This is a genomic window from Arthrobacter horti (genome assembly GCF_030731045.1).
GTDB classification, from domain to species: Bacteria; Actinomycetota; Actinomycetes; order Actinomycetales; family Micrococcaceae; genus Arthrobacter_E; species Arthrobacter_E nanjingensis.
Genome location: NZ_JAVALS010000008.1, coordinates 1 through 55,462 on the forward strand (window position 1 = coordinate 1; position 55,462 = coordinate 55,462).

The window sequence follows — 55,462 nt, forward strand, 5'->3', positions numbered from 1 at the left end:
ACAGATCACCACGAACTGGAAACAAGCCCTCGCCCAACTCGCCCTGGCCTACCCCGACCGAATCCAGCCCTACCTCTAGAAACCCGGCAACGCCCCGCTTACACAAACAACTTGACAGGCTCGTTCCGCTCGGCGGCCAGACATTTGCTGTCCCGGGAGCCCTCTTTGTCGATCTGACAGGGCAAGCCTAGGAGCCACTGGTACTTCGGCGCTTCGGGCGATGCGTGGACGCTTTCAAACTTTCCCTTCGACTGATTTAGCACGATTCCTTTGACTTCGTCTGTCTGGTCATCCATCCACGAGCTGCTGTCGGCCGGTACTTCTGCTGCGGCTCCGGGCGGTGCCCCCGCAAGTGAGAATTGGCCGATGACACTGAGCACAATCAATGAACGAGCTACAGTTGCACGCCAGATCATCGTGGCTGTCCAAGGTCGATGATGGTCCAGCCGGCTTTCCGGTACTCCAGGCGGTAGGCATACGAGATCGTCGAAATTTTGTTGATCGTTTTAACGGCAGTGCCGTTGGAGCTTCGAAGAATGTACGGCGATTGTGTTAGCTGGGCGACGACAGTCGCGCTGTTGTCGAGCAATCCACCGTAGTTCTCGATGGCCGAAGCCTTGACGAGGCCACCTTCCTGCCAGGCATAGGTCGGTGCCTTCTGGTCAATCGCGCCAGGAATGCTCTGGCAGGCGATGCAGTCCGACGTTCCTAGTTCCTTCACCAGTTTCGTGTCTTTGGTCTCGTACGCATACGACAGCATCGCCACCCAATACCCCACGAACGCCTTCGCACCCTCGGGCGTCTTCTCCTTCGCGGCGGCCGGCATGACCGGCACCGGAACGTTCTCGGCCTTGCTCGTCGCGGTGGCCGGCTTGTACACGGCGGAGGCGATCGGCGTCGGAGTGGGAGAAACCGGAACGCTGGACGACGTCGTCGAACTCGCCGAAGGGCCGGGCTTCCCAGCGTCAGACCCGCAGGCGGCGAGCCCCAGCGCGAGCAGTGCGATGGACGCGCACGCCGACAGAGCACGCTTCATGATGATCCCCGATCATGTGGTGAGTGATGTGCCCACCACCCTACACGGCATCACAATCGAGTGACGAAAGTTATCCACAGATTCGACCGACGGTCACCGGTTTGCCGGCGTCAAATTTCGGCATGGGAGAAGCCGTCCACCGCTGACGCCGTGAGTGCGGCGAGCGCCATTGCCCGCAGGACCGGACGTGCCGTCTTCGCGGGGACCCGGCGGCCGCGTTCCCGGAGGGAGTGGGGCGTGGAGTTGATGAGGCCGAAACATGCATGTACGCGCAGGCGCCGCTCCGTGAGGCCGAGCTCGGGAACCCGCGCGCCAAGCGCGTCCACCCAGATCTCCACATAATCGCGCTGAAGCTCCCGGACCCGGGCCCGGCTGTCGTCCGGCAACGCCTGGAAGTCCCGGTCCTGGATCCGGATCACCTCGGGGCTGCTCAACGCGAAGTCCGTGTGGAACGCGACCAGCGCGCCGAGCGCCTCCGCGGGGGCGAGCCGGGAGTCCGCAACCCGCCGTCCGCCGTCGAGCAGTCCCTGGCTCACCCCGAGCAGCAGCTCCGCCAGCACCGCCTGCTTGGACGGGAAGTGGCGGTAGACCGCCGGCCCGCTCATGCCCACGGCCGCGCCGAGTGCCTCCAGGGACACCTTGTCGAATCCGGACTCCGCGAAAAGCCGCGCCGCCTGGGATATGAGTGCCTTCCGCCGCTCCTCCTTGGCCACGGACCGCGCCGTGACGGGCCCTTCGCTCACGCCGTTCTCCTCAAGTGGTGGACATCACAGTCCCTAGAGACTAACCTGAAATTCAGTTATTCGTCACTAACTGAATTCTGTGACACCGGCCCGACGAAAGAGCAGGTCAATGGAGATTCTGTCCACCGCCGTGGATCCGGACTCCGCGCAGTTCGCCGTCAATCGGGACGCGCAGCGCGTACTCGTGGAGGATCTGCGCCGGGTTCTCGCCCGCACTGCGCTGGGCGGCCCGGAGAAGTCCCGGGAACGCCACGTCGCCCGAGGCAAGCTGCTCCCGCGGGACCGGGTGAACCGTCTGCTGGATGAAGGCAGTCCCTTCCTTGAGGTCGCGCCGCTCGCCGCACATGAGATGTACGACGGCGCGTCCCCGGCCGCCGGGGTCATCGCCGGCATCGGCGTCGTGGAGGGCCGGCTGGTGATGGTGGTGTGCAATGACGCCACTGTCAAGGGCGGCACTTACTACCCGCTGACCGTCCGCAAGCACCTGAGGGCCCAGGAGATCGCCCTGGAGAACGGCCTCCCGTGCATCTACCTGGTTGATTCCGGCGGCGCTTTCCTGCCCATGCAGGACGAGGTGTTCCCGTCGAAGGACCACTTCGGCCGCATCTTCTACAACCAGGCCCAGCTCTCGGCCCGGAAGATCCCGCAGATCGCCGCCGTCCTGGGCTCCTGCACAGCCGGTGGCGCCTATGTCCCGGCCATGAGTGATGAGACCGTGATCGTCAAGAACCAGGGCACCATCTTCCTGGGTGGCCCGCCCCTGGTGAAGGCCGCGATCGGTGAGGTGGTCACGGCGGAGGAGCTCGGCGGCGGTGAGGTCCACGCGAAGATCTCCGGCGTGGCCGATCACCTGGCCGAGAACGACGAACACGCCCTCCAGATCGTCCGCGACATCGTGGCCACACTCCCGGAGACCCCGGCGCGCGCGTGGGACGTGCTCCCCGCACGGGATCCGGTGGTGGACCCCGGGGAGCTCTACGGTGCCGTGCCCGTGGACGTCAATGCCTCCTACGATGTGCGGGAGGTCATCGCGCGCCTGGTGGACGGCAGCGAGTTCCACGAGTTCAAGAGGGACTACGGGGAGACACTGGTGACAGGGTTCGCCCATCTGATGGGGCACCCCGTGGGCATCGTCGCCAACAACGGCGTCCTGTTCTCCGAGTCCGCCCGCAAGGGCGCGCATTTCATCGAACTCTGCGATCAGCGTGGCGTGCCGCTGCTCTTCCTGCAGAACATCACCGGCTTCATGGTGGGCAAGGACGCCGAACACGGCGGGATCGCCCGCGACGGCGCCAAGATGGTCACCGCCGTCGCCACTGCTCGCGTGCCCAAGTTCACCGTGGTCATCGGCGGCTCGTTCGGCGCAGGCAACTACTCCATGTGCGGCCGGGCCTACAGTCCGCGCTTCCTGTGGATGTGGCCCGCGGCGCGCATCTCGGTCATGGGCGGTGCTCAGGCCTCCAGCGTCCTGGCCACCGTGAAGCGTGATCAGCTCGAAGCAGCCGGCCAGGAGTGGAGCGTGGAGGCCGAGGAGGCGTTCAAGGCCCCCATCCGGGAACAGTACGAATCGCAGGGCAGCCCGTACTACTCCACCGCCCGCCTCTGGGATGACGGCATCATCGACCCCGCGGACACCCGCCGTGTCCTCGGCCTGGCCTTGGACGCCGCCTCTCGGGTTCCCCTGCCAGGGACCTCCTTCGGCCTTTTCAGGATGTGAGCATGGACTTCTCCTTCAACCTCGGCTCCCACCCCGGTCCTTCCGGCGCCCCTGGCCGATCCGCCCCGCCCTTCGGCTCGGTGCTGATCGCCAACCGCGGCGAGATCGCCGTGCGCATCATCCGGACGCTTCAGCGTCTCGGCGTGCGTACCATCGCCGTCTATTCGGATGCCGACGCCGAGGCACTGCACGTGCAGCTGGCCGACGAGGCCGTGCACATCGGCCCCGCGGCCGCCGCGCAGAGCTATCTGGACATCGACGCCGTCGTGCGCGCCGCCGTCGACAGCGGCGCCGACGCAGTCCACCCGGGCTACGGCTTCTTGAGCGAGAACGCGCGCTTCGCCGACGCGCTGGCCGAGGCCGGCGTGACTTTCATCGGGCCGGGTGTGGAGGCGCTCGCCGTCATGGGGGACAAGATCACGGCCAAGAACCACGTGGCCGCCTCCGGGGTCCCCACCGTGCCCGGCTACGCGGGAACCCCCGGGAGCCCGCCCTCGGATGAGGATCTACGGGTACATGCCGCCGGCGTCGGCTATCCGCTGCTCATCAAGCCGTCCGCCGGCGGTGGCGGCAAGGGCATGGTGGTGGTGGAGTCCGCGGAGGAGCTCGACGGCGGCCTCGTCACCGCACGCCGTGTGGCCGCCAAGGCCTTCGGAGACGACACGCTGTTCATCGAGCGCCTGGTGCGGAATCCACGGCACATCGAGGTCCAGGTCCTGGCCGATACGCACGGGAACGTCATCCACCTGGGGGAACGCGAATGCTCCCTGCAGCGCCGCCACCAGAAAGTCATCGAAGAGGCGCCGTCTGCCCTGTTGGAGAGCCTGCCGAACGGTGCGGAGATCCGCGAGCGCATGGGACAGGCCGCGTGCGACGCCGCCCGGAGCGTGGACTACGTCGGCGCCGGGACCGTGGAGTTCCTGGTCTCGGACGACAATCCGGACGAGTTCTTCTTCATGGAGATGAACACCCGGCTCCAGGTGGAGCACCCGGTCACGGAGGAGGTGACCGGCGTGGACCTCGTGGAGCAGCAGCTCCGGGTCGCCGCGGGGGAGCCGCTCGCTCTGAGCCAGGACCAGGTGAGACTGAACGGCCATGCGATCGAGGCCCGTGTCTATGCCGAGGATCCTCGCAACGGATTCCTTCCGGCGACGGGGACGGTACTGCTGGTGGACGAGCAAGGTGGCAGGCAGATACCGATGCTCCATCGGGCCGTCCACCGGCCGTCACCGAGACCCACCGGCCTGCGCATCGACTCCTCCCTGTTCGAGGGACAGGTCATCGGCTCCGACTATGACCCCATGCTGGCTAAGGTGATCGTGCACGGGACGGACCGGGCGGACGCCCTGGCCCAGCTTGACCTGGCACTGTCGAACTACCGGCTCCTCGGTCTGAACACCAATGTGGAATACCTGCGGTTGCTGCTCGCCGACGAGGACGTGCAGGCCGGACGTCTGGACACCGGATTGATCGAGCGGAAGCTGGACGGATTCGCGTTCCATGACCCGGACGAGGTGGACCTCGCTTTCGTGGCGACGCTGGCGGACCGGAACCTGAGCGGGGCGACCCGACGGGTGTCGGGAGGCCTTAGAGGCTGGTCGGAGAACATGCCGGGATCCGGACTGTGGTCTGCGCGAGACGGCTGGCGGCTGGGTGAACCGCTTGCCCGACCGGTGGAAGCGATGGTCTCCGGCAGGGAACTGCACGCTGAAGTCACCGGGGGATCGCATCCAGGATCTCCATTGTCCGGGCTGCGGGGCTGGGAGGACTATGACATCGTCATGCCGGGCGTCCCACCGATCCAGATCACCACATCCTCGGCACTGGTCGCCGGCGTGGCGAGGGTCCGCGCCGACGGGCGAGAGCGCGTCTACGCTCTCACCTTGCCCGGCGTCATGGGATTCCCGCTGCTGCAGCAGCAGCGCACCATCACCGCCTGGATCGGCCGGGACGGCTGGAGCACCGAGATCGAGATCCTGGACCGTGCCGAGGCGCTCAGCCGCCGCCTCGCCGCCCTTGACCGGACGGAAGGCGAGGCCGACCCGCAGGTCCTCACGCCCATGCCGGGCACCGTCGTCGCCGTCGCAGTTCAGGACGGTGACGTGGTGCAGGAAGGCGACCACCTGCTCAGCGTCGAGGCCATGAAGATGGAGCACCAGCTCAGGGCACCCCTGGCGGGAACCGTGAAGCTGTCCGCTGCCGTCGGGCAGCTCGTCAAGGCCAGGCAGATCCTGGCCACCATTCACCCGGTGTCCGCAGATCCGGACACCACCGAGGCAGGAGCATGACATGACCGATTACGGACTCAGCGAGGAGTACCAGGACCTCAGCGACACGGTCCGCGACTTCGCGGATCAAGTGGTGGCCCCGGTCTCCCAGAAGCATGACGAGGAGCATAGTTTCCCCTATGAAGTGGTGCAGGGGATGGCTGAGCTCGGCCTCTTCGGCCTGCCGTTCCCGGAGGAGTACGGCGGCATGGGCGGCGACTACTTCGCCCTGGCCCTCGCCCTGGAACAGCTCGGCCGGGTGGACCAGTCCGTGGCCATCACCCTGGAGGCCGGCGTGTCCCTCGGCGCCATGCCCGTTCACCGCTTCGGCACGGACGCTCAGAAGGAGGAATGGCTTCCGTCCCTGGCCTCCGGGCAAGCGCTCGCCGGCTTCGGCCTCACCGAGTCGGAGGCCGGTTCCGACGCCGGCGGCACCAAGACCAAGGCCGTGCTCCAGGACGGCCAGTGGATCATCAACGGTTCCAAGGAGTTCATCACCAACTCCGGCACGGACATCACCCGCCTGGTCACGGTCACGGCGGTCACCGGCACCACGGAACGCCCGGACGGCACCGTGAAGAAGGAGATCTCCACCATCCTGGTGCCCACGGACACCCCCGGTTTCAGGGCGGAGAAGGCGTACAACAAGGTCGGCTGGAACGCCTCCGACACCCACCCCCTCAGCCTGAAGGACGTCCACGTCCCGGAGGAGAACCTGTTGGGTGTCCGCGGCCGCGGCTACGCGAACTTCCTCTCCATCCTGGACGAGGGGCGCATCGCCATCGCGGCTCTCGGCACGGGTGCGGCCCAAGGCTGTGTGGACTCCGCCGTCCGGTATGCCAAGGAGCGCCACGCCTTCGGCAACATGATCGGCAAGTACCAGGCCATCCAGTTCAAGATCGCCCGGATGCAGGCGCGCGCCCACACTGCCCGCCTCGCGTATTACGACGCCGCCGCCCGCATGCTGGCCGGCAAGCCGTTCAAGTCCCAGGCCGCCATCGCCAAGATGGTGGCCGGCGAGGCCGCCATGGACAACGCCCGCGACGCCACCCAGGTGTTCGGCGGCTACGGCTTCATCAACGAGTTCTCGGTGGCCCGCCACTACCGTGACTCCAAGATCCTGGAGATCGGCGAGGGCACCACCGAAGTCCAGCTCATGCTCATCGCGCGCGAACTGGGACTGTAGAGACTCTGGTATTCGTCCATGTCACGGGAGAGGATCGGATCATGATCGACAAGGTGGTCAGCAGCGCCGAGCGCGCGGTGGCGGACATTCACGACGGCGCGTCGCTCGCCGTCGGCGGCTTCGGGCTGTGCGGCATTCCGGTGGCTCTCATCGACGCCCTGCACCGGCAGGGCACCCGCGAGCTGGAGACCGTGAGCAACAACTGCGGCGTGGACGACTGGGGTCTGGGGATCCTCCTCTCCGACGGCCGGATCCGCCGCACCGTCAGCTCCTATGTGGGGGAGAACAAGGAGTTCGCCCGCCAGTTCCTGGCCGGTGAACTCGAAGTGGTCCTCACACCGCAGGGCACCCTGGCGGAGAAGCTGCGCGCCGGCGGCGCCGGCATCCCTGCCTTCTACACGGCGGCCGGAGTGGGGACCCAGGTGGCCGAGGGCGGCCTGCCGCAGAAGTACGACGGCACCGGCGGCGTCGCGCTCGCCTCGTCACCGAAGGAGGTGCGCAGCTTCGGCGGGGCAGACTATGTGCTGGAGGAGTCCCTCACTCCCGACTTCGCCCTGGTCCACGCGTTGAAGGGGGACCGGCACGGCAATCTGGTCTTCCACGCCACGGCTATGAACTTCAACCCGCTGTGCGCCATGGCAGGGAGGATCACCATCGCCGAGGTGGAAGAGCTCGTGGAGCCCGGCGAGCTGGACCCGGAGCACATCCACGTGCCCGGCATCTTCGTCCAGCGCGTGGTCCATGTGCCGGCCGGGACGCCGCAGGCTCGGAAGCGGATTGAGAAGCGCACCGTGCGAGTGGAGGACTGAACCATGGCTCTGGACAGGAACCAGCTGGCCGCCCGCGTGGCGAAGGAGCTGCGCAACGGACAGTACGTCAACCTGGGCATCGGCATGCCGACCCTCATCCCCAACTACATCCCGGACGGCGTGGAAGTGGTGCTCCACTCGGAGAACGGCATTCTCGGCACGGGGCCGTACCCCACAGAGGACGCCGTCGATCCGGACCTCATCAATGCCGGCAAGGAGACCGTGACCGTCAACGCCGGCGCGGCGTTCTTCGATTCGGCACTGTCCTTCGGGATGGTCCGCGGCGGTCACGTGGACGTGGCGGTCCTTGGCGCCATGGAGGTGGCCCAGAATGGGGACCTGGCCAACTGGATGATCCCCGGGAAGATGGTCAAGGGGATGGGCGGCGCCATGGACCTGGTGTTCGGCGCCAAGCGGCTGATCGTGATGATGGAACACGTGGACCGGAACGGGAACCCGAAGATCGTCACGGAGTGCAGCCTTCCGCTGACAGGCAAGGGCTGTGTGGACCGGATCATCACGGACCTGGCGGTCATCGACATCACCGAGGATGGCCTGGTCCTGCGGGAGACGGCCCCCGGAGTGAGCACCGAGGAGGTCGTCGCGGCCACCGGTGCGGAGCTCCGGGTCGAGATGCACGATCTGGACGCCGTATGAGTGAGGGTGACGACGCCGGCGCCGCCCCACGCCGCATCGTCCAGCGCGGCCTGTACTTCGATGAACTCGAGGAGGGCACGGTCTACGTGCACCGGCCCGGGCGCACCCTGACGGAAGCGGACAACGTCCTCTTCACCACCATGACCATGAACACCCAGGCGCTGCACCTGGACGCCGCCTGGAGTGAGACCCAGCCGTTCGGCCAGCGGCTGGTGAACTCGATGTTCACGCTGGCCACCCTCGTGGGGCAGTCCGTCCCGCAGCTCACGGCGGGCACCATCATCGCCCAGCTCGGCCTGGACGGGATCAGCTTCCCGGCACCACTGTTCCACGGCGACACCCTGTACACGGAGACCACGGTTCTGGAGCGGCGCCCGTCCAAGTCCCGGCCGGGCCAGGGCGTGGTGACGTTCCAGCACACCGGGTACAACCAGCACGGCACCGTGGTGGCGCTCGCCCGGCGGACCACCCTCATGTGGACCAAGGACGCACACGAAGCCGCCGAACAGGGAAAACACAGTGAAGGGGAGACACTGGAAACATGACACTCACCATGGGGCCCAGCCTGCTCTTCTGTCCTGCGGACCGGCCCGAACGCTTTGCCAAGGCCGCTGAGCGGGCCGACGCCGTCATCCTCGACCTCGAGGACGCTGTCGCGGGCGGGGACAAGGCCGCGGCCCGGGACGCGCTCGCGGACCCGGCCAACCTCCTGGACCCGGCCCGGACCATCGTGCGCGTCAACCCGGTGGCGACGCGCGAGCTGCGCCTGGACCTGGCCGCCGTCGCCAAGACCCCGTACCGGACGCTCATGCTCGCCAAGGCGGAGAGCGGGCAGCAACTGGACGTCCTGCGCGACTACCAGGTCCTGGCTCTCTGCGAAACGGCGCGCGGCGTGCTCAACGCCGCGGAGATCGCGGCCCGGCGGAATGTCGTAGGTCTCATGTGGGGCGCCGAAGACCTGATCGCGTCCCTGGGCGGAACGTCCAGCCGGGACGCCTCGGGCCGGTACCGGGATGTGGCGCGCCACGCGCGCTCCCAGGTGCTGCTGGCCGCCGGCGCCTATGGCAAAGCGGCCGTGGACGCCGTGTACGTGAACATCCCGGACCTCGAAGGCCTGGCCGCGGAGGCCGAGGACGCCGTCGCCTCCGGTTTCGCCGCCAAGGCCTGCATCCACCCCGGCCAAGTGGCCACCGTCCGCGCGGCCTACCGGCCCGGCGAGGACGCCGTGCGCAACGCCCAGGAGCTCCTGGAAGCCGCCGCGTCCGCCGGGAACGGCGTCTTCAGTCACGAGGGCCGCATGATCGACGGCCCCATCCTCCGCCACGCGGAGTCCGTGCTGCGGCGCGCCGGCCTCGCCTGAGGCGAGCGCCGGTTCGGCACCCCGGCGGCTTCTCCGGGATACTGGACCCATGCGTTCAGTGACCCTGCTCGGCTCCACCGGCTCCATCGGCACCCAGGCGATCGACGTCGTCGATGACGCTCCGCACCGCTTCCGGGTGAAGGCGCTGAGCGCCGGGGGAGGGAATCTCGAACTGCTCGCGCGGCAGGCCGTGCACGTACGTGCCGAGGCCGTGGGTGTGGCGTCTGACGATGATGGCCGCTTCCGCGGGCTGCTCGCCGATGAGGCCGCGCAGGCCGGCGCGCGGGACTATGCCCCGGAGCTGTACTTCGGGCCCGACGCCTCGACGCGTATCGCATCCATCCCGGTGGACGTGGTTCTCAATGGGATCACGGGATCCATCGGCCTGGCGCCCACACTGGCGGCGCTGGAGAGCGGCGCCACTCTGGCCCTGGCCAACAAGGAATCCCTCATCGTGGGTGGCGCGCTCGTCAAAGACAAGGCCCGTCCCGGGCAGATCGTCCCGGTCGATTCCGAACACTCCGCGATCGCCCAATGCCTGCTGTCCGGCACTGCCGCCGAGGTGGACCGGCTGATCCTGACGGCGTCCGGCGGGCCCTTCCGCGGGCGCAGCCGCGACGAGCTGAAGCACGTGACCCCGGAACAGGCTCTGGCCCACCCCACCTGGGACATGGGGCTCATGGTCACCACCAACTCCGCCACCCTGGTGAACAAGGGCCTGGAGCTCATCGAGGCCCACTTGCTCTTCGACGTGCCACTGGACCGGATCGACGTGGTGGTCCACCCGCAGTCCGTGGTCCACTCCATGGTCCAGTTCGTGGACGGGTCCACCATCGCCCAGGCGTCCCCGCCGGACATGCGCCTGCCGATCGCGCTCGGCATGGCGTGGCCGGAGCGCGTGGCACACGCCGCCGCGCCCTGCGACTGGACCCAGGCGACCCAGTGGACGTTCGAACCGCTCGACGCGGTCGCATTCCCCGCCGTCGACCTCGCCAAGGATGCCGCCAAGCAGGGCGGCACCCACCCGGCCGTGTTCAACGCCGCCAACGAAGAAGCCGTCCTGGCCTTCCACCGCGGCGCCATCGGTTTCACGGACATCGTGGACACCGTGGAGGCGGTGCTCGCGGAGCACTCGGACAACGCCCAGCTGAGCGTCGACTCGGTGCTCGCCGCGGAACAATGGGCACGGAAACGCGCTCACGATCGTTTGAGTTCTTGATGGATATGAAATTCTCTGCCGGAGGCTGGCGACCATGACCGTGCTGCTGTTCGTGGGAGGGGTGCTCTTCGTGGCGCTCGGCATCGCCGTGTCGATCGCCCTCCACGAGGTCGGGCATCTGCTGCCCGCCAAGTTGTTCAAGGTCCGGGTCACCCGGTACATGATCGGCTTCGGCCCGACGGTCATCTCCCGGAAGAAGGGCGAGACCGAATACGGCATCAAGGCCCTGCCCATCGGCGGCTACGTCCAGATGATCGGCATGTACCCGCCCAATCCGGAGGATGGCAGCCTGCGCTCCTCCAGTACGGGAATGTTCCAGAACCTTGCCCGTCAGGCCCGTCAGGCCTCCAGCGAGGAGGTGGGGCCGGGGGATGAGAACCGGGTGTTCTACCGCCTTCCCGTGTGGAAGAAGATGATCATCATGCTCGGCGGCCCGGCCATGAACACCGTGCTCGGCATCCTGTTCACCGCGATCCTGCTCATGGGCTTCGGGACGCCCCAGGCCTCCACCACGCTCTCCACCGTTTCCGCCTGCCAGACGACGCAGGGCCAGGAGAATTCCACCGACACCAGTAACTGCACCCCCGCGCCCGCCGCGGCGGCCGGTCTCAGGCCCGGTGACACCATCGTCAGCTACGACGGCCGGACGGTCACCGACTGGAGCACCCTGACCGAGTGGATCCGCCAGTCCGCCGGGCGCAGTGTGCCTCTCGTCTACGAGCGCGGCGGACAGCGGATCAGCACCACCATCACCCCCGTGCTGACCGCGCGCCCCGTCTACGGCGCAGACGGGCAGCCCCGGCGGGACGCGGCCGGTAACTCCGTGACCCAGAAGGTCGGGTTCGTCGGCGTCGGGCCGCAGCAGGCGTTCGTGCCGCAGGGCCCCGAGACCGTGCTGCCCGCCGTCGGGACCCAGATCTCCCAGGTGTCCCATGTGGTCCTGGACCTTCCCGCGAAGGTCGTCGGCGTGGCCAAGGCCGCCTTCAGCTCCGCTCCGCGCGATCCGAACGGCCCCATCAGCGTGGTGGGCGTCGGCCGGGTGGCCGGGGAGGTCTCCGCCATGGAGAGCGTGCCGCTCAAGGCCCGGCTCGCCACCCTCGTGGGGATCCTGGCCGGACTGAACTTCGCCCTCGCCATCTTCAACCTCATCCCGCTGCCCCCGCTCGACGGCGGCCACGTCGCCGGGGCGGTCTACGAGGCAGTGCGCCGGAGCATCGCCAAGCTCTTCCGTCGTAAGGACCCGGGCCCGTTCGACCTGACCAAGCTGCTGCCGGTGACGTACGGGGTGGCGGGGCTGCTGCTCCTCATGAGTGTGCTGCTGATGTACGCGGACATCGTGAAGCCGGTCAATCTGTTCGGTTGACGTTTGGCGCGGGGAGCTGCCCGATGCTCCGCATGCTCGCTCGTGAAGACTCAGCCTTCCAGGCTGAGTCTTCACTCGCTTGGACGCATGCTTCCGCATCAGACAGCTCCCCGCCATTGCCGTCCCGTCGAACGTGACTGATCCGGCACGAAGCACGGCACGTCAGGTGTGGTGGGGTTGACCGACCCGGGGTGCGCCGGGTTCCTGGTGGCGGGCGGAGCATCTGCCGTCTGCCGTCACACACGGCGGCTCCGCGTACGTCCAGGTGGGAGGGATAGAGTAGGCGCATGACTGTTTTCGCCGTGGAATACGTGTACGACGACGCGACGGCCGCCGTGCGCGATGAGGTCCGTCCTGCGCATCGCGCCTGGCTGGGCGGCCTTGCCGAGGAGGGCATGGTGCTCGCCTCCGGTCCGACCGACTCCGGCGCCGGTGCGCTGATCCTGGTGGTGGCCGAGGACCGGCCGGCCCTGGAGGAGCTGCTGCGTCAGGATCCGTTCCAGGTTCAGGGCCTGGTGGCCTCCACGAGCGCCCGGGACTGGAATCCCGTCATCGGCCGGCTCGTCGAGTTCGCCGCCTGAGTCTCAACAGTCCCGTCAGAACCAGAACTGAGGAATCTCCAGTGACATCGGTCAGCCTTGGAATGCCGTCCGCCCCGCCGCCCGTCCTCGCACCGCGGCGCAAGACCCGCCAGATCAAGGTGGGTCCCGTGGGTGTCGGCTCGGACTCGCCCATCAGCGTGCAGTCCATGACCACCACCCCCACCACGGACATCAATGCCACGCTGCAGCAGATCGCCGAGCTCACGGCCTCAGGCTGCGACATCGTGCGCGTGGCCTGTCCGTCCGCGGACGACGCAGCGGCCCTGCCGATCATCGCCAAGAAGTCGCAGATCCCGGTCATCGCGGACATCCACTTCCAGCCGAAGTACGTCTTCGCGGCCATTGAGGCCGGCTGTGCCGCGGTCCGCGTGAACCCTGGCAACATCCGCAAGTTCGATGACCAGGTCAAGGAGATCGCCCAGGCCGCCAAGGACCACGGCACCTCCATCCGCATCGGTGTGAACGCCGGATCCCTGGAGCCCGGCCTGCTCAAGAAGTACGGCAAGGCCACCCCGGAGGCCCTGGTGGAGTCCGCGGTCTGGGAGGCCAGCCTGTTCGAAGAGCACGGCTTCCACGACTTCAAGATCTCCGTCAAGCACAATGATCCCGTGGTCATGGTGGCCGCCTACGAGATGCTGGCCGAGAAGGGCGACTGGCCGCTGCACCTCGGTGTCACCGAGGCCGGCCCGGCCTTCCAGGGCACCATCAAGTCCGCCACCGCGTTCGGCGCGCTGCTGTCCAAGGGCATCGGCGACACCATCCGCGTCTCCCTGTCCGCCCCTCCGGTGGAGGAGGTCAAGGTGGGCAACCAGATCCTGCAATCCCTGAACCTGCGTCCTCGCAAGCTGGAGATCGTCTCCTGCCCCTCCTGTGGCCGTGCCCAGGTGGACGTGTACACCCTGGCCGAGCAGGTCACCTCCGGCCTGGAAGGCATGGAGGTCCCGTTGCGCGTGGCCGTCATGGGCTGCGTCGTGAACGGGCCCGGCGAAGCCCGTGAAGCCGATCTGGGCGTCGCCTCCGGAAACGGCAAGGGCCAGATCTTCGTCAAGGGCCAGGTCATCAAGACCGTGCCCGAGCACGAGATCGTCGAAACGCTGATCGAAGAAGCCATGCGCATCGCCGAGGAAATGGAGTCCGATGACCCGAGCGCTCCCTCCGGCAGTCCTGTGGTCTCCGTCTCCTGACGCCATGGCGGGAGGGTCCGTGATCCGTGAACTCGTGGACGCGGACCTTCCCGCGCTCAGGGCACTGGCCCTGCGCGATGAGGCCGTCAATGCCTTCATCCTGGCCCAGACGGGCCGTCCCTGGTGGTCGGCCGGTGCCACCGTGTTCGGAGTGTTTGAAGGCGGCGCACTCATCGCCGCCTGCTGGGCCGGCGCAAACGTGGTGCCGGTGTCCATGGACCCGTCGCTGGCCCCGCTGTTCGCCTATGCGATCCACGCCCGGTCGACGCGCTATGCCTCCGTGTTCGGGCCCAGCGACGCGGTCCTGGCGCTCCAGCCGGCCCTGGAGGTGTACGGGCACATGGCCCTCGAGGTCCGCCGCTCTCAGCCCTTCCTGGTCCATGACGGCCCCGTGCCGCAGGAGTCCGAACCCGGTGTGATCGTGGCGCTGGCGGACGACTTCGAGCGCATCCTCCCCGCCTCCGCCGCCATGTTCGAAGAGGAGGTCGGCTATTCGCCCTTCCTGGGCGGGCAGGACGTGTACCGGCGGCGCGTCATGAACCTTCTGCGGCAGGGGCACACCCTGGCCCGTTTCGGCACCGGCGGCCAGGTGGTCTTCAAAGCCGACCTCGGTGTGGTGACCATGGGGGTCTGCCAGATCCAAGGCGTGTGGATGAACCCGGCCCACCGCGGCCAGGGCCTGGCGGCATCCCACGTGGCCGCCGTCGTCGCTCATTCCCGTGCGGTCGCGGCGACCGCCAGCCTGTACGTGAACGACTACAACACCGCCGCCCGGAAGGTCTACGAGCGGGTCGGGTTCCGGCAGCACGCCGAGTTCGCCACCGTCCTGTACTGACGGCGGGTTCCGTCATGGGCAGGTCTGCCCATGTCATATTCGGCTGGCGAGTGGAATAATCCCTGAGGGGCCGTCGGCCCCGTGACGCGAACACCTGGGAAAAGGGGATCTCCATGAAAACACTGCGCCGACTCGCCGTTGCCGCCACCGCGGCCGCATTGCTGGGAACCACAGCCTGCTCGGCCACCGGGGGAGCCGCCGGCACTCCGGAGGGCGCCGGTGCGCCGTCGCCCACCGTCGCTTTCAAGAAATACGACGACGCCGAGCTGGCCACACTGCTTTCCGGCCTCAATGACAGCCAAGGGAAGCCGCTGAAGGTCCTTCCAGCGACGGACCTGAAGAAGGCCACGGAGCTGGCCAAGACCATGGCGGAGAAAATCAAGGTCACACCTGCCGAATGCTCTGCCCAGGGTGCCGGCTCCCAGCTGCAGCTCCTGGACAATGCAACCTTGGCCACGGCACTGTCCGATCCCAGCCAGGGGACTTCCGAAGCCGTCAACGTGATCTCCGGCCTGGACCAGACGGACCTTGCGGCGAATTTCGCCAAGAGCAAGGACCAGATCGACAAGTGCAAGAAAGTCACCCTCGACATGGGCGGGCTGAACGTCGAATCGAACTCTGAGCTGCTGGACACGCCGGCGAAGACCCCGGGCACCTTCGTGGTGGCCACCACGGCCACCGTGGCGGGCAAGCCCGGCCGGACCGTCGTAGCCATGGCGGCCAAGGGCGGCGTGGTCGTGACGGCCACCAGTAAGGGCGGCGCGGATGCGGCGGCGGACGGGGCGAACGCCGTCGCGCTCCTTGACTCCGTGGCCGCGCGCGTCAAGTAGTCCGCACGGGCCCGTCTCCGATAGCTGGCGGGCCCGTCCGGGCTGCTGCCCGCTCTTGAGCGCGGCCGACCGGGGGCTTAGCATGATCGCAGACGCGACTCCAGGGGGAGGTCTCATGCATCCGGTCCGGCCCCTGCACCGCTCAGAGGGACAAGAGGGACAGCATGAAGCACTCGAGGGGGATCTTCGCCCTGACCTCCGCACTCGCGCTGTGCCTCAGCGCCTGCACCGTCACCGTGGAAGCCCGGAGTTCCGGTTCCTCCCCATCGCCGGCCGGAGGCGGGTCAGTGGGTTCCTCCACGCCGTCCCCGGCTCCCACTCCGGCGCAGACTTCGCCGGCGGGTGCCGTTGCCACGTCTGACCTGGCGAACATCCTGGCCCGCGCGGACTATCCGTCCGGGATCGACCTCCAGGTGATCCCGTCGATCACGCTGAACAAGGCCCTCAGCCAGGCGAAGAACCTCTTGAAGGGCGTGAAGACGGATCCAGAAGTCTGCGCGGAGCTGACGCAGACCGCCATGAGCCGCAGCACCTCCGGATTCAATCTGGCCGTGGCCATCAGCGAACCCACGAAGTCGCCGCAGATCTCCGTTGGTCTGCTGTCCTCCGCGGACCCCTCGGCCCTGGACCGGCAGATCAGTGACGACAAAGCCCAGGTGACCTTGTGCAAGACGGCCACCATGACGGTTCAGGGAGTCACGATCTCCCTCAAGGCGGTTGAGGTGAGCTCCGCCACGAGGCTCCCTGGAGCGTACAGCTACGCCACCACGATGACCCTTCCCGGCCGTGCGCCTCAGGTCACGGTCCAGACGACCGCCGTGGTGTCCGGACTCATGGTCCGGGCCTCGGTCATCGGCGATGATGCCACCCAAGGCGCGTCCGAGGCGGGGCAACTGGTGGATGCGGTGGCCGCGGCGGTCACCGGCCCGAATTCGTGAACAAGCCCGGACGTCCGGTTGAGACGGGGCCGACGCTCGGGCCTGCCCTGGCACTTGAACCGGTACGGCGGTGGTTGAAGCCGCGGTCGGGGGAGTGCATCTCAGCGTGAGCGTGATGGCGGAGACGAACACCCTCGACGTGGTGGGCAAAGCGGACCGCCTGGCCGAGAAGACGGCCAACCTTCTGAAGACTGCCGCGACCCGCTGACGGCTCAGCCCGGGCTCTCCAGCGGGTCGCTCAGATACCGCCGTACGGCTGGGGCGATCAGCCGGACCACATCCTCCGACGACGCCGAGGCCAGGGGCTCCAGCCGTACCACGTAGCGTGCCAGCATGAGGCCGACGATCTGCGTCGCCACCAGATTCCCGCGCAGGGCCAGTTCCTCCTGGCTGCCCGGCATCCCCGTCATCACCCGGGCCAGGATGGTCCGGCTCACCACCTCGCGGAGCATGGCCGTCCGGGTCCGCGAACCGAGGGTGCCGCGGAGGAAGGCCACCATGCGATGCTGGGCCGGGCCCTCCCAGATCCGCAGGACCGCGCGAACGATCTCCTCGGACCGTACCGCCGGGTCTTGCGAGACCACTCCGGACAGCACCTCGACGGGATCGGCCGGGAGCTCGATGCTGCGGGCGAAGAGCTCCTCCTTCCCATCGAAGTAGTGATGCACCAGTGCAGGGTCCACCGAGGCCTCACACGCCACCTGACGCAGGCTCGTTCCGTCGAAGCCGTGCTCGGCGAAGAGCCGCTGGGCGGCGCTCAGGATCCGTTCCCGGCTGTCCTCGCCACCGCTCCGGCGCCCCCGACGGCGACGGGACGGTGGAGAGCCCGCCGTCGCGCCGTCGTCGTGCCCGGAGGTCCCTGCCGCGCTCACTTGGTCCGCCTCCGCAGCGTGGCGGAGGCCAGCACGAGCAGGCCGACCGCGATGATGCCCAGGGCGATGAGGTCCTGCCACATGGTCTGGGACGGGTCCGTGTTCCGCCCGATCTCCTGGAGCGCCTCCACGGAGTAACTGAGCGGAAGCACATTGGAGATGGCACCGAGCACGTCGTTCATGGCGCTGCGGGCCACGAAGAGCCCGCAGAGCAGAATCTGGGGGACCACCACCACGGGCATGAACTGCACGGCCTGGAACTCGGTGCGGGCGAACGCCGAGCACAGCAACCCCAGCGCGACGCCGAGGATCGAGTTCAGGACGCAGATCAGGGCCACGAGCAGGGGGCTTCCCTTCACGTCCAGGTTGAACACCCAGTACGCCACGGCGAGTGTCACAAGGGCCTGCACGGCGGCCAGGAGAGAGAACGCGAAGGCGTAGCCGAACAGCAGATCCGCCTTGTTCAGAGGCGTGGTCAGGAGCCGCTCCAGGGTTCCCGAGGTGCGTTCCCGGAGCATGGTCACCGAGGTGATGAGGAACATGATGAGGAACGGGAAGATCGCCAGCATCACCAGGCCCACCCGGTCGAAGGTCCGGGGGAATCCGGGTGGCAGCGTCTCATTCTCGAACAGGAAGTAGACGGCGGCGAGCAGGAAGGACGGGACCACCAGGATCATGGCGACACTGCGGTGGTCGTGCCGGATCTGGTTGAGCACACGGGCCGTGGTGGCGAACAGCAGGCGCGGATTCACGACTCCTCCCTTCCGTCCACGCCCTCGTCGGGCGCGGACTCCTGGATCATGGCCAGGAACGCCTGTTCCAGGTCCTGATTGTGCCCGCGCTCGGCGAGCTCGGCCGGCGAGAGCTGGGCGAGCAGGCGGCCCTCGCGGAGCAGGAGGAGTTCGTCGCAGTGCCGGGCCTCCTCCATGACGTGGCTGGAGACCAGGAGTGTGGTCCCGCCCTGGGCGAGTCTCCGGAAGTGGTCCCACAGCTCGGCGCGCAGGACGGGGTCCAGCCCCACCGTGGGCTCATCCATCACCAGCAGCTGCGGGTCGCCCACCAGGGCGCAGGCCAGGGACACGCGGTTGAACTGGCCGCCGGACAGGCTGGCAGTCAGCCGGGCTGCCTCCGGGACCAGTCCGACCGCCTCCACGGCTGCGTCGGCCTGGGCCCGTGACCGGCCGTGGAGGGTGGCGAAGTAGCGGACGTTGTCCCGGACGGTGAGATCGCGGTACACGCTGGGGGACTGAGTCATATAGCCCAGCTGGGCGCGCAGAACCCGGGCTCCCGGGCTTGCGCCGAGCACCGTCACGTCACCGCTCCGGAACACCTGGAGGCCCATGAGGACCCGCATGAGAGTGGTCTTCCCGCTTCCGGACGGGCCCAGCAGGCCGGTGATGCTCCCGGAGGGGATGGAGAACGTCAGATTGCGCAGGACGTGGGCGCGGCCCCGCCGGACATGGAGATTCCGGGCCAGGACGGCGGCTTCCGTGGGACGGGCGACCGGCCCGTCGGCGGTGGCAGGGAGCATTTGTCCACCCCTTCGTGACGGCCCCTCGCGGGGTGGGGATTAATTCATCACGTGATGAATTAACGGTACGTTCAGGGACGGACGTGGTCAAGGGTCTTGCCGGATCACACGGTCCCGGGCAGGCGCGACCGAGGCCTGGTGCCACCCGGCCCACGGTCCCGCCCCATCCACCGCCGGAACCCGATAAACTCAAGGGTGCACCGCGCCGGATGGCTCCGGCCGGCCTCACTTGTGCCGGGTACACCCGCGCAGCCTCAGCCCTGAATCGCCCAGAAACGGATAATCAGTGATCACACGCCTTTCCTCGCTCTTCCTGCGGACCCTGCGTGAAGACCCGGTGGACGCCGAAGTCGCCAGCCACAAGCTCCTGGTGCGGGCCGGCTACATCCGGCGTGCCGCCCCGGGCATCTACACCTGGCTCCCGCTGGGCCTGAGCGTGCTGCGCAAGGTGGAGCGGATCATCCGTGAGGAGATGAGTTCGTTCGGTGCCCAGGAGGTGCACTTCCCGGCCCTCCTGCCCAAGGAGCCCTACGAAATCACCAACCGCTGGACCGAGTATGGCGAAGGCATCTTCCGCCTGAAGGACCGCAAGGACGCGGACTACCTGCTGGCACCCACCCACGAGGAGGTCTTCACCCTCCTGGTCAAGGACCTCTACTCGTCCTACAAGGACCTGCCGCTGTCGATCTACCAGATCCAGAACAAGTACCGCGACGAGGCGCGGCCGCGCGCCGGCCTGCTGCGCGGCCGCGAGTTCATCATGAAGGACTCGTACTCCTTCGACGTCGACGACGCCGGCCTGGACGCCAGCTATGCGGCTCACCGCGCGGCCTACATCCGGATCTTCGAGCGGCTCGGCCTCGAGGTGGTGCCGGTCAAGGCCACCGCGGGCGCGATGGGCGGCTCCAAGAGCGAGGAGTTCCTGCACCCCACCGAGATCGGTGAGGACACGTTCGTGCGCTCGGCCGGCGGCTATGCTGCCAACGTCGAGGCCGTGACCACCGTGGCACCCGAGGCGATCGACTTCGCCGGGCTGCCCGCCGCCGTCGTGCTCGACACCCCGGACACCCCCACGATCGAAACCCTCGTGGTGGCCGCCAATCAGATCTCCCCGCGCGGGAGCGGCGCGTGGACCGCCGCGGACACGCTGAAGAACGTGGTCCTGGCCGTCACGCTGCCCACCGGCGAGCGCCAGCTCGTGGCGATCGGCGTCCCCGGCGACCGCTCCGTGGACCTCAAGCGTGTGGAAGCCAACATCGGCGCGTTCCTCTCCGTCCCTGGTGAAATCGGACTCGAGGCCGCCAATGAGGAGGACCTCAAGGCCAATCCGCAGCTGGTCAAGGGCTACATCGGCCCCGGCCTGTCCCTCGAGGAGCCGCTGCTCGGCGCCGAAGCGGCGTCCAAGGTGCTATTCCTGGTGGATCCCCGTGTGGTGCCCGGCTCCAGCTGGATCACCGGCGCCAATGAGCCTGGCAAGCACGTGTTCGGTCTGGTGGCCGGCCGGGACTTCGGCTGGGACGGCGTCATCGAGGCCACCGAGGTGCGCGCCGGCGACCTGGCACCGGACGGGAGCGGACCGCTGGAGCTCGCCCGCGGCATCGAGATGGGCCACATCTTCCAGCTCGGCCGCAAGTACGCCGAGGCCCTGGAGCTGAAGGTCCTGGACCAGAACGGCAAGCAGGTCACGGTGACCATGGGCTCCTACGGCATCGGCGTGACCCGGGCGGTGGCTGCTCTGGCCGAGTCCAACCACGATGACCGCGGCCTCATCTGGCCCCGCAACGTGGCCCCGGCCGATGTGCACGTGGTGGCCGTCGGCCGTGGTGAGGAGATCTTCGCCACCGCAGAGAAGCTCTCCGCCGAGCTCTCCGCCGCAGGCCTTGACGTCATCTACGACGACCGCCCCAAGGTCTCCCCGGGGGTGAAGTTCGGCGACGCCGAACTCCTGGGCGTGCCCACCATCCTCGCCGTCGGCAAGGGCTTGGCGGACGGAGTGGTGGAGCTCAAGGACCGCCGCAGCGGCGAAGCGGTGAACGTCCCCGTCGCAGAGGCCGTCGAGGCGGTCCGCGCCGCCGTCGCGCACTGAGCACTGAACGCATGAGACGGTCACCGCTGGGCGTGCCATGCTGAGCGGCCTGGAACTGCAGAGCGGTTTCGGGCTCCTCGGCGGCGGCACGCTCGCGGTGATCCTCGTGGCCGGTTTCTGCGCCGGCTGGGTGGACGCCGTGGTCGGCGGTGGCGGGCTGATCCAGCTGCCGGCTCTGCTTCTGGTGCCCGGCATCAGCCCGGTGCAGGCGCTGGCCACCAACAAACTCGGCTCCATCTTCGGCACCACCACCAGCTCGGTCACGTACTACCGACGGGTGCACCCGGACCTGAAGACCGCGCTGCCCATGGCGTTCATCGCCCTGGCGGGCAGCTTCGGCGGGGCGGTGATCGCCACGCAGCTGCCGGGCAAGGCCTTCAAGCCCATCATCGTGGCCGCCCTTCTGGCGGTCCTGATCTTCACCTCCCTCCGGCCGAAGGTGGGCGAGCACACCGCCCTGCGGCATGAGGGGCGGACCCACTATGTTGTGGCCTGCGTGATCGGCGCCCTGATCGGGTGTTACGACGGGCTCATCGGCCCGGGCACCGGCTCCTTCCTGGTCATCGCCCTGGTCTCGCTCATGGGTTATGCCTTCACGGAGGCCAGCGCCAAGGCCAAGATCGTGAACATGGCCACCAACGCCGGGGCCCTCCTGTTCTTCCTCCCGCACGGATCGCTTCTGTGGGGTGTGGGGCTCGCCCTGGGCGCCGCGAACATGGCCGGCGGCTACCTGGGCGCGCGCATGGCCGTCGCCCGCGGGAACTCCTTCATCCGCTGGGTGTTCCTGGGCGTGGTGGCGGTCCTGATCGTCAAGCTCGGCTTCGACGTCTGGCAGGAGAACTTCGCGTAGGACGTCCGGGCTAGTCGTCCAGGCCAGGGTCGTGCAGCCTGGTGGGGTCCACCGAGTCGTCCAGGACCCGACCTGAGAGTGCCGAGGCCAGCCACAGCGACCGCTGGGTCTCGCCTTCGTGTCCCGGCCGTGCGGCGAACCACAGGGCGTCTTCGACGAAACTCACCACGGACCACTGCCGTGCCAGCTCGGTGTCGAGGCCGGCCTCCGCGCAGAAGTCCTTCAGCCTGCCGTTCACCGCGGCCACCGGATCCGCCGCCCCATACTCGGCGATCCTGTTCCGCAGCACCGGCGGCAGGGAGAACTCCGCGGGACCGAGCACGGCCTGAGGATCGATGGCCACCCAATCGGCGCCGCCGTCCGGGCCGGGCCGGGCGAGGATGTTCCGGAAGTGCAGATCCTGATGGACCAGGACGTCCGAGTCGTCACGGCGGGCCACGGCGCCGTGGGTCTGGCAGACCTCCAGGGCCTCATGGAGGAGCCAGGCCGGGAACGGCCGGCCGAGGTCCATCCAGTCCTGGGGAAGTTCATCACACCACCGTTCGGCCAGATCGGACAGCCGGGGAATGCGATAGCTGTGATCCGTGGAGACCGGGCTGCCGGCGACGGGCACCTCGCTCAACTGCCGGACGATGCCGCCCCAGATCCAGGCCGCCTCGTTCAGCGGCACATCCCAGAGAGTCCGGACCGGGCTGAGCCGCTCCAGCAGCAGTGCGCAGTGCGCGGGGTCGTCATCCAGGAGCCGGACCGCGCCATGGCCCTGCCAGTGCCTCAGCGCGGGGCCTTCAGACAGGGTCTCCTCCACCGGAAGGGACACCTTGAGGACGGCTTCCCGCCCCTGGGCCAGCACCGGCAGGACGATGCCGCTGTACCCGTGCAGCACGGGGAAGCCGGGGGAGACGTCAAGCACCAGCCCCCATCGGCGGAAACACTCCTCCACCAGGGCGGGGAGGGAACGCACCCAGGCCTTCCCCTCCGCCGTGCGGTTCATCCGACGCTCCAGGGCAAGAGGAATCGGCAGAGGCTGGCTCACACCTTCAGCGTAGACCCGAAAGGATGATCAGACCACGCCGCTCTGCCCGAGCAGGCTGCCGATGAGAAAGGTCGCCCCCAGCGCCACAGCCCCACCGATCACCACGCGCACGGCCGCGCGGGGAGCCTTGGCCCCGCCGATCCAAGCGCCCAGGGCACCAGTCGCGGCCAGGGCCGTCAGGACCACGGCGAAGGTCACGGGGATCCGGAGGCCGGCGGGCAGGAGGAGAATCGACAGAAGGGGGAGAAGTGCACCCAGGGTGAAGGCGAGAGCGGAGGCGAGCGCCGCATGCCACGGGCTGGCGATCTCCTCCTCATCGATGTTGTACCGGGCACTCAGCTGCGCGGCCAGGGCGTCCTTCGCGGACAGCTCCTCGGCCACGGCGCGGGCGGTCTCCGGCGACAAGCCGCGTGCTTCATACGCCGTCCTGAGACTTTCCAACCGCCCCTGGGGATCGGTGCGGAGCGCCTCCTCCTCGCGCCGGATGAGGGCGCGCTGGCTGTCGCTCTGACTGCTGACCGAGACGTACTCGCCCAGCGCCATCGAGATCGCGCCACCGATCAGGCCGGCCGCACCCGCGGCCAGAATCGGGCCTTGCTGGGAGGTGGCGCCGGCGACGCCCACGACGATGGCGGCCACGGAGACGATGCCGTCGTTCGCCCCGAGGACTCCTGCCCTCAGCCAGTTGAGACGCTGAGCCAGTCCGCCCCGGGAGACCTGGCCGGCCGGAGCCTGCGCCGTGGGTTCGCTCTGTGCCTGTCCGCTCATGTCCGTCGTCGTCATGACCTCAGCAAACCACCGTGGCGGGCAGGCTTCCAGCAATGTTTGCCTAGGCTGACAAGACTGAGGCACGCCTCAGGAAGGCGAGGCTCAGCTTGGCTGAGGCGCTCGCCCGCGCGGGTGTCAGCGGGACGACGACGGCGTGGGCACCGGTGCCGTGGCCGGCGGAACCGGAAGGCCCGGCAGTGCATCGGAGCCACTCAGCCCGGCGCCCCACTCCTTCGCCCGGACCGCGGAGCCGAGGACCACCCGCAGGGCCCACACACGTTCGCCCGGCCCGGCCGACGCCACGAGGTCCAGGCCCGCGCCGGTCAGCTCGGCCTCCGCGGCACCCAGCGCGGGTCCGGGGGAGGAGAGGAACGACGGCGGCAGAGAGTAGCCGGGCGCGGCGAGCCCATCCGGCCGGCAGGCGGAGGCCAGCCACGCGAGCCCGTCCCGCGTGATGTTCCCCACGGCGCCCAGGGAGGTCGCGCTGCGTCTCTGACCCGCGGTGTCCTGCCGGGGGAGTGCCACCTGGTAGAGGTACTCCGCCCGTCCCGCGGTCCGCAGCAGAGCCCGCGTCGCGTCCGCGGCGGCGTCACTCATGGGCTGCCCGGCCGCCGTCGTGCCGGGGGTTCCGGCGCCCGGCGTGGGACTGCCGCTCGGTGCGGAGGCTGCGACTCCGGTGACGCACCCTGACTGGGGGACCGATGGCGCAGGCGTCAGAGACTGCGCCGTCAGCGCGGCGGTGGGCCGGCCGGCCGACACCGGAGTGAGTGCGTTCAGGCGCCCCAGTGCCGCTGAGGCATAGAGGCGCGCCAGCCCTGGGTCGGGTTCGACGGCGGCGCGGTCCAGGAGGTCGTGCACGCTTCGGACGGCGTCATCCAGGAAGGGCCCGGCCGACGGCGTGGGCGCGGAGGATGCGGTGCCGGAGGGCGTGGCTGTGGCGGGAGCCGTGCCCGGGATGGCCAGGGCGGCGGCCTGAGTTCCGAGAATTTCCGCCAGCCCGGAGAAGGTGCCGGAAGCGGTGCGGTCCAGGATCCGGGCCTGTTCCGCAAGCTCCTGGGACCGGGCGGACAATCGTGCCTGCGCTGTCTCCGACTCGGTGGGATCCGCCGGGGCCGGGCGGAGAAAGTCCTCCCCGGCGCTGAGCCCCACCACGAGGAGCGTGATCACGGTGAGCGGAATCAGCCGGCCGACGGCCACGAGCCGTCTCTTCCCCAGGTTTTTCATCACCAGCGATTTTCCCACGCTTTGATGGACTCCCGGCTCCGGCCGGGATGCCCGTCCGGAGGGCCCGGGAGCCGCGGAGGGGAAAAGTCGATACTCTATAGGTTGAAAACTTCAACCAGGGAGGCTTTGCGGACCATGAGCGCTGCCGGACATTCGACGACCCCACACTCTGGGGAACAGGACCCGGAGGCGGCCCGGCTCCACGGACTCCTGGAACCCGTGGTCACCGCCCGAGGGCTCTTCCTGGAAGAGGTGAGCATCCACCGCGCCGGACACCGGCGCACCGTGCAGATCTTGGTGGACCTGCCCGAGGACCAGCAGGGCGGCGTCAGCCTGGACTTGATCGCGGAGGTCTCCACGGACATCTCCGCCGCATTGGACGGCGACCCGCAGGACGGCACCGACGCCTATGAGCTGGAGGTCTCCTCCCCGGGCCTGTCCCGTCCGCTCACGCAGCCCCGCCACTGGCGCCGGAACCTCGGCCGTCTGGTCAAGGCCCGCCTGGTGGAAGGCGAACCGGTCACCGGCCGGGTCCAGGACGTCCAGGAGGACTCCGTGACCCTGGTGCCCCGCCTCGAGGCCCGCAAGGGCGTCAAGGTCAAGGACGGCGAGCCCGTCACCCTGCTTTTCACCGCGATCCGCCAGGCCAAGGTGGAGATCGAATTCAATCATCTGGACCAAGTGCCGCTGGACGACGTACTGGATCCCGAAGCCGAGGAGGCCTGATATGGACATCGACATGAGCGCACTGCGTCTCCTGGAGCGTGAACGGGAAATCCCCCTGGACAAGCTCATCCCCACCATCGAGCAGGCGCTGCTGGTGGCCTACCACAAGACCCCTGGCGCCATCGATCAGGCCCGTGCCGAGCTGGACCGCAAGAGTGGCCATGTGACGATCTGGGCGAGTGAGACCGACGAAGAGGGCGAGGTCATCGGCGAGTTCGACGACACCCCGGACGGCTTCGGCCGCATCGCCGCCAGCACCGCCCGCCAGATCATCCTGCAGCGGCTGCGCGACGTGGAGGACGACAACGTCCTCGGCGAGTTCAAGGGCCGCGAGGGCGAGCTGGTGGCCGGCCAGATCCAGCAGGGCCACAACCCCCACATGGTTCAGGTCAACCTGGGCAGCGTGGAGGCCCTCATGCCGCCGCCCGAGCAGGTCCCGGGCGAGAAGTACCTGCACGGCAACCGTATCCGCGCCTTCGTGGTGAGCGTGCAGCGTGGCCAGAAGGGTCCCAGTATCACGCTCTCCCGTACGCATCCGGGCCTGGTCCGGAAGCTGTTCGAACTGGAGGTCCCGGAGATCGCGGATGGCTCCGTGGAGATCATGGCGCTGGCCCGCGAGGCCGGCCACCGCACCAAGATGGCTGTGCGGGCCAACCGCCCGGGCATCAACGCCAAGGGCGCCTGCATCGGTGAGATGGGCTCCCGCGTGCGCGCCGTGATGAACGAGCTCAACGACGAGAAGATCGACATCGTCGACTTCTCCGACACCCCGGAGACGTTCATCGCCAACGCGCTCTCGCCGTCGAACGTCACGAGCGTCACTATCGTGGACCCGTCCACTCGCTCGGCACGAGTCGTCGTGCCCGACTACCAGCTGTCCCTGGCCATCGGCAAGGAAGGGCAGAACGCCCGTCTGGCGGCCAAGCTGACCGGCTGGCGCATCGACATCGTCTCCGACGCCGCCGCCAACTGAGCCCGACTCGCCGAGGCGGCCCCAAGGCCGCCGCGGAGGGCGTAGAATGGGAAGGCCGGGTTCCCGGCATGGCATCCGTATGTCCACCGGAGGGTGGCATACGTTCGTGATGGAGGCAGGCGCAGGTGGCAGCACAGAACAGTGTTCCCACGAAGCCCGATGCCCCCGAACGCACTTGCGTCGGATGCCGCCGTCGGGAACCTCAGGAACAGCTCATCCGGCTGACATGCACGACCTCTGACGCGGGCGAACGCCGCGTTGTGGTCGATGTGCGACGCCGGATGGGCGGCCGGGGTGCCTGGTTGCACCCCGGAACCGAGTGCCTGGCCCTGGCGCAGCGGAAACGTGCGTTCGCGCGTGCCTTCCGCTCGGCCGTCGTGAGCGACGGCCTGGACCAGGATCCGGCACTGCATAGTGTCCCCGCGACGGCCGAAGGGTCTGCGGGGGCGACCGTCCAAAGTGAAAGCGGGTCAGAAATCTGATGGAAACCCGATGAGTTCCCTGCGATGAGCGCGTAACCATGAGCAATCTGTTGCGCGCCGCACAGTGCCCGGGGCTGCCGTCCGCAGCCAAGGGCCGGAAGAAGTACTAGACGGTTCGTGCCAAGGCTGATGCGCGGACCGAGACAGGAGAAATGTGGCCAAGGTCCGCGTACACGAGCTCGCCAAGGAGCTCGGTATCACCTCCAAGGATGCGCTTGCAAAGCTGCAGAGCCTCGGAGAATTCGTGCGTTCCGCTTCTTCGACCATCGAACCGCCGGTGGCCAAGAAACTGCGTGACGCCTTCCCGGGTGGGGGATCCTCCTCCGCCCCTGCCGCACCCGTTGCGGCCAAGCCCGGTGCACCCCGCGCCGCGGCCCCCAAGGCACCCGCTGCGAGCCCTGCTGCTCCGGCGGCACCTCAGGCGCCTGCGGCTCCGGTCGCTGAGGCGCCCGCCGCTCCGGAGCAGAGCCCTGCCGCACCCGCCGCCCGTCCGGGTGGCATGAAGCCCGGTTTCGGTCCGAAGCCCGGTTCTCGTGCCGCCGCCGAGGCGGAGGCCGCGGCACGTGCTGCCGCGCGTGCCGCCAAGCCGGCCGGTCAGCAGGCCCCCCGTCAGGGTGGCGCACGTCCCGGCGGTCCCCGTCCGGGCAACAACCCGTTCGCCAGCTCCCAGGGCATGCCCCGTGGGCGTGACGGTGAGCGTGCTCCGCGTCCGGGCAACAACCCGTTCGCCAGCTCCCAGGGCATGCCGCGCCCGGGTGGTCCCCGTCCGGGTGCGCCCGGTGCCGGTGGACCCCGCCCCGCCGCGGGTGCCGGTGGTCCCCGTCCGGCAGCAGGCGCCGGTGGCCCCCGTCCGGGTGCCCCGCGCCCCGGTGGTGCACCCCGTCCGGGTGGCGCCCCGCGTCCCGGTGGTCCCCGCCCCTCGCCGGGCATGATGCCCAGCCGCATCGAGCGTCCCGCACCCGGTGCGGCAGCGCGTCCGGGTGCCCGTCCCGGTGGCGGCCCCGGCCGTCCGGGCGGCGGCACCGGTGGTGCTCCTGCCGGCGGTGGTTTCGGCAAGGGCGGCCGCGGTCGCGGCGGTACTCAGGGCGCCTTCGGCAAGGGCGGAGCCGGCCGTGGCAAGCAGCGCAAGTCGAAGCGTGCCAAGCGCCAGGAACTGGAGCAGATGAGTGCTCCGTCGATCGGCGGCGTGACCGTACCCCGTGGTAACGGTGACACCGTCATCCGACTGCGCCGTGGTTCCTCCATCACGGACTTCGCTGAGAAGATCGATGCCAACCCGGCGTCGCTGGTGACCGTGCTGTTCCACCTCGGTGAGATGGCCACGGCCACCCAGTCGCTGGACGAGGAGACCTTCGAACTCCTGGGTGCCGAGCTGGGCTACAAGCTCCAGATCGTGTCTCCGGAGGACGAGGAGCGCGAGCTGCTCAGCAGCTTCGACATCGACTTCGACGCCGAACTTGAGGCTGAGGGCGACGACGAGCTGCAGGCCCGTCCGCCGGTGGTCACCGTCATGGGTCACGTCGACCACGGTAAGACCCGCCTGCTGGACGCCATCCGCAACTCGGATGTGGTGGCCGGTGAGCACGGTGGCATCACCCAGCACATCGGTGCCTACCAGATCACCCACGAGCACGAAGGCGTCGAGCGCGACATCACCTTCATCGACACCCCGGGTCACGAGGCCTTCACGGCCATGCGTGCCCGTGGTGCCAAGGTCACTGACATCGCGATCCTCGTGGTCGCCGCCGACGACGGTGTCATGCCGCAGACGGTGGAGGCCCTCAACCACGCGCAGGCCGCCAATGTGCCGATCGTGGTCGCGGTGAACAAGATCGACAAGGAAGGCGCCAACCCGGACAAGATCCGTGGCCAGCTGACCGAGTACGGCCTGGTTCCCGAGGAGTACGGTGGCGACACCATGTTCGTGGACGTCTCCGCCCGCCAGAACCTGCACATCGACGACCTCCTCGAGGCCGTGCTGCTGACCGCCGACGCGGCCCTGGACCTGCGCGCCAACCCGGACAAGGACGCTCGAGGCATCGCCATCGAAGCGAACCTGGACCGCGGCCGCGGTTCCGTGGCCACCGTCCTGGTCCAGTCCGGCACGCTGAACATCGGTGACACGATCGTGGCCGGCACGGCTCACGGCCGCGTCCGTGCGATGTTCGACGAGGACGGCGCAACCCTCACCGAGGCAGGCCCGTCCCGCCCGGTCCAGGTGCTGGGTCTGTCCAGCGTGCCGCGTGCCGGTGACACCTTCTTCGTGACCTCTGACGAGCGCACCGCCCGTCAGATCGCGGAGAAGCGTGAAGCCGCCGACCGCAACGCCGCCCTGGCCAAGCGCCGTAAGCGCATCAGCCTGGAGGACTTCGACCAGGCCGTCGCCGAAGGCAAGATCGACACCCTCAACCTCATCCTCAAGGGTGACGTGTCCGGTGCCGTGGAAGCCCTCGAGGACGCCCTGCTCAAGATCGACGTCGGAGACGACGTTCAGCTGCGCGTCATCCACCGCGGTGTGGGTGCCATCACGCAGAACGACGTCAACCTGGCGACCGTGGACAGCGCGATCATCATCGGCTTCAACGTCAAGCCGGCCGAGCGCGTTGCCGAACTGGCCGAGCGTGAAGGCGTGGACATGCGCTTCTACTCGGTCATCTACGCCGCGATCGACGACATCGAGCTCGCACTCAAGGGCATGCTCAAGCCCGAGTACGAGGAAGTCCAGCTGGGTACCGCCGAGGTCCGCGAAGTGTTCCGTTCCTCCAAGTTCGGCAACATCGCAGGCTCGATCGTGCGCTCCGGCCTCATCCGCCGTAACGCCAAGGCCCGTGTGCTGCGTGACGGCAAGGTCATCGGTCAGAACCTGTCCATCGATTCGCTGAAGCGCTTCAAGGACGACGCCACCGAGGTCCGCGAGGGCTTCGAGTGTGGTATCGGCCTGGGCTCCTACAACGACATCGTTGAGGGCGACATCATCGAGACCTTCGAGATGCGCGAGAAGCCGCGCGTCTAGGAGCGTCTGAGAGGCCGGGCCCCGGGGAGATTCGGGGCCCGGCCTTCCGTTCACCATCACACGCTTTTTGAGGAGGAGAACATGGCAGATCCAGCACGCGCCGGCAGACTGGCACAGCGCATCAAGGTCCTGGTGGCTGAGGCTCTCAGGAAGGCCGTCAAGGACGAGCGGGCGCTCGACATCACCGTGACCGACGCACGCGTCACGAACGATCTCCAGCACGCCACCGTCTACTACACCGTCCTGGGCGGTGCGGAGACGAAGGCCGGAGCGGAGGAGGTCCTTGCGAAGAACAAGGGCATCCTGCGCCGGGAGGTCGGACGCAATCTGACCATCCGTCTGACGCCCACCCTGGAATTCGTCGCGGACGAGATCCCGGAGAACGCCTCCAACCTTGAGGAACTGATCCGCAAGGCCAAGGAACGGGACGCCGAAGTGGCGGCCCTGGCCGAAGGAGCCGTCTTCGCGGGCGAGTCCGATCCGTACAAGAAGGACGAGGAAGCACAGGAGGACTGACTCCCGCGCGTCCCGTGACACGGCAGAGGGCCGGTGGTGCAGACCACCGGCCCTCAGCCGTGTTCCGGGAACGTCTCCCGGAGAAGGATCAGTTGCCCCAGACGATCGGCTTGTCCGTGTAGGGGTTCAGATCGGACGTCGGGTAGTTGCTCGAATACCCCGTGTAGGTGACCTGGGCCACCGCGGTCCCGGCAGGGGCGAGCGCCACGCTGCACGCCTGCCGGGTGTCGCCGAGGGCCTTGAAGCTCGACGCCGACGGGCACTTGTCGAACCCGCCGAAGATGATCAGGCTGTCCGCGCGGGCCCCTCCGGCGAGGAGACTGCGGAACCCGGTGTCGTTCCAGGAGACGTACTTGACCGGTTTGACGGCGTCCTTGAGGGTGACTTCGCTGTGGATGTAGAAGGGCGTGTATCCCTTGTACTTGCCGTCCTTGTCCAGCGAGGCGAGATCCGCGTAGGAGCCCTTTTCGATCGAGGTGACCTTGACCTCGAAGAGCTGCCGGTCGTAGTAGTCCTTGTCCGGCTTTCCGTTGGTGACCAGGATGCTGGCCGGTTTTCCGAGCGCCAGGGAGGTTCCGGCAGGCGTCATCTGATCGACCGTGGGGCCGCCGGCCGGAGCCTGGGCCGATCCGGAGGAGCTTTGCGTCCGGGCCGACGTCGCAGAGGCGCTGGGTGTGCCGGCAGCAGTCTGAGGCGCGGAGCCTCCCGCCGTGGTGGGGTTGCCGCCCCCCTTCGATTCGACCGTGATGCTGCAGGCGCTGGCGCCCAGGACGAGGGCCGCGGCGAGCGCGACCGTCCCGGCCAAGCGCGTGCGCGAAGTGAAGCTGGACATGATTCCCCGATCCTTGCAGGTGCTGACCGCACCGAGTTAGTGCAATCGCTGGGGCAACGATCTCACGCCGATGTCCGCCGCGCGATGGGGACTGCTCCCCATGATCGGACGGAACGGTGCCCGCGGGCTTCTATACTGGAAGGCGTGCTTTCGGGACTGGTGATCGTGGACAAACCACAAGGGTGGACGAGCCACGATGTCGTGGCACGCATGCGCAGGCTTGCGGGGACCCGGAAAGTGGGGCACGCGGGAACGCTCGATCCCATGGCCACCGGGGTGCTGGTGGTCGGCGTCAACAAGGCCACCCGCCTCCTGACATACATCGTCGGCACGGGCAAGCGCTACACGGCCACCATCCGCCTCGGCCAGTCGACCATCACGGACGACGCCGAGGGCGAGGTCACGGCGGCCCACGACGCTTCCGCCGTGAGTGAAGAAGCGGTGCGCACCGCCGTCGCAGCTTTCCTCGGGGAGATCCAGCAGGTGCCCAGCAGCGTCAGCGCCATCAAGGTCAACGGCGAGCGCTCCTACGCCCGGGTCCGGGCGGGGGAGGACGTGGCGCTGGCGGCGCGTCCCGTCACCATCCACCGTTTCGACGTCCTGGATGTCCGCCACGAAGGCTCCCTGGTGGACGTCGACGTCGACGTCGAGTGCTCCTCCGGCACGTACATCCGGGCACTGGCCCGGGATCTCGGTGCCGGGCTGGGCGTGGGTGGCCACCTCACCGTGCTGCGCCGCCACGAGGTTGGACCGTTCACCCTGGACGCCGCACGGACCATGGAACAACTGGCCGAGGACTTCCAGGTCCTGGACCTCGACCAGGCCGCCCGGGACCTCATGCCGTCCCGCGAGCTGAGCGCCGAGGAGGCCGCCGACCTGTCTCACGGGCGCCGGATCCTGCGCGACCCGGAGCAGCCGGCCTCCGCGGAACGCCCTGTGGCCGCGTTCGCACCGGACGGGGCCCTGATCGCGCTCCTGGCCGACTCCGGCCGGCACGCCAAGCCCGTCCTGGTCTTCCCGGCGGACGCACCGGAAGGGGCCGCCTGATGGACGGTTACTTCTGGGCCACGGCCGTGGTGGGGGCCATCTCCACCGTCATCTGCCTGGTGGCCGGGATCATGGGCAAGAAGCCCAATGACGTGACCATCCTCTCCGTCGGTGCAGTCTTCCTGGTGGTGCTCGTCTACCTGGTGGGCTCGATCATCCGCGTGATCGCCGGCGAGCATCTCCGGGGTGCGGCGTGGGAGTTCTGGGGCTATATGCTCACGGCCCTCGTCCTGCCCCTCGGCGCGGTCTACTGGTCCGTGCTGGAGCGGACCCGGTGGAGCAACTTCGTCCTGGCAGTGGTGGGCGTGACCGCGCTGGTCATGGCCGCCCGCATGAACCAGATCTGGTACTAGAAGAACTACAGGAGACCCGGTTTGACCTCCGCAACCCGTCAGGACAGCCAGAACACCCGCAACACGGGGCCTGGCCGGCTCCTCATCGCCGTCTACGGCGTCTTCGCCCTCGCCACCACGGCACGGGCGGGATTCCAGATCGCCACCAAGTTCCACACGGCACCGGTGGCGTACCTGCTGTCCGCTCTCGCGGCGGTGGTGTACATCGTGGCGACCGTGTCCCTGGCACGCCGTGGCACGGCGTCGTTCAAGGTGTCCGTGGCGGCGGTGAGCCTGGAACTCCTCGGAGTGCTGGTGGTCGGCGCGCTCAGCGTCTTCGACAAGCAGGCGTTCCCGGAGGACACCGTCTGGTCCGGCTTCGGCAAGGGCTACGGCTTCGTCCCGCTCATCCTGCCCCTGCTCGGCCTCTGGTGGCTCTACCGTCGCCGGCCGTCGGCGGCCTGAGCCGTTCATTGCGTGGATAATCGTGACAGGCCGTCCCGTGACGGCGCCGCCTGACGACAAGGGAATTCGCATGGTTGACATTTGGCAGGGCCTGACCGAGGTCCCGGCCGGGTACGGTCCCGCCGTCGTGACGATCGGGAACTTCGACGGCGTGCACCGCGGCCACCGCCGCGTGCTGACGCGGCTGGTGGCCTCCGCCCGCGAGCGTGGCGCCCGCGCCGTCGTCGTGACCTTCGACCCGCACCCCGCACAGGTCCACCGCCCCGAGCGCGCCCCGGAGCTGATCATGGGGCTGCAGGACCGCATCGAGGCCCTCGAGGCTGAGGGAGTGGACGGTGTCCTGGTCATGGAGTACACGCTGGACCTGGCCGCCATGACGGCCCGCGAGTTCGTGCAGGACGTCCTGGTGGACGGGCTGCACGCGTGCGGTGCGGTGATCGGCCACGACACCCGCTTCGGCTCCGGCAACAGCGGCGACGTGGACACCATGCGGGAGCTGGGCGCCGAGCTCGGCTTCCAGGTGGAGGTCATCGACGAGTTCGGCACCGACGACGACGGCGGGCTGGCGCGCCGCTGCTCCTCCACCTGGGTGCGTGAGACGCTCGCGGCCGGGGACGTGGAGCAGGCCGCGACGGTGCTCGGCCGTCCGCACCGCATGCGGGGCGAGGTGGTGCACGGTGCCGCCCGCGGCCGCGAACTGGGCTTCCCCACCGCCAATCTCTCTCCGCAGGCCACCGGGTTCGTCCCGGCGGACGGGATCTACGCCGGCTGGCTGCAGGAGGAATCCGGCACCCGCTGGCCCGCCGCGATCTCCGTCGGCTCAAACCCGACGTTCGAGGGTGTCCAGCGTCAGGTCGAGGCGTTCGTGATCGGCCGGCCCCAGGAGCGCGTGGAGGACTTCAACCTCTACGGCCAGCAGGTGGTGCTGGAGTTCGTGGCCCGTCTGCGCGGCATGGTGGCCTACCGCGGGCCGGAGGCGCTCGTGGAGCAGATGTGCTTGGACGTGGAGCAGAGCAAGACCCTTCTGGGCGTCCGCGTCTGAGCGGATTCAGGCGGTGACGCTCTCCTCCCGGGGAACGTCACGGTTCTGCGGGGTGCGGTCCTCGAGGCTCGTGACGAACGCCTCATGGTCCCGGGCGTTGAGGTCCGCGTAGGCCTGCGCCCAGTCCACCAGCGCGGTCCCCGCCCGCTTGCCCCCGCCGAGGTATCCGGAGACGCGGGCGGCGGCCGGAGACTGCGAGTGGGACCGGGCCAGGAGGACGGCGCACGCCTGGGCGTAGCCGTGGAACGACTCGTCCTCCAGGGTACTGACGTCGATCCCGCCCTTCATATCGCGGAACTGGCGCAGGTAGAAGTCGCCGAGCGGCGTCTTCAGATGGCCCAGGAACGGGTCGGAGCACGCCTGGAGGATCTTCTGCATGCCCACCACCCGGGCGCCTTCGCCGAAGCCGGCGATCCCGTCCAGCATCGGCTTCGGCTGGGGGATGCCGCCGTACTGGGCCAGGACGCTCTCCCGGGCCTCCTTGGCCTGGAGGATCAGGATGTCCCCACCGGCCTCCTCGAGGGCGATCACGAAGCACTGGGTGCCCACGCTGCCCACCCCCACCACGCGGCGCGCGAAGTCGGAGATGCTGTAGTGCCCCACCAGGAAGGCGATGTCGATCGCGGCGGAGCGCTGGTAGGCGCGGTACAGCTCCTCGAAGTCGTGCGCGGTCACGGCGTCCACCCGCTCCATGACCGGGGGAGCGTCCACGAAGCGGGCCCGGCCGTCCGGCCCGGGCGCAGTGAGTTTGCGGGCGGCCTGGCCTGAGGTGCGGCGTCGTGCCTTGGTCAGGGCTTCCTCCAGGGCCCTGCGGGAGTGCCCCTCCAGCCTGTCCAGGATCTGCTCGGCGTTCACATTGGTGTAGAAGCGCTGTACGGGGCTGAGCCTCAGCCCGTCCTTCAGGCCGCGGCGGTAGGACTCGACGATGGCCAGGGCGGCCCTCTCGATCACCTTCGGTGCCCGTCCGTCCTGGCGGCCCGCGACGACGAAGCTGGTCATCAGGCGCTTCACGTCCCACTCCCAGGGTGCCCAGGCGGCCTCGTCGAAGTCGTTGAGATCGAAGACCAGGCTGCGCTCGGGGGAGGCGTAGAAGCCGAAGTTCGCCAGGTGGGCGTCCCCGCAGGAGCCCACGCCGATGCGGGAATTGGGGTCCCGGGCCAGGTCCGCCGCCATGACGGCGGCCGCGCCACGGTAGAAGGCGAAGGCCGAGGCGGCCATGCGCTCCTGGCGCAAGGGGATCAGTTCCTGCACCCGGGTGGCGTTCTGCTCGGTCAGGATCCCCAGCGGATCACGGTCCCCGGTGGTCAACCGGGCGAGGTCCTTGCGTGGATGCTCCGCACGGGCCGAGCGGCCGGCCGTGAGCTGTTCGTGCAGGGTGAGGTTCTGGGTCGCCATGGGGTTCAGTCTGGCTCGTGGAGGAGATGCGGGCAAGGCCTGCCGGTCCCGTGCCTGGCTTTCGATGAGAGAAGACCAGGAGACGCTCACGAAGAATCCCGCCACTCGGTACACCTCGAAGGAAATGAACGGCGGCAGCCTCAACATTCTCGCCCGAGGAACCAAGCAGGACGTGCTCGCTCTCGAGCGCTCCCTGCACGAGTGGCTGCCCATCGGTCCTGAAGAGGGCCAACTATTCTACATCGAGAAGCAGATCGCCAACGGTCTCCTTCCACCCCCGTACCCTTGGTAGGAGTCATGGAATTCATCCTCGTCCTTCAGTGGCCGGCAACTTCCGAGGCCGACTACGACGTTCTCATCTCCCTAGAGGAGCACCTTGAGTCCGACCTCAATGAGGCCCATGGCTTCGTTGACGGACATGACTTTGGCGCTGGGGAGATGAATCTGTTCGTCCACACTGATCAGCCACTCGATGCCTTTCGGGACGCCCAGGAGGTTCTTGGTGCCGATCCGCGCTGGGCCACTGTGCGTGCTGCCTACCGGTCGGTCGACGGGGATGATTACACCGTGATCTGGCCCGTGACGCTTCAGAAGTTCTCGGTGTCGTGATGCCTGGGAAGCGGCGTGACGCTCGGCACTTTGATCCGTTGTGGCGCGACCGGAGCGATTTCATCATCGCTGCAGACATCTCGTCGCAAGGACCGGATGCGGCACGTGAGCAGTTCTAGGCACGCCGGATCTCTGAAACCTGCTTTGAGATGTGCTGGATTCCGTTCATCCACTACGCCTTCACCCTGGCCGACGTAGTGGAATCCGAGGTGCCGGGGGAGGCCCCGCTCGACCTTGTGGGCCGGACCATGGGATTCGGGGCTAGCTGATGATCATGTATGTCAAGGTTGTATGGCACCACGAATTCGATGAAGAACCGACTCTCTTGCTCAGTGAGATCGAGAACAGACGTGAGGTCCGCAAGGTGGAGAAGTTCGGGGACGGACGCACCCAGTTCGCTGGCCCAGAGGGCTCCACGGGCGACACTACGCTGTCCGAGACTTTGATGCCGTCTCCTAGGGAGATCGCGCAAGACCCGCAGTTCTCACTAGAGCTAATGAGTGCAGAAGATTTCGAGGCAGAGTGGCGGGCTGCCGGCGGACGCTGAAGGCCGGGCACCGGTCCGATGTCTCGGTCCGGCTTGTTGAGTCAGATCGGGCTAAGCTACTGGCGAGTGTCTTCCGCGAGGGCTCGCGCAGTGTGATGTTCCGATTCCCTGAAGCGGGCGAACACGAGGACGGAGACATGTTTGGCGCAATCATCGAAGAGCTTGTCGAGCAGCCCGACGGTCAACTCCGTGCCCGTGTGATGTTCAGGAGCGACCTCGCCCGAATCTACGTGATGCCTGGCGCCACATTCGAGGTTTGGTACGCCCAAGCAATCGGCGACGGAGTCGTTGAGCCGTGGATCGGTCCGCGTCGCCAGCGATGAGTACAGAAAGTAATCGGCCGCCGGTCCGGCTCTGGGAAGGACCAATCGAACAGCCCATCTATCGTGACCGTGACGGTGAACGAAGCCGCGATATGTCGTCGCGGCTTTCGCGAAACGCGTAGGAGCGCGCACCGGTGATAAACACGGTCTCGATGTCGTCGACCTTCATCGCGTCGCACGGATCAGCTGGGCTTCGGCCTCGACGTCGATGCGCCGGACCTGGGCAGCTGCGACCAACGGCGCGATCGACGTCCTTTCAGTAGTTTTCGGAGGGTGTCCAGTCTCAGCGCCTTGCGCATCGCCGTCTGCAGCGACCACCCCAGCAGCGGCCTCAGCCTGCACGTTCATCACGCACCTCCCGAGTCAGAGCCGCGCCGTTCACCATACAATCCGGGCCGCGTCTGGCTTTCGACAAGAAACGTCACGGGACGGTAGAATCGGGGAGGATCCGGCTGCAGTCCGTGGTTGCCGGTCCCTGCTCGCTGTCCTCTTCGGTGGACCGGGCACACCCGGCAGTGAGTCTCTGTCCGGGCCGCACGGCACACTCAGTAGGAGTTCACTGTGGCACTTGACGCCGCCGTAAAGACGCAGATCATCAACGAATACGCCACCCACGAGGGTGACACGGGTTCCCCCGAGGTCCAGATCGCTGTGCTGTCCAAGCGCATCGCCGACCTGACGGAGCACCTGAAGTTCCACAAGCACGACCACCACACCCGCCGTGGCCTGATGGCCCTGGTCGGTCGCCGTCGTCGTCTGCTGCGCTACCTGCACGACACCGACATCAGCCGCTACCGTTCGCTCATCGAGCGCCTCGGCCTGCGCCGCTAGTTGGTCTGGAAGCGGCCCGCTCCTCGAGCGGGCCGCTTCCTGCAGTATCGCCCGGTTCAGCGATGAGCCGGGCACCGAAAAACCTCACGTGACCTGAGCCCGCGGCATTCGCGGTCCTCGGTAGTGACCTCCGGGCCGGATCCCGCCCCGAGGGTCTCGATCGAAGACCGGGTGCCGGGTGCAGGGCACCGACAACGAAACGGAGGTGACCCATGGAGGGTCCCGAAATCCAGTTCTCCGAGGCGATCATCGACAACGGCCGATTCGGCCAGCGCGTGATCCGCTTTGAAACCGGCCGTCTGGCCAAGCAGGCCGCAGGTGCGGCCATGGTGTACATCGACGATGACACCGCACTCCTCTCCGCCACCACCGCCGGCAAGCAGCCGCGCGAGGGCTTCGACTTCTTCCCGCTGACCGTCGATGTGGAAGAGCGCATGTACGCCGCCGGCCGCATCCCGGGCAGCTTCTTCCGCCGCGAGGGCCGTCCCTCCACCGAGGCCATCCTGGCTTGCCGCCTCATGGACCGCCCGCTGCGCCCCGCCTTCGTGAAGGGCCTGCGCAACGAGGTCCAGATCGTGGTGACCGTGCTGGCCATCAACCCGGACGAGCTCTACGACGTGGTGGCCATCAACGCCTCCTCCATGTCCACGCAGCTCTCCGGCCTGCCGTTCTCCGGCCCGATCGGCGGCGTCCGCGTCGCCCTCGTCGCCGACGAGCAGGGCACCCAGTGGGTCGCCTTCCCGAAGCACTCCCAGCTCGAGAACGCCGTCTTCGACATGGTCGTGGCCGGCCGCATCGCCGGTGACGACGTCGCCATCATGATGGTCGAGGCCGAGGCCACCGACAACTCCTGGAACCTCATCAAGGAACAGGGCGCCACCGCTCCCACCGAGGAGATCGTGGCCGAAGGCCTCGAGGCCGCCAAGCCGTTCATCAAGGCTCTGTGCGAGGCCCAGGCCGACCTGGCCGCCCGTGCCGCCAAGCCGACCGTGGAGTTCCCGGTCTTCCTGGACTACCAGGACGACGTGTTCGCCGTCGTCGAGTCCGCTGCCGCCGCCCGCCTGTCCGAGGTCTTCCAGATCGCCGACAAGCAGGAGCGCGACAACGCCTCCGACGCTCTCAAGGACGAGGTTCTCGCCTCTCTGGCCGAGCAGTTCGAAGGCCGCGAGAAGGAGCTCTCCGCAGCCTTCCGCGCCGTCACCAAGCAGGTGGTGCGCCAGCGCATCCTCAAGGACCAGGTCCGCATCGACGGCCGTGGCCTGACGGACATCCGCCAGCTCACCGCCGAGGTCGAGGTCCTGCCCCGCGTGCACGGCTCCGCCATCTTCGAGCGCGGCGAGACCCAGATCATGGGTGTCACCACGCTGAACATGCTCAAGATGGAGCAGCAGATCGACTCCCTGTCGCCGGAGAAGACCAAGCGCTACATGCACAACTACAACTTCCCGCCGTACTCCACCGGTGAGACCGGCCGCGTCGGCTCCCCGAAGCGCCGCGAGATCGGCCACGGCGCCCTCGCCGAGCGCGCCCTGGTGCCGGTGCTGCCGAGCCGCGAGGAGTTCCCCTACGCGATCCGTCAGGTGTCCGAGGCCCTCGGTTCCAACGGCTCCACCTCCATGGGTTCCGTCTGTGCCTCCACCCTGTCCCTGCTGAACGCCGGTGTGCCCCTGAAGGCCCCCGTCGCCGGCATCGCCATGGGCCTGGTCTCCGACGAGGTGGACGGCCAGACCCGTTACGCCGCCCTGACCGACATCCTGGGCGCCGAGGATGCCTTCGGCGACATGGACTTCAAGGTCGCCGGCACCCGTGAGTTCGTCACGGCCATCCAGCTGGACACCAAGCTGGACGGCATCCCGGCCTCCGTCCTGGCCGCCGCCCTGAAGCAGGCCCGCGAGGCCCGCCTCCACATCCTCGACGTGATCAACGCCGCGATCGACACCCCGGACGAGCTCTCCGAGTTCGCCCCGCGCGTCATCGCCGTGAAGATCCCCGTGGACAAGATCGGCGAGGTCATCGGCCCCAAGGGCAAGATGATCAACCAGATCCAGGAGGACACCGGCGCGGACATCTCCATCGAGGACGACGGCACCGTGTACATCGGCGCCACCAACGGCCCGTCCGCCGAGGCCGCCCGCTCCGCGATCAACGCCATCGCCAACCCGCAGATCCCCGAGGTCGGTGAGCGTTACCTGGGCACCGTGGTCAAGACCACCACCTTCGGTGCGTTCGTCTCACTGACCCCGGGCAAGGACGGCCTCCTGCACGTCACCGAGCTGCGCAAGCTCGCCGGTGGCAAGCGAGTGGACAACGTCGAGGACGTCGTCTCCGTGGGCCAGAAGGTCCAGGTGGAGATCACCAAGATCGACGACCGTGGCAAGCTCTCCCTCTCCCCGGTGGTTGAGGACGAGTCCGCTTCCGACGATGAGGCCGCACTGGTCGGCGAAGCCTGATCGATGGCAGCCATTGAGCTGCCTCTGAGCGTGGAGCAGGGCCGTTCGGTCCTGCTCCACGCTCATGAGGGGGCAGAAGTACGCCGCACCATCCTCCCCGGAGGAGTGCGCGTCCTGACCGAATCCATGCCGGGCCAGCGCTCGGCGAGCATCGGCTTCTGGGTGGGCGTCGGGTCCCGCGACGAGGTGGAAGGCCAGCACGGCTCCACCCACTTCCTGGAGCACCTGCTCTTCAAGGGCACCCGGCGTCGCACCGCGCTGGAGATCGCCTCCGCCTTCGACGAGGTGGGCGGCGAGTCCAATGCGGCCACGGCCAAGGAGAGCACCTGCTACTACGCGCGGGTGCTGGACCGGGACCTGCCGATGGCCATCGACGTCATCGCGGACATGATCACCGGTGCCGTCCTGGATCCTGACGAACTGGAGCAGGAACGGGAGGTCATCCTCGAGGAGATCGCCATGGACGCGGATGATCCGACGGATGTGGCGCACGAGCACTTCGTCGCCGCCGTCCTGGGCGACCACCCGCTGGGCCGCCCCATCGGCGGCACTCCGGAGGCCATCCGCGCCGTCGCCCGCGACGCCGTGTGGGAGCACTACCAGGACCACTACGGCTCGCACGAGCTCGTGGTGACCGCCGCCGGCGGCCTGGACCACGACGTCGTGTGCTCACTCGTGGAGGGCGCGCTTCGGGAGGCCGGCTGGCCGCTCGACGCGGGGCAGCAGCCGTCGCCCCGCCGTTCCTCAGATCCGGCCGCCATCTCCGGCCTGCCCGGGCTTCACGTGGTCAAGCGCCAGGTGGAGCAGGCCAACATCATCCTGGGCTGCCCCGGACTGGTGTCCAACGACAGCCGCCGCTACGTCATGAGCGTGCTGAACACCGTCCTGGGCGGTGGGATGTCGTCCCGGCTGTTCCAGGAGATCCGTGAGAAGAAGGGCCTGGTCTACTCGACCTACTCCTTCTCCTCGGCCTATGCCGACGCCGGCTACTTCGGCCTGTACGCGGGCTGCAGCCCTGCCAAGGTGGGGCAGGTCATCGGTCTGCTGCAGGCCGAGCTGGAGAAGCTGGCCGCGGACGGGATCACCGAGCTGGAACTCACCAAAGCCAAGGGCCAGCTGGCCGGCGGGATCGTGCTCGCCCTGGAGGACACCGGCTCACGGATGTCGCGCCTGGGCCGTGCCGAACTTGTGTCCGGCGAGTTCCAGAGCATCGACGACACCCTGGCGCTGATCGACGGGGTCACGGCGGAGCAGGTGCTGGAGCTTGCGCGGGAGATGTCCTCCCGCCCCCGCACCATCACCGTCGTGGGACCGTTTGAGGAGACGGAGACCTTCGGGCTCTGATTCTCCGAACCAACTGGTCGGGTCTATCTGTCGTTATGGGACACCCAAAGCGACAGATAGACCCGACCAGTTGGCTTAACCGCCGGCGAAGGGCGGGAGGACGTCCACCGTGTCGCCGGGGGAGAGGGGCTTCTCACGGTCCTTCGCGGCCACGCCGTTGACCAGGAATGAGCTCCGGGACAGGACCCGGGCGAGCTCGGGAGCGGAAGGTTCGACGTCGCGCGGTTGCGCGGTCAGGGTCTCCAGCAGTCCGGCGAGGGTCAACGACGCCGCGGAGTCGTCGAAGCGCTCCTCCTCGGCGCCGGCGGCGGCACGGGCCGCGGCGAAGTACCGTACCGTGATCACGGGTGTCTCCTAAGTCTGGTGCAGAGCAGTCTGATGCGGGAAGAAAAGGTCAGCCGCCGATGGCACTCATGGAGCGGTCCGGCTGGACGAAGTCCGGGGCATCGAGCCCCACGTGGCCCATGCCGTGGGCCTTCGGTTTGACCCACATGGCCTCCTGCCAGCGCAGCGCCAGCTCGGCGTCGTCGGCCCCGGCCCGGAGGTGACTGAGCAGATCGAACTCCTCACGGGAGAACAGGCAGCTCATGATCTTGCCTTCGGCCGTGATGCGGGTGCGCCGGCAATCGGAGCAGAACGGCTCCGTGACGGAGGCGATGATGCCCACGGTGCCCAGGACCTCGCCGGTCTCCCGGGAGCGCACCGTGAAGCGTTCGGCGGGTGCGCCGTCGCGGTTGCGGGGGTCCGGCCCCAGCTCCACGTGCTCCGAGAGCAACTCCCGCGTCTGCGCGGCCGTCACCAGCTTCTCGCGCCGCCAGATGTGGTCCGCGTCCAGTGGCATCTGCTCGATGAAGCGGAGTTCGTAGCCGTGCTCCAGGGCCCAGTGGAGCAGATCCGGGGCCTGGTGGTCGTTCAGCCCGCGCATGAGCACCGCGTTGAGCTTCAGGGGGGTCAGGCCCGCGGCGGCGGCCGCCTCGATGCCGGCCAGGACCTGGTCCAGGAAGTCCCTCCGGGTCAGCTCGGCGAAGGTCTCCTGGTGGATCGAGTCGAGGGAGACGTTGATGCGGCTCAGTCCGGCCTCGGCCAGCGCCTTCGCACGGGATGCGAGGCCCACGGCGTTGGTGGTCATGGAAATCGGGAGATCCGGGTGATCCGAGCGGACCGCGGCGATGATCTCCACCAGTTCCGCCCGCACCAGAGGCTCGCCACCCGTGAGCCGCAGTTCGCGCACTCCCAGTTCACGGACGCCGATCCGCACCAGGCGCCGGATCTCCTCGGGGCTCATGAGCCGGTTCTTCGGCAGCCAGGCAAGCCCGTCGGCGGGCATGCAGTAGGTGCAGCGCAGATTGCACTTGTCAATGAGTGAGATCCGCAGGTCCGTGGCGCGGCGCCCGAAGCGGTCCAGCAGACCCTCGTGCTCCGGCATGGCGATCCTCTCGCCAGAGGGTGCGGGGGACGGCGACCCGGGCATGCCGAGCTGCACGCGTCCGTTTCCAGCCGTCGTGTTCATGTGATTCACACTACGCCAGATGACCGGAAAGAGACCTTTCGGTTCCGTCATATCCTCGCTCACGGAGGCTCCGGAGAGACGCCGCGGACCTACGCTGGAAGCATGAACGGAGAAGCTTCCACCGGGGCGGCCCCCGGGTTCCAGGGCCGGTGGGCCGGCCCCGCCCTCGCCGCCCTCTGCGGCCTTCTGGCGGTGGGTCTCGGCCTTCTGTCCGGGGAACTCCTGAGTGCTTGGCTGAGCCCGTCGGTCTCGCCCCTGAACGCCGTCGGAGCCGTGATGATCGACGCCTTCCCGGGACCTGTGAAGGACTGGGCCGTCGCCAACTTCGGTACCAATGACAAGCTGGTCTTCGGTGTCACCATGCGGGTCATCGTCGCCCTGCTGGCGTGCGCCGCCGGGGTGCTGGAGCGCCGGAAGCGGGGTATCGGCGTGGGCCTGGTGATCGCGATCGGCGTGCTCTCGGCGGCCGCGGGGGCCTCCCGGCCCGACGGTGGCACCACACCGGCGTTCCTCGGCATCCTGTCGGGGGCCGTCGCGGCCATCGTGCTCGCGGTCCTGATCGAGCGTCTGCGTGCCTGGACGGACCGGCCCCGGACTCAGACGCTGCGCTCCGCGAGCGGCACCGACCGCCGTCGCTTCCTGAGCGCCCTGGGCCTGAGCGCCGTCGGCGTCGCCATCCTGGCCGTCGGCACGGCGGTGGCGCAGGGCGCGGTCACCGGTTACCAGAACGCCCGCGCGGCCCTGAAGCTCCCGGCGCCGAAGAAGGCCGCGCCGGCTCCGCCGAGCGACCCGCCGGTGCCCGGCATCCCCAGCTGGACCACCCCGGCGGACTCGTTCTACCGGATCGACACGGCCCTGGTGGTGCCCTTCCCGGACCCGGATACTTGGCGGCTGAGGGTGACGGGCATGGTGGACCAGGAAGTGACCATGACCTTCGCCGAGCTCCTGGCCAAGCCCCTCGAGGAGCACGACGTGACCCTCACCTGCGTCTCCAACGAGGTCGGCGGGAACCTCATCGGCAACGCCCGGTGGCTCGGCTGGCCGGTGCGCGAACTGCTGGCCGAGGCCGGTGTGAAGCCGGGTGCGGACATGGTGCTCTCCACGAGCGTGGACGGCTTCACCGCGGGCACGCCGTTGGCCGCCCTGCAGGACGGCCGCGCAGCGATCCTGGCGGTCGGCATGAACGGGCAGCCCCTGCCGCCGGAGCATGGTTTCCCGGTGAGGATGGTGGTTCCGGGCCTGTACGGGTACGTCTCCGCGACCAAGTGGCTGACGGAGCTGAAGGTGACCACCTTCGCTGCCGACTCCGGCTACTGGATCCCCCGGGGGTGGTCGCCTCTGGGGCCCATCAAGCGTTCCAGCCGGGTGGATGTGCCGCGGGACGGGCAGTCCCTTCACGCCGACGCCGTCCTGGGCGGTGTGGCGTGGGCACAGGGCGTCGGCGTAGCCTCCGTGGAGGTGAGGATCGACGACGGCGCGTGGCGTGCCGCGCGTCTGGGCGGCGACGGGGGAGCGGACTCATGGCGCCAGTGGTGGCTTCCGCTGGCCGAGGCGGCCGGCGGCGTGCCGGGCCACGGGAAGCACACGGTGACCGTCCGGATGACCGGACGCGACGGAACCGCCCAGAGCACCGATCAGGTCCCTCCCGCGCCGAATGGCTCCAGCGGGCTTCACTCGGTCGGCTTCACGGTGTCGTGAGCGTTCCTGCCAGAATGGGGCCATGACGTCATCCCGTGAGTCTCATCACGCGCCCCGCTCCGTCGCCGCGCACGCCGCCGCCGTGGAGGAGCTCCTGAGGCCGGTCGTCGACAGGCTCTCCGGGCACCCGGAGACGGTGCCGCTCTCCGCGGCGCGTGGCCGGGTCCTGGCCGAGTCCGTCACGGCCCCGCTGGATCTGCCGCCCTTCGACAACTCCCAGATGGACGGGTACGCCGCGCGTTCCGTGGACCTCCCGGGCACGCTCCGGGTCGGTGCCACCATCGCCGCCGGTCACAGTGATGCCGCGCTCGCCCCCGAACCGTCGCCGGGCACAGCCGCCCCCATCATGACCGGCGCCATGCTGCCCGCCTGGGCCGACGCCGTCGTGCCCGTGGAAGCCGCGGTCCCGTCCCGCTTCCTGGACGAGGGGGAGGAGATCAGCCTGCCCGCAGCACCCGCCGGCCAGTTCGTGCGGACGCGGGGGAGCGACGTCGCACTGGGATCCGGAGCCCTCGAGGCTGGAACGGTCCTCGGCCCATCCCAGATCGCGTTGCTGGCGGCGCTCGGCGTCGCCCGGGTCTCCGTGCGCCCCCTGCTGAGGGTGGCACTCCTGAGCACGGGGGACGAACTGGTGCCCGTCGGTGAGCCGCTTCCCACGGGCCGGATCCATGACTCCAACGGACCCATGCTGACGGCCGCTCTTCGCGAGGCCGGTGCCGGCGTCGTACAGGCCCATACCCAGGAGGACAGCCCCCAAGGGTTTCGCGACGCCCTGGCCCGGCTGGACGGCGTGGACCTGGTCATCAGCACCGGCGGCGTCAGCCAGGGAGCGTTCGAGGTGGTGAAGCAGGGCCTCTCCGAGGGGGTCGACTTCGTGTCCGTGGCCATGCAGCCGGGCGGTCCCCAGGCGCTGGGGACGGTACGCATCGCGGGCGCCGACGTGCCGTTCCTCGGGTTCCCGGGGAACCCCGTCAGCTCCCTGGTGTCCTTCGAGATGTTCCTCCGGCCGCTCCTGGCCGGGACCCGGCCGCGTATCGCCTTGCGGCTGGAAGGAGCCGCGGACAAGCCTGCGGGGAAACACCAGGTCAGGCGTGGCCGGCTGAACGGGGACCGCGTGACGCTGGTGGGCGGCCCGGGTTCCCACCTGCTGCACGCGCTGGCCCACTCCGACTGCCTGGTGCACCTGCCGGTGGGACTCGGACACGCTCCGGACGGCACCGAGGTGGAAGTATGGGTCCTATGACCGAACCGAGTCCTTTGACGCCGACAGAGCTCACGCACGTCCGTGCGGACGGCAGCGCCCACATGGTGGATGTCTCCGCCAAGGAGGAGACCACCCGCGTGGCCCGCGCCCAGGCCGTCCTGACCACCACCCCCGAGGTGCTGCACCTCCTGGGCGAGGGCGGGCTGCCGAAGGGTGACGCGCTCGCCGTCGCTCGCGTGGCCGGGATCATGGCGGCCAAGAAGACACCGGAGCTCGTGCCGCTCTGCCACCCGTTGCCGCTGGCCAAGGTGACCGTGGACTTCGAACTCGGCGAAGACTCGGTCCGCATCGAGACACTCGTGAAGACCCGCGGCGTCACGGGGGTGGAGATGGAGGCCCTGACCGCGGCGAGCGTCGCCGCGCTGAGCGTGTATGACATGGTCAAGGCCGTGGACAAGCACGCCGTCATCTCGGATCTCAAGGTCCTGGCGAAGAGCGGTGGCAAGAGCGGGGACTGGTCGCTGTGAGCCACGGGCTGCAAAGGAACCGCGCCGGCGTCGTCATCGCCTCCACCCGTGCGGCCGCCGGGCTGGCGGAGGACATGACGGGCCCGGTGATCGCCGACTGGTTGCGTGAGCACGGCTTCGAGCCGGACGAACCGCTCGTGGTGCCCGACGGCGCGGCCGTCGGGGCCGCCCTGCGCGCGCTCCTGCAGGTGGGCTGCGCCGTCGTGCTCACCAGCGGGGGCACCGGCCTCACGCCGGACGACCTCACCCCGGAGGAGACCCTGCCGCTCCTGGACCGGCCGCTGCCCGGAGTCATGGAGGCGATCCGCGCCGCCGGACTGGCCAAGACGCCGTTCGCGGCGCTCAGCCGTGGCCACGCCGGGCTGGCCGGGGACTGCCTGCTGGTGAACCTGCCCGGATCCCCCAAGGGTGTGATGGACGGCCTGGCCGTCCTGGACCCGCTCGTGACCCATATCTGCGCCCAGGCCCAGGGAGAACACCATGACCATTGACAACGAATCGGTGGCGGACGCATCGGCCGGCCACGCCACCGTCCTCTTCGCCGAGCTGAGCGCTGAGGCGATCTCAGCGGACGCCGCGCTCGCCGCCGTGTCCAACGCCCATGCCGGGGCGGTGGTGACGTTCTGCGGCGTGGTCCGGGACCACGACGGCGGCAAGTCCGTGGACCGGCTCGCCTACAGCGCCCACCCGAGCGCGCAGGCGGCGTTGGAGACGATCGTCGACGAACTCGGTGCCTCCCACGGCACGGCGGCCGTCTGGGTCTCCCACCGGGTGGGAGACCTGGCCATCGGAGATGCGGCCCTCGTGTGTGCGGTGGCCACGGCACACCGCCGCGAGGCGTTCGAGCTGTGCTCCGCCATCGTGGAACGGGTCAAGGCCGAGGTCCCGATCTGGAAGGAGCAGTTCTTCACGGACGGCACTGTCGAGTGGGTGGGGATCTGACGGGATGACCGGGGACCAGCCCATTGCCGTGCAGGAGATCCTCGCCGAGCTGGCTTCTCTGGAGGACCCCAGGGTGCGGGAGATCAACGAACGTCACGGAGACGACCACGGGGTGAACCTGAGCCGGCTCCGGGCCGTCGCCAAGAGGCTCAAGGTCCAGCAGCTGCTCGCCCGGGAGCTCTGGGCGAGCGGCGACACGGCCGCGCGCCTGCTCTCACTCCTCATCTGCCGTCCCAAGGACTTCACGGCGCAGGAGCTGGACGCGATGATCCGGGTGGGAAGGTCCCCCAAGGTCCTGGACTGGCTGGTGAACTACGTGGTCAAGAAGAGTCCGCACGCGGACGAACTGCGGACCGCCTGGTTCTCCGACGCGGACCCCGTGGTCGCCGCCGCGGGCTGGGCCCTGACCAGTGCTCGTGTGGTGACCAGTGCCCGGGTGGTCAAGGACCTTGCCGGTCTGGACCTGGACGGGCTCCTGGACCGGATCGAGAGCGACATGAAGGCTGCCCCGGAGCGCCTGCAATGGGCCATGAACGACTGCCTGGCGCAGATCGGTATCCACCACGCGGCCTTGCGGGACCGGGCCCTGTCCATCGGAGAACGCCTGGAGGTCCTGAAGGATTACCCGACCCCGCCGGGCTGCACCTCACCCTACGCGCCGCTCTGGATCGCCGAGATGGTCCGCCGCCAGGAGGAAGCAACCCGCTGACGCCGTTTTCCGTGGCCGGACCGCACGCCGATACCCTTGGACCATGAGCATGAAAGTGGCAGTGGTCGGCGCGGGCGGGCGCATGGGCGGCGAAGCCGTGAAGGCGGTGAACGCGGCCGCGGACATGGAACTCGTGGCGCAGCTGCGCCGTGACGACCCCCTGGAGAGCATTCTCGACGCCGGTGCCACCCACGTGGTGGACCTGAGCGTCCCGGACGCCACCGAGCGCAATGTGCGCTTCGCCGTCGCGCATGGCCTGCACGCCGTGGTGGGCACCACCGGCTGGTCCGCGGAGAAGCTGGAGTCGCTGCGTGAGCTGCTGGCCACCACCCCGGGCGTCGGTGTCCTGATCGCCCCGAACTTCGCTCTCGGCTCCGTCCTGGCCAGTGCGTTCGCCGCCAAGGCGTCCCGTTATTTCGAGTCCGTGGAGATCGTGGAACTGCATCACCCGGACAAGGTCGATGCTCCGTCCGGTACCGCCGCCCGCACTGCCGAACTGATCGGCGCCGCCCGTGAGGAAGCCGGAGTCCCGGCCAGCCCGGACGCCACGCAGAGCGATCCGCTCGGCGCACGCGGCGCCGTCGTCGATGGAGTCCATGTGCACAGCGTCCGCCTGCGTGGTCTCGTCGCCCACCAGGAGGTCCTCCTCGGAGGTCCCGGCGAGCAGCTCACCCTCCGCCACGACTCCTATGACCGCGCCTCCTTCATGCCCGGCGTGCTCCTGGGCCTCCGCGAGGTGTCCACCCGTCCGGGCCTGACCCACGGTCTGGACGGCTACCTGGATCTGGGCCTCTGATGGGGGAGTTCTGGGTCCGCAACCGCACCAAGATCTGGGTGGGGGCCATCTCGCTCCTGCTGGTCTTCTACCTGGTGGTCACCTTCGAGCGAGCCGTGCTCCTGCTCGGCGATCCGAACCCGATGGCGAAGGCCATGGGTGCCGGGTACCTCCTGCTGCCCGTGGTGGGCGCCTGGGCGCTCGTGCGCGAGCTTCTGTTCGGCTCCCGCACGGAGAAGATGGCCAGGATCCTGGAGGACGAGGGCGGCCTGCCGCCGGACAACCTCCCACGGACCCCGGGCGGACGGATCGTCCGCGAGGCGGCCGACGCGGAGTTCGTGAAGTACCAGCGAGAAGCGGAGGCGGCGCCGGAGGACTGGCGCAGCTGGTTCCGTCTGAGCTGCGCGTACGACGCCGCGGGCGACCGCCGTCGGGCCCGGGCGGCCATGAGGGACGCGGTGGGCCTCTTCCGCAAGGCGTGAGCGCGCCGCCGCGTCCCGTCATACGGGCCGTGTTTCTGTGCACCTGCCGATTCGGGATAATCTACTGACATGGCTGTTTCTGGTACACACACCCCCCGCCTCGGAACTCTTCTGACCGCCATGGTCACCCCGTTCACCGACGACGGCGTGGTGGATTACCAGAAAGCCGCCGAACTCGCCGAGCACCTGGTGAACGGCGGCTGCGACGGCCTGGTGGTCACCGGCACCACGGGTGAGACCTCGACGCTGACGGACGAGGAGAACCTCGGCATGTTCCGCGCCGTCAAGGAGGCAGTGGGGGACCGTGCCGCGATCATCGCCGGCACCGGCACCAATGACACCGCGCACTCGATCCAGCTCTCCCGCCGCGCCGCCGAGCTCGGTGTGGACGGCCTGCTGATCGTCACCCCGTACTACAACAAGCCGAGCCAGGCCGGTGTGAAGGCCCACTTCGAGGCCGTGGCCGGCTCCACCGAGCTCCCGGTCATGCTCTACGACATCCCGGGCCGCTCCTCCGTGGAGATCGCGCCGGAGACCATGATCCGCCTGGCCGAGCACCCCAACATCGTGGCCGTCAAGGACGCCAAGGCCGACTTCGCCAAGGCCACCCGCGTCATGCGGGAGACGGACCTGGTCTTCTACTCGGGTGACGACGGCCTCACCCTGGAGTGGATGGCCCTCGGCGCCGTCGGACTCGTGGGTGTGACCACCCACGTCGCCACCGCCAAGTTCCGCGCGCTGATCGACGCCGTGAACGCCAACGACCTGGCCACCGCCCGCGCTCTGAACTTCGAGCTCGAGCCCGTGGTCCGTGCCACCATGACCCGCGCCCAGGGCGCCGTGGCGGCAAAGCAGATTCTTCAGTGGCAGAACGTCCTGCCCAACTCGCGTGTCCGGCTGCCGCTCGTGCAGCTGGATGACGCGGAGCAGACCATCATTCGTGAAGACTTGGCGGAGGCCGCATGGGTCCTGGGCTAGAACATCCCGGAACCTGCGTGGCTGCCGCCGGAAAGTAGCCTGACATGACCCAACTCGCGTTCCCGCACCTCACCACGCCTCCGGCCCTGCCGAAGGACACCCTCCGGATCGTGCCGCTCGGCGGCCTGGGTGAGGTGGGGCGCAACATGGCCGTGTTCGAGATCGGCGGCAAGCTGCTGATCGTCGACTGCGGCGTGCTCTTCCCCGAGGAGACCCAGCCCGGCGTGGACCTGATCCTGCCGGACTTCAGCTACATCGAAGACCGCCTGGATGACGTCCTGGCCGTGGTGCTGACCCATGGTCACGAGGACCACATCGGTGCCGTGCCGTACCTGCTGCGGCGGCGCGCCGACATCCCCCTGGTGGGTTCCCAGCTGACGCTCGCCCTGGTGGAGGCCAAGCTGGTGGAGCACCGTATCCGCCCGTACACCATGGTGGTGGAAGAGGGCCAGGTGGAGCAGTTCGGCCCGTTCAACTGCGAATTCGTGGCGGTGAACCACTCCATCCCGGACGCCCTGGCCGTGTTCATCCGCACCGCCGGCGGCACCGTGCTGCACACCGGCGACTTCAAGATGGACCAGCTGCCGATGGACGGCCGCATCACGGACCTCCGCCACTTCGCCCGCCTGGGCGAGGAGGGCGTGGACCTGTTCATGTCCGACTCGACGAACGCCGAAGTCCCCGGTTTCACCACCGCGGAGAAGGAGATCGGCCCCACCCTGGACCGCGTCTTCGGCCAGGCCGAGAAGCGCATCATCGTGGCCTCCTTCTCCTCTCATGTGCACCGCGTGCAGCAGGTGCTCGACGCCGCGAAGAAGCACGGGCGTTCCGTGGCCTTCGTGGGGCGTTCCATGGTGCGCAACATGCAGATCGCCGCGAAGCTCGGCTACCTCGAGGTGCCGGACGGCATCCTGGTGGACCTCAAGAACATCGACAAGTTCGCGGACAACAAGATCGTGCTCATGTCCACCGGTTCCCAGGGCGAGCCGATGGCCGCACTGTCCCGCATGGCCAATGGCGACCACCGCGTCGCCGTGGGTCAGGGGGACACCGTGATCCTGGCCTCCAGCCTCATCCCGGGCAATGAGAACTCCGTGTTCCGTATCATCAACGGCCTGCTCAAGCTGGGCGCGAACGTGATCCATAAGGGCAACGCGAAGGTGCACGTCTCCGGCCACGCGGCCGCGGGTGAACTTCTGTACTGCTACAACATCCTCGAACCGGTCAACGCCATGCCCGTGCACGGCGAGACCCGTCACCTGATCGCCAACGGGAAGATCGCCGAGGAGTCCGGCGTCCCGACGGAGAACATCGTCCTGGCGGACAACGGGACCGTGGTGGACCTGCACGACGGCCTCGCCAACATCGTGGGCCAGGTGGAGGTCGGCTTCGTCTACGTGGACGGCTCCAGTGTCGGCGAGATCACCGATGCGGACCTCAAGGACCGCCGCGTCCTGGGTGATGAGGGCTTCATCTCCATCATCACCGTGATCAACCGCACCACGGGCAAGATCGTCTCCGGCCCCGAGATCCACGCCCGCGGCGTGGCCGAGGGCGACGACGTGTTCCAGGAGATCATCCCCAAGATCAACGCCGCCCTGGAAGAGGCCGTCGCGGACCGCAAGGACCACACCACGCACCAGCTCCAGCAGGTGGTGCGCCGCGTGATCGGCACCTGGGTGAACCGCAAGCTGCGCCGGCGCCCCATGATCATCCCGGTGGTCCTGGAGGCCTGAGCCAGCCGCGACGGAGGGCCTCGGAGCATGTGGGGAGGATGTCCACTGTTCCGGGGCCTTCCTGCGTTAGCGTAGGAGTATGGCGACTCGTACCCCCTCCGCGCCTAAAGGCACCACGAAGAGCAGAAGCGGAAGCTCCACCGGCCGGACCGGCACCGGGCGGAGCGCCTCTTCCAAGGCTGCGCCCGCCCGGCACCAGAGTGCGGGAAGCGGTGACCAGCCGTGGCTGATCCGTGCCCTGGCGAGCGCCTACCTGGGCCTCGCCCACGGCGCCGGAGCCGGAATCCGCCGCATCGGCCGCGATGTGAGCGGCATGGATCCGGGCATCCGGCGCGACGGCGCGGCCCTGTTCAATCTGCTGCTGGCCGTCTTCATCGCCACCTTCGCCTGGTGGGGCCTGAACGGTGCGCTGCCCGCACTGGTCGCCTCCGTGGTCAACGGCACCTTCGGATGGATGACCTACCTCCTGCCGCTCATGCTGGCCACGTGCGGGATCCGGCTCTTCCGTCATCCGGAGGACACTCGGAGCAACAACCGCATCGGCATCGGCTTCATCATCATGACGATCGCCGGCTGTGGGCTCGCCCATGTCATCGGTGGCCAGCCCAGCCCGTTCGACGGCTTCGAGGGGGTGCGCAGGGCAGGCGGCATGGTGGGCTTCCTGGTGGGCTCGCCTCTGGCCGCCGTGCACCCGGCCGTCCCGATGGTGCTGTACACGTTCCTGGCCTTCACCTCGGTCCTGGTGGTCACCGCGACCCCCTTCACGGCGATCCCGCGCCGCATCCGTGAGGCGTACGAGCACCTCATGGGCATGGACCTGGAACGGGAGCCCGTGGACGGCCACGACCGCAGCTACCTCTACGAGCACGACCCGAAGCCGGCCAAGGCGCCCCGGAAGCGCCGCCTCTTCGGCAAGGACGCGGACGCCGCGGAGAAGAGCGTGGACGGCTATGCGGGCGATGAGGCCTTCGAGCACGCGGTGGTCGACGACGACGATGCTGCAGGCGCCGTGCGCAAGCCTTCCGTCCCGGCCGTGCCGGCCGGTGTCCGCCGCCCCACGCAGTCGGAGATGGCCCGCGAACGGATCAAGGAGCGCCAGGGCCTCGGGGCCGGGCAGAGCCAGGATGACACTGCCACGCAGGCCATCCCGGCCGTCACCCCCACCACCGTCTTCGCCGCACCGGTGCCCGAGGAGCCTGCTCAGAAGGCCCCCATTCCGGCACCGATCCCGCAGCGGACAGAACAGCTGTCCCTCGCCGGGGACGTCACGTACACCCTGCCCAATGCCGATGCGCTGGTGGCCGGCACCGTGCCGAGGGAACGCACGGAGGCCAACGACGCCGTCGTCGCCGCCCTGACCGACACCCTGAACCAGTTCAACGTCGACGCCGCCGTGACCGGCTTCAGCCGCGGTCCCACCGTGACGCGCTACGAGATCGAGCTCGCCCCGGGCACCAAGGTGGAGCGGGTCACCGCGCTGTCGAAGAACATCGCCTACGCCGTGGCCAGCTCCGATGTGCGCATCCTCAGCCCCATCCCGGGCAAGAGTGCCATCGGCATCGAGATCCCCAACACGGACCGTGAGACCGTCTCTCTGGGAGACGTCCTCCGCAGCCAGAACGCCCGCCGCACCGAACACCCCATGGTGATGGGCGTCGGGAAGGACGTGGAGGGCGGGTTCGTGGTGGCCAACCTGGCGAAGATGCCTCACCTGCTCGTGGCCGGTGCCACGGGTGCCGGCAAGTCGTCCTTCGTGAACTCGATGATCACCTCCATCCTCATGCGGTCCACCCCGGACGAGGTCCGCATGGTCATGGTGGACCCCAAGCGCGTGGAACTCACCGCCTACGAGGGCGTGCCGCACCTGATCACGCCGATCATCACCAACCCGAAGAAGGCCGCCGAGGCCCTCCAGTGGGTGGTCCGCGAGATGGACGCCCGCTATGACGATCTGGCGAACTACGGTTTCAAGCACATCGACGACTTCAACAAGGCGGTCCGCGCGGGCAAGGTCGTCCCGCCGCCGGACTCCAAACGGGTCATCAAGCCGTACCCGTACCTGCTGGTGATCGTGGACGAGCTCGCGGACCTCATGATGGTGGCCCCGCGCGACGTCGAGGACTCGATCGTCCGCATCACCCAGCTGGCCCGCGCCGCCGGCATCCACCTGGTACTGGCCACCCAGCGCCCGTCCGTGGACGTGGTCACGGGCCTCATCAAGGCCAATGTCCCGTCCCGTATGGCCTTCGCCACCTCCTCCGTCACGGACTCCCGCGTGGTCCTGGACCAGCCGGGTGCGGAGAAGCTCATCGGCCAGGGTGACGCCCTGTTCCTGCCGATGGGCGCCTCCAAGCCGATGCGTGTCCAGGGCGCCTGGGTCAGCGAGTCGGAGATCCACAAGGTCGTGGAGCACGTCAAGGGGCAGCTGTCCGTCACGTACCGCGACGATGTGGCCGCGGAGGCTCCCAAGAAGCAGATCGACGACGACATCGGGGACGACCTGGACCTGCTCCTGCAGGCCACCGAACTCGTGGTCACCACGCAGTTCGGCTCCACGTCCATGCTGCAGCGCAAGCTGCGCGTGGGCTTCGCCAAGGCCGGCCGGCTCATGGACCTCATGGAGTCCCGTGGCGTCGTCGGGCCGTCTGAGGGCTCCAAAGCCCGTGACGTCCTGGTCAAGCCGGATGACCTGGCCGCCGTGCTGGCCACCATCCGCGGCGACGACGCGCAGTCCGTTCCGGACAGCAGCGCTCAGGCCCTGGCGGACAACGCCAACGCGAACCACCAGATGGGGGACTACGGGGTGGACCTCGTCCAGCAGGACCTGGACAACCGCACGCAGGCGGTGGACTACGGGGTGGACC

At 68.5% G+C, this 55,462-nt stretch carries 54 protein-coding genes (1 of these 54 cut by a window edge); 42 read left to right on the forward strand and 12 right to left on the reverse strand.

What is annotated here, in order from left to right; all coding sequences use genetic code 11:
- Window positions 1–412: 412 nt before the first annotated feature.
- Both Q9R02_RS11585 and Q9R02_RS11590 read right to left on the reverse strand, forming a co-directional pair.
- The gene (locus tag Q9R02_RS11585) at window positions 413–1,036 is read right to left on the reverse strand and encodes a DUF6318 family protein (protein WP_305996852.1); all 624 of its coding nucleotides are present in this window, start codon (window positions 1,034–1,036) and stop codon (window positions 413–415) included.
- A 110-nt stretch (window positions 1,037–1,146) separates the two neighbouring features.
- Window positions 1,147–1,779, reverse strand: a complete 633-nt coding sequence (locus tag Q9R02_RS11590; protein WP_305996853.1) for a TetR/AcrR family transcriptional regulator — start codon at window positions 1,777–1,779, stop codon at window positions 1,147–1,149.
- A gap of 109 nt (window positions 1,780–1,888) precedes the next feature.
- Here Q9R02_RS11590 and Q9R02_RS11595 point away from each other — a divergent pair, with 109 nt between their 5' ends.
- From Q9R02_RS11595 to Q9R02_RS11660, 14 genes are all read left to right on the forward strand, one after another.
- Window positions 1,889–3,496 carry a carboxyl transferase domain-containing protein gene (locus Q9R02_RS11595; protein WP_305996854.1) on the forward strand — a complete coding sequence of 536 codons (1,608 nt, stop codon included), beginning with the start codon at window positions 1,889–1,891 and terminating at the stop codon, window positions 3,494–3,496.
- Between the two features lie 2 nt (window positions 3,497–3,498).
- Window positions 3,499–5,784, forward strand: a complete 2,286-nt coding sequence (locus Q9R02_RS11600) for an acetyl/propionyl/methylcrotonyl-CoA carboxylase subunit alpha (RefSeq protein WP_305996855.1) — start codon at window positions 3,499–3,501, stop codon at window positions 5,782–5,784.
- Between the two features lies 1 nt (window position 5,785).
- Window positions 5,786–6,949 carry an acyl-CoA dehydrogenase family protein gene (locus Q9R02_RS11605; RefSeq protein ID WP_305996856.1) on the forward strand — a complete coding sequence of 388 codons (1,164 nt, stop codon included), beginning with the start codon at window positions 5,786–5,788 and terminating at the stop codon, window positions 6,947–6,949.
- 41 nt (window positions 6,950–6,990) lie between these two features.
- Window positions 6,991–7,758 carry a CoA transferase subunit A gene (locus Q9R02_RS11610; RefSeq protein ID WP_305996857.1) on the forward strand — a complete coding sequence of 256 codons (768 nt, stop codon included), beginning with the start codon at window positions 6,991–6,993 and terminating at the stop codon, window positions 7,756–7,758.
- A gap of 3 nt (window positions 7,759–7,761) precedes the next feature.
- Window positions 7,762–8,415 carry a CoA transferase subunit B gene (locus Q9R02_RS11615; RefSeq protein ID WP_305996858.1) on the forward strand — a complete coding sequence of 218 codons (654 nt, stop codon included), beginning with the start codon at window positions 7,762–7,764 and terminating at the stop codon, window positions 8,413–8,415.
- Window positions 8,412–8,960: a MaoC family dehydratase gene (locus tag Q9R02_RS11620; RefSeq protein ID WP_305996859.1), complete on the forward strand. Its 549-nt coding sequence runs from the start codon at window positions 8,412–8,414 to the stop codon at window positions 8,958–8,960. Before Q9R02_RS11615 ends, Q9R02_RS11620 begins: the two co-directional genes overlap by 4 nt.
- Complete coding sequence (locus Q9R02_RS11625) at window positions 8,957–9,775, forward strand: HpcH/HpaI aldolase/citrate lyase family protein (protein ID WP_305996860.1); 819 nt, start codon at window positions 8,957–8,959, stop codon at window positions 9,773–9,775. Before Q9R02_RS11620 ends, Q9R02_RS11625 begins: the two co-directional genes overlap by 4 nt.
- A 49-nt stretch (window positions 9,776–9,824) precedes the next feature.
- Window positions 9,825–10,994: a 1-deoxy-D-xylulose-5-phosphate reductoisomerase gene (gene dxr / locus Q9R02_RS11630; protein ID WP_305996861.1), complete on the forward strand. Its 1,170-nt coding sequence runs from the start codon at window positions 9,825–9,827 to the stop codon at window positions 10,992–10,994.
- 34 nt (window positions 10,995–11,028) lie between these two features.
- The gene (locus Q9R02_RS11635; RefSeq protein WP_305996862.1) at window positions 11,029–12,357 is read left to right on the forward strand and encodes a M50 family metallopeptidase; all 1,329 of its coding nucleotides are present in this window, start codon (window positions 11,029–11,031) and stop codon (window positions 12,355–12,357) included.
- A gap of 287 nt (window positions 12,358–12,644) precedes the next feature.
- Window positions 12,645–12,938 carry a YciI family protein gene (locus tag Q9R02_RS11640; RefSeq protein WP_305996863.1) on the forward strand — a complete coding sequence of 98 codons (294 nt, stop codon included), beginning with the start codon at window positions 12,645–12,647 and terminating at the stop codon, window positions 12,936–12,938.
- Between the two features lie 41 nt (window positions 12,939–12,979).
- Entirely contained in the window at window positions 12,980–14,143 is a 1,164-nt protein-coding gene (gene ispG, locus Q9R02_RS11645) for a flavodoxin-dependent (E)-4-hydroxy-3-methylbut-2-enyl-diphosphate synthase (RefSeq protein ID WP_305996864.1), read from the forward strand.
- A 19-nt stretch (window positions 14,144–14,162) separates the two neighbouring features.
- Window positions 14,163–14,978 carry a GNAT family N-acetyltransferase gene (locus tag Q9R02_RS11650; protein ID WP_305996865.1) on the forward strand — a complete coding sequence of 272 codons (816 nt, stop codon included), beginning with the start codon at window positions 14,163–14,165 and terminating at the stop codon, window positions 14,976–14,978.
- A 113-nt stretch (window positions 14,979–15,091) separates the two neighbouring features.
- Window positions 15,092–15,808, forward strand: coding sequence for a hypothetical protein (locus Q9R02_RS11655; RefSeq protein WP_305996866.1), 717 nt, complete (start codon window positions 15,092–15,094; stop codon window positions 15,806–15,808).
- 164 nt (window positions 15,809–15,972) lie between these two features.
- Window positions 15,973–16,746, forward strand: coding sequence for a hypothetical protein (locus Q9R02_RS11660; RefSeq protein WP_305996867.1), 774 nt, complete (start codon window positions 15,973–15,975; stop codon window positions 16,744–16,746).
- Between the two features lie 212 nt (window positions 16,747–16,958).
- On the opposite strand, the gene Q9R02_RS11665 is transcribed toward Q9R02_RS11660, so the two are convergent.
- Genes Q9R02_RS11665 through Q9R02_RS11675 form a run of 3 tightly spaced genes read right to left on the reverse strand, consistent with a single transcriptional unit; the run spans window position 16,959 to window position 19,149 of the window.
- Window positions 16,959–17,618 carry a TetR/AcrR family transcriptional regulator gene (locus Q9R02_RS11665; protein WP_342006926.1) on the reverse strand — a complete coding sequence of 220 codons (660 nt, stop codon included), beginning with the start codon at window positions 17,616–17,618 and terminating at the stop codon, window positions 16,959–16,961.
- Complete coding sequence (locus tag Q9R02_RS11670) at window positions 17,615–18,358, reverse strand: ABC transporter permease (RefSeq protein ID WP_425279274.1); 744 nt, start codon at window positions 18,356–18,358, stop codon at window positions 17,615–17,617. Before Q9R02_RS11670 ends, Q9R02_RS11665 begins: the two co-directional genes overlap by 4 nt.
- Before the next feature lie 8 nt (window positions 18,359–18,366).
- Complete coding sequence (locus tag Q9R02_RS11675) at window positions 18,367–19,149, reverse strand: ABC transporter ATP-binding protein (protein WP_305996869.1); 783 nt, start codon at window positions 19,147–19,149, stop codon at window positions 18,367–18,369.
- Window positions 19,150–19,435: 286 nt separating this feature from the next.
- Here Q9R02_RS11675 and Q9R02_RS11680 point away from each other — a divergent pair, with 286 nt between their 5' ends.
- Both Q9R02_RS11680 and Q9R02_RS11685 read left to right on the forward strand, forming a co-directional pair.
- Window positions 19,436–21,235 (forward strand): proline--tRNA ligase, encoded by a 1,800-nt coding sequence (locus Q9R02_RS11680; protein WP_305996870.1) that lies wholly within the window; start codon window positions 19,436–19,438, stop codon window positions 21,233–21,235.
- A 37-nt stretch (window positions 21,236–21,272) separates the two neighbouring features.
- Window positions 21,273–22,085: a sulfite exporter TauE/SafE family protein gene (locus Q9R02_RS11685; protein WP_305996871.1), complete on the forward strand. Its 813-nt coding sequence runs from the start codon at window positions 21,273–21,275 to the stop codon at window positions 22,083–22,085.
- A 10-nt stretch (window positions 22,086–22,095) separates the two neighbouring features.
- Here Q9R02_RS11685 and Q9R02_RS11690 read toward each other — a convergent pair whose 3' ends face one another.
- The 3 genes from Q9R02_RS11690 to Q9R02_RS11700 all read right to left on the reverse strand — a co-directional run bounded on the left by Q9R02_RS11690 (window position 22,096) and on the right by Q9R02_RS11700 (window position 25,110).
- Window positions 22,096–23,076, reverse strand: a complete 981-nt coding sequence (locus Q9R02_RS11690; protein WP_305996872.1) for an aminoglycoside phosphotransferase family protein — start codon at window positions 23,074–23,076, stop codon at window positions 22,096–22,098.
- A gap of 69 nt (window positions 23,077–23,145) precedes the next feature.
- Window positions 23,146–23,886 carry a VIT1/CCC1 transporter family protein gene (locus tag Q9R02_RS11695; protein WP_305996873.1) on the reverse strand — a complete coding sequence of 247 codons (741 nt, stop codon included), beginning with the start codon at window positions 23,884–23,886 and terminating at the stop codon, window positions 23,146–23,148.
- Between the two features lie 135 nt (window positions 23,887–24,021).
- Window positions 24,022–25,110 carry a DUF4439 domain-containing protein gene (locus Q9R02_RS11700; protein WP_305996874.1) on the reverse strand — a complete coding sequence of 363 codons (1,089 nt, stop codon included), beginning with the start codon at window positions 25,108–25,110 and terminating at the stop codon, window positions 24,022–24,024.
- Between the two features lie 135 nt (window positions 25,111–25,245).
- On the opposite strand from Q9R02_RS11700, the gene rimP reads away from it, so the two are divergent.
- The 5 genes from rimP to rbfA all read left to right on the forward strand — a co-directional run bounded on the left by rimP (window position 25,246) and on the right by rbfA (window position 30,820).
- Window positions 25,246–25,836 (forward strand): ribosome maturation factor RimP, encoded by a 591-nt coding sequence (gene rimP, locus Q9R02_RS11705; protein WP_305996875.1) that lies wholly within the window; start codon window positions 25,246–25,248, stop codon window positions 25,834–25,836.
- A gap of 1 nt (window position 25,837) precedes the next feature.
- On the forward strand, window positions 25,838–26,809 hold the full coding sequence (gene nusA / locus Q9R02_RS11710) for a transcription termination factor NusA (protein ID WP_305996876.1): 972 nt from the start codon (window positions 25,838–25,840) through the stop codon (window positions 26,807–26,809).
- Between the two features lie 125 nt (window positions 26,810–26,934).
- The gene (locus Q9R02_RS11715) at window positions 26,935–27,291 is read left to right on the forward strand and encodes a YlxR family protein (protein ID WP_305996877.1); all 357 of its coding nucleotides are present in this window, start codon (window positions 26,935–26,937) and stop codon (window positions 27,289–27,291) included.
- Between the two features lie 154 nt (window positions 27,292–27,445).
- A complete protein-coding gene (infB, locus tag Q9R02_RS11720) occupies window positions 27,446–30,304 on the forward strand; it encodes a translation initiation factor IF-2 (protein WP_305996878.1) in 2,859 nt (952 codons plus the stop codon).
- An 81-nt stretch (window positions 30,305–30,385) separates the two neighbouring features.
- A complete protein-coding gene (rbfA, locus tag Q9R02_RS11725; protein WP_305996879.1) occupies window positions 30,386–30,820 on the forward strand; it encodes a 30S ribosome-binding factor RbfA in 435 nt (144 codons plus the stop codon).
- Between the two features lie 88 nt (window positions 30,821–30,908).
- On the opposite strand, the gene Q9R02_RS11730 is transcribed toward rbfA, so the two are convergent.
- Window positions 30,909–31,652 carry a hypothetical protein gene (locus Q9R02_RS11730; protein WP_305996880.1) on the reverse strand — a complete coding sequence of 248 codons (744 nt, stop codon included), beginning with the start codon at window positions 31,650–31,652 and terminating at the stop codon, window positions 30,909–30,911.
- A gap of 144 nt (window positions 31,653–31,796) precedes the next feature.
- Here Q9R02_RS11730 and truB point away from each other — a divergent pair, with 144 nt between their 5' ends.
- The 4 genes from truB to Q9R02_RS11750 all read left to right on the forward strand — a co-directional run bounded on the left by truB (window position 31,797) and on the right by Q9R02_RS11750 (window position 34,538).
- Window positions 31,797–32,699: a tRNA pseudouridine(55) synthase TruB gene (gene truB / locus Q9R02_RS11735; protein ID WP_305996881.1), complete on the forward strand. Its 903-nt coding sequence runs from the start codon at window positions 31,797–31,799 to the stop codon at window positions 32,697–32,699.
- On the forward strand, window positions 32,699–33,052 hold the full coding sequence (locus Q9R02_RS11740; RefSeq protein WP_305996882.1) for a hypothetical protein: 354 nt from the start codon (window positions 32,699–32,701) through the stop codon (window positions 33,050–33,052). Before truB ends, Q9R02_RS11740 begins: the two co-directional genes overlap by 1 nt.
- Before the next feature lie 21 nt (window positions 33,053–33,073).
- Entirely contained in the window at window positions 33,074–33,496 is a 423-nt protein-coding gene (locus Q9R02_RS11745) for a hypothetical protein (RefSeq protein WP_305996883.1), read from the forward strand.
- Window positions 33,497–33,566: 70 nt separating this feature from the next.
- On the forward strand, window positions 33,567–34,538 hold the full coding sequence (locus tag Q9R02_RS11750; protein ID WP_305996884.1) for a bifunctional riboflavin kinase/FAD synthetase: 972 nt from the start codon (window positions 33,567–33,569) through the stop codon (window positions 34,536–34,538).
- A gap of 6 nt (window positions 34,539–34,544) precedes the next feature.
- Here Q9R02_RS11750 and Q9R02_RS11755 read toward each other — a convergent pair whose 3' ends face one another.
- Complete coding sequence (locus tag Q9R02_RS11755) at window positions 34,545–35,933, reverse strand: DUF2252 domain-containing protein (RefSeq protein ID WP_305996885.1); 1,389 nt, start codon at window positions 35,931–35,933, stop codon at window positions 34,545–34,547.
- 124 nt (window positions 35,934–36,057) lie between these two features.
- On the opposite strand from Q9R02_RS11755, the gene Q9R02_RS11760 reads away from it, so the two are divergent.
- The 6 genes from Q9R02_RS11760 to Q9R02_RS11780 all read left to right on the forward strand — a co-directional run bounded on the left by Q9R02_RS11760 (window position 36,058) and on the right by Q9R02_RS11780 (window position 42,037).
- On the forward strand, window positions 36,058–36,225 hold the full coding sequence (locus Q9R02_RS11760; protein WP_305996886.1) for a hypothetical protein: 168 nt from the start codon (window positions 36,058–36,060) through the stop codon (window positions 36,223–36,225).
- A 5-nt stretch (window positions 36,226–36,230) separates the two neighbouring features.
- On the forward strand, window positions 36,231–36,542 hold the full coding sequence (locus Q9R02_RS11765) for a hypothetical protein (RefSeq protein WP_305996887.1): 312 nt from the start codon (window positions 36,231–36,233) through the stop codon (window positions 36,540–36,542).
- A gap of 274 nt (window positions 36,543–36,816) precedes the next feature.
- The gene (locus tag Q9R02_RS16525) at window positions 36,817–37,089 is read left to right on the forward strand and encodes a DUF6881 domain-containing protein (RefSeq protein ID WP_367575474.1); all 273 of its coding nucleotides are present in this window, start codon (window positions 36,817–36,819) and stop codon (window positions 37,087–37,089) included.
- A gap of 884 nt (window positions 37,090–37,973) precedes the next feature.
- Window positions 37,974–38,243: a 30S ribosomal protein S15 gene (rpsO, locus tag Q9R02_RS11770; protein WP_305996888.1), complete on the forward strand. Its 270-nt coding sequence runs from the start codon at window positions 37,974–37,976 to the stop codon at window positions 38,241–38,243.
- Between the two features lie 212 nt (window positions 38,244–38,455).
- Window positions 38,456–40,693 carry a polyribonucleotide nucleotidyltransferase gene (locus tag Q9R02_RS11775; protein ID WP_305996889.1) on the forward strand — a complete coding sequence of 746 codons (2,238 nt, stop codon included), beginning with the start codon at window positions 38,456–38,458 and terminating at the stop codon, window positions 40,691–40,693.
- Window positions 40,694–40,696: 3 nt separating this feature from the next.
- A complete protein-coding gene (locus tag Q9R02_RS11780) occupies window positions 40,697–42,037 on the forward strand; it encodes a M16 family metallopeptidase (protein ID WP_305996890.1) in 1,341 nt (446 codons plus the stop codon).
- Between the two features lie 75 nt (window positions 42,038–42,112).
- Here the strand turns inward: Q9R02_RS11780 and Q9R02_RS11785 are convergent, their stop codons facing one another.
- Both Q9R02_RS11785 and moaA read right to left on the reverse strand, forming a co-directional pair.
- Window positions 42,113–42,379 carry a MoaD/ThiS family protein gene (locus Q9R02_RS11785; RefSeq protein ID WP_305996956.1) on the reverse strand — a complete coding sequence of 89 codons (267 nt, stop codon included), beginning with the start codon at window positions 42,377–42,379 and terminating at the stop codon, window positions 42,113–42,115.
- A 52-nt stretch (window positions 42,380–42,431) separates the two neighbouring features.
- Window positions 42,432–43,508, reverse strand: a complete 1,077-nt coding sequence (moaA, locus tag Q9R02_RS11790; RefSeq protein ID WP_425279273.1) for a GTP 3',8-cyclase MoaA — start codon at window positions 43,506–43,508, stop codon at window positions 42,432–42,434.
- A 141-nt stretch (window positions 43,509–43,649) separates the two neighbouring features.
- On the opposite strand from moaA, the gene Q9R02_RS11795 reads away from it, so the two are divergent.
- The 11 genes from Q9R02_RS11795 to Q9R02_RS11845 form a co-directional block, all read left to right on the forward strand.
- Entirely contained in the window at window positions 43,650–45,245 is a 1,596-nt protein-coding gene (locus tag Q9R02_RS11795) for a molybdopterin-dependent oxidoreductase (protein ID WP_305996891.1), read from the forward strand.
- 22 nt (window positions 45,246–45,267) lie between these two features.
- Entirely contained in the window at window positions 45,268–46,488 is a 1,221-nt protein-coding gene (locus Q9R02_RS11800) for a molybdopterin molybdotransferase MoeA (protein WP_305996892.1), read from the forward strand.
- Window positions 46,485–46,976 (forward strand): cyclic pyranopterin monophosphate synthase MoaC, encoded by a 492-nt coding sequence (moaC, locus tag Q9R02_RS11805; protein ID WP_305996893.1) that lies wholly within the window; start codon window positions 46,485–46,487, stop codon window positions 46,974–46,976. The genes Q9R02_RS11800 and moaC overlap by 4 nt, the downstream gene beginning before the upstream one ends.
- A complete protein-coding gene (locus Q9R02_RS11810; protein ID WP_305996894.1) occupies window positions 46,973–47,467 on the forward strand; it encodes a MogA/MoaB family molybdenum cofactor biosynthesis protein in 495 nt (164 codons plus the stop codon). Before moaC ends, Q9R02_RS11810 begins: the two co-directional genes overlap by 4 nt.
- A complete protein-coding gene (locus Q9R02_RS11815) occupies window positions 47,457–47,918 on the forward strand; it encodes a molybdenum cofactor biosynthesis protein MoaE (protein WP_305996895.1) in 462 nt (153 codons plus the stop codon). Before Q9R02_RS11810 ends, Q9R02_RS11815 begins: the two co-directional genes overlap by 11 nt.
- 4 nt (window positions 47,919–47,922) lie before the next feature.
- Window positions 47,923–48,627 (forward strand): DNA alkylation repair protein, encoded by a 705-nt coding sequence (locus Q9R02_RS11820; RefSeq protein ID WP_305996896.1) that lies wholly within the window; start codon window positions 47,923–47,925, stop codon window positions 48,625–48,627.
- A 43-nt stretch (window positions 48,628–48,670) separates the two neighbouring features.
- On the forward strand, window positions 48,671–49,423 hold the full coding sequence (dapB, locus tag Q9R02_RS11825) for a 4-hydroxy-tetrahydrodipicolinate reductase (RefSeq protein WP_305996897.1): 753 nt from the start codon (window positions 48,671–48,673) through the stop codon (window positions 49,421–49,423).
- Window positions 49,423–49,884, forward strand: coding sequence for a hypothetical protein (locus tag Q9R02_RS11830; RefSeq protein WP_305996898.1), 462 nt, complete (start codon window positions 49,423–49,425; stop codon window positions 49,882–49,884). Before dapB ends, Q9R02_RS11830 begins: the two co-directional genes overlap by 1 nt.
- Before the next feature lie 69 nt (window positions 49,885–49,953).
- On the forward strand, window positions 49,954–50,862 hold the full coding sequence (gene dapA, locus Q9R02_RS11835) for a 4-hydroxy-tetrahydrodipicolinate synthase (RefSeq protein ID WP_305996899.1): 909 nt from the start codon (window positions 49,954–49,956) through the stop codon (window positions 50,860–50,862).
- Between the two features lie 44 nt (window positions 50,863–50,906).
- On the forward strand, window positions 50,907–52,598 hold the full coding sequence (locus Q9R02_RS11840; RefSeq protein WP_305996900.1) for a ribonuclease J: 1,692 nt from the start codon (window positions 50,907–50,909) through the stop codon (window positions 52,596–52,598).
- Between the two features lie 79 nt (window positions 52,599–52,677).
- Window positions 52,678–55,462, forward strand: the 5' portion of a protein-coding gene (locus Q9R02_RS11845) for an FtsK/SpoIIIE family DNA translocase (protein ID WP_305996901.1). Its footprint extends 95 nt past the window's final position; 2,785 of the gene's 2,880 nt are visible here — the first part of the coding sequence; its start codon is at window positions 52,678–52,680; its stop codon lies off the right edge, out of view.

What these genes read in the sequence shown, in the direction of transcription:
- Q9R02_RS11760 (WP_305996886.1), top strand. Translation starts at nt 36,058, where the DNA reads ATGAACGGCGGCAGCCTCAACATTCTCGCCCGAGGAACCAAGCAGGAC.
- Q9R02_RS11730 (WP_305996880.1), bottom strand. Translation starts at nt 31,652, where the DNA reads ATGTCCAGCTTCACTTCGCGCACGCGCTTGGCCGGGACGGTCGCGCTC.
- Q9R02_RS11640 (WP_305996863.1), top strand. Translation starts at nt 12,645, where the DNA reads ATGACTGTTTTCGCCGTGGAATACGTGTACGACGACGCGACGGCCGCC.
- Q9R02_RS11800 (WP_305996892.1), top strand. Translation starts at nt 45,268, where the DNA reads ATGACGTCATCCCGTGAGTCTCATCACGCGCCCCGCTCCGTCGCCGCG.
- Q9R02_RS11765 (WP_305996887.1), top strand. Translation starts at nt 36,231, where the DNA reads ATGGAATTCATCCTCGTCCTTCAGTGGCCGGCAACTTCCGAGGCCGAC.
- nusA (WP_305996876.1), top strand. Translation starts at nt 25,838, where the DNA reads ATGGACATCGACATGAGCGCACTGCGTCTCCTGGAGCGTGAACGGGAA.
- Q9R02_RS11740 (WP_305996882.1), top strand. Translation starts at nt 32,699, where the DNA reads ATGGACGGTTACTTCTGGGCCACGGCCGTGGTGGGGGCCATCTCCACC.
- Q9R02_RS11610 (WP_305996857.1), top strand. Translation starts at nt 6,991, where the DNA reads ATGATCGACAAGGTGGTCAGCAGCGCCGAGCGCGCGGTGGCGGACATT.
- Q9R02_RS11620 (WP_305996859.1), top strand. Translation starts at nt 8,412, where the DNA reads ATGAGTGAGGGTGACGACGCCGGCGCCGCCCCACGCCGCATCGTCCAG.
- Q9R02_RS11690 (WP_305996872.1), bottom strand. Translation starts at nt 23,076, where the DNA reads ATGAACCGCACGGCGGAGGGGAAGGCCTGGGTGCGTTCCCTCCCCGCC.
- Q9R02_RS11820 (WP_305996896.1), top strand. Translation starts at nt 47,923, where the DNA reads ATGACCGGGGACCAGCCCATTGCCGTGCAGGAGATCCTCGCCGAGCTG.
- Q9R02_RS11655 (WP_305996866.1), top strand. Translation starts at nt 15,092, where the DNA reads ATGAAAACACTGCGCCGACTCGCCGTTGCCGCCACCGCGGCCGCATTG.
- Q9R02_RS11605 (WP_305996856.1), top strand. Translation starts at nt 5,786, where the DNA reads ATGACCGATTACGGACTCAGCGAGGAGTACCAGGACCTCAGCGACACG.
- Q9R02_RS11600 (WP_305996855.1), top strand. Translation starts at nt 3,499, where the DNA reads ATGGACTTCTCCTTCAACCTCGGCTCCCACCCCGGTCCTTCCGGCGCC.
- Q9R02_RS11755 (WP_305996885.1), bottom strand. Translation starts at nt 35,933, where the DNA reads ATGGCGACCCAGAACCTCACCCTGCACGAACAGCTCACGGCCGGCCGC.
- Q9R02_RS11815 (WP_305996895.1), top strand. Translation starts at nt 47,457, where the DNA reads ATGACCATTGACAACGAATCGGTGGCGGACGCATCGGCCGGCCACGCC.
- Q9R02_RS11795 (WP_305996891.1), top strand. Translation starts at nt 43,650, where the DNA reads ATGAACGGAGAAGCTTCCACCGGGGCGGCCCCCGGGTTCCAGGGCCGG.
- Q9R02_RS11775 (WP_305996889.1), top strand. Translation starts at nt 38,456, where the DNA reads ATGGAGGGTCCCGAAATCCAGTTCTCCGAGGCGATCATCGACAACGGC.
- rimP (WP_305996875.1), top strand. Translation starts at nt 25,246, where the DNA reads ATGAGCGCTGCCGGACATTCGACGACCCCACACTCTGGGGAACAGGAC.
- Q9R02_RS11585 (WP_305996852.1), bottom strand. Translation starts at nt 1,036, where the DNA reads ATGAAGCGTGCTCTGTCGGCGTGCGCGTCCATCGCACTGCTCGCGCTG.
- Q9R02_RS11595 (WP_305996854.1), top strand. Translation starts at nt 1,889, where the DNA reads ATGGAGATTCTGTCCACCGCCGTGGATCCGGACTCCGCGCAGTTCGCC.
- rbfA (WP_305996879.1), top strand. Translation starts at nt 30,386, where the DNA reads ATGGCAGATCCAGCACGCGCCGGCAGACTGGCACAGCGCATCAAGGTC.
- Q9R02_RS16525 (WP_367575474.1), top strand. Translation starts at nt 36,817, where the DNA reads ATGTATGTCAAGGTTGTATGGCACCACGAATTCGATGAAGAACCGACT.
- Q9R02_RS11830 (WP_305996898.1), top strand. Translation starts at nt 49,423, where the DNA reads ATGGGGGAGTTCTGGGTCCGCAACCGCACCAAGATCTGGGTGGGGGCC.
- Q9R02_RS11695 (WP_305996873.1), bottom strand. Translation starts at nt 23,886, where the DNA reads ATGAGCGGACAGGCACAGAGCGAACCCACGGCGCAGGCTCCGGCCGGC.
- Q9R02_RS11675 (WP_305996869.1), bottom strand. Translation starts at nt 19,149, where the DNA reads ATGCTCCCTGCCACCGCCGACGGGCCGGTCGCCCGTCCCACGGAAGCC.
- Q9R02_RS11660 (WP_305996867.1), top strand. Translation starts at nt 15,973, where the DNA reads ATGAAGCACTCGAGGGGGATCTTCGCCCTGACCTCCGCACTCGCGCTG.
- Q9R02_RS11625 (WP_305996860.1), top strand. Translation starts at nt 8,957, where the DNA reads ATGACACTCACCATGGGGCCCAGCCTGCTCTTCTGTCCTGCGGACCGG.
- Q9R02_RS11840 (WP_305996900.1), top strand. Translation starts at nt 50,907, where the DNA reads ATGACCCAACTCGCGTTCCCGCACCTCACCACGCCTCCGGCCCTGCCG.
- Q9R02_RS11780 (WP_305996890.1), top strand. Translation starts at nt 40,697, where the DNA reads ATGGCAGCCATTGAGCTGCCTCTGAGCGTGGAGCAGGGCCGTTCGGTC.
- Q9R02_RS11635 (WP_305996862.1), top strand. Translation starts at nt 11,029, where the DNA reads ATGACCGTGCTGCTGTTCGTGGGAGGGGTGCTCTTCGTGGCGCTCGGC.
- Q9R02_RS11750 (WP_305996884.1), top strand. Translation starts at nt 33,567, where the DNA reads ATGGTTGACATTTGGCAGGGCCTGACCGAGGTCCCGGCCGGGTACGGT.
- Q9R02_RS11615 (WP_305996858.1), top strand. Translation starts at nt 7,762, where the DNA reads ATGGCTCTGGACAGGAACCAGCTGGCCGCCCGCGTGGCGAAGGAGCTG.
- moaA (WP_425279273.1), bottom strand. Translation starts at nt 43,508, where the DNA reads ATGCCCGGGTCGCCGTCCCCCGCACCCTCTGGCGAGAGGATCGCCATG.
- dxr (WP_305996861.1), top strand. Translation starts at nt 9,825, where the DNA reads ATGCGTTCAGTGACCCTGCTCGGCTCCACCGGCTCCATCGGCACCCAG.
- Q9R02_RS11685 (WP_305996871.1), top strand. Translation starts at nt 21,273, where the DNA reads ATGCTGAGCGGCCTGGAACTGCAGAGCGGTTTCGGGCTCCTCGGCGGC.
- Q9R02_RS11700 (WP_305996874.1), bottom strand. Translation starts at nt 25,110, where the DNA reads ATGAAAAACCTGGGGAAGAGACGGCTCGTGGCCGTCGGCCGGCTGATT.
- dapA (WP_305996899.1), top strand. Translation starts at nt 49,954, where the DNA reads ATGGCTGTTTCTGGTACACACACCCCCCGCCTCGGAACTCTTCTGACC.
- moaC (WP_305996893.1), top strand. Translation starts at nt 46,485, where the DNA reads ATGACCGAACCGAGTCCTTTGACGCCGACAGAGCTCACGCACGTCCGT.
- dapB (WP_305996897.1), top strand. Translation starts at nt 48,671, where the DNA reads ATGAGCATGAAAGTGGCAGTGGTCGGCGCGGGCGGGCGCATGGGCGGC.